The organism is Microvirga solisilvae, assembly GCF_022808595.1.
Classification (GTDB): domain Bacteria; phylum Pseudomonadota; class Alphaproteobacteria; order Rhizobiales; family Beijerinckiaceae; genus Microvirga; species Microvirga solisilvae.
Map to the genome: position 1 here is coordinate 619,826 of NZ_JAKUCN010000001.1, position 57,671 is coordinate 677,496.

Genomic DNA, 57,671 nt, shown 5'->3' on the forward strand with positions numbered 1-57,671 from the left:
GCCTTTGGGAATCGGCCCGCCGTCGACAACCCGCGGGCTCGGCGCCACGCCGTATTTGGGGTCGATGCCGCCGACCTTGGAGGAGCAATTGGCGACGGTGAGGGCAATAGCCGCGACACCAGCAATTCGGACGAGAGCTCGGCAGTCGAGGGTGATCTTTCCCGTTAAACCGCTTTTGGCCTCAGCGCGATCCCAATGCATATTGTTCGCATCCCCATTCTTCGCACTGCTCATGGCGGCGTCGGAAAATCTACCCCGGACAGCCAACCAAAGTGCGCCTATCCTCTTAAAAGGAAGTTAAATGGCCGCGCTTGTCAATTGCAAAGCTATCGAATTGTTAACAATGTATCGCCCCTCGAAAGATTGAATATTTTCAGGGCCTTAGATGCCATTTTCTCTAGGTGATTTTCACGATGGGACGGGCTCAAATAGCCGCGCGCCCGTGAGGTGGCGCTCTGGAGAGAGGTAAAGATCGTGAGACTCACCTCTGTGCCGTGACGCTTCGCCCTGATACCCAGATGGGTTTATGTTGACGGCGACCGGCCCACAGCCTTAGAGAACCTTTATGGTAGCGGCTGGGGTGATGGATCCTCCCGGACGCCGATGGAGAGGTGGCCGAGTGGTTTAAGGCAGCGGTCTTGAAAACCGCCGTGGGTGCAAGCCCACCGTGGGTTCGAATCCCACCCTCTCCGCCATTGAAACAGGCGCACTCGAATCTTCTGAGTTCAGACCTCACTAAGTGTTCGCTAAGCTCGCAAGTCATGAAATTAGAAAAACACGTTTTGGCTGCTATTAATGACTACGAACAGGGAAGTCCTGACTTAGCCTTAATGCACGCCTGTTTTTCAATTGAGGGCACTGCAAGGAAATTTTCTGGTAAAAATAAAGCAACCAATAAAGATTATAAAGATCTTATTCGGGCATATTACTGGATTATTGAGCCCATGATTGGCGGCGGGATAAATCTCGTTGAAACGAAATGGCACAACCTCAAAATCGACAATGGATATGGAAGAATTCTTCCAGATCCCGATTTAGCTGACGTTATATATCATGTTTTTAGATGTAGCCATGCGCATGCAGAAGATACTCCTAAAAACTACGAGCTTCTTCCTGTGACCGATGGTCATTCAAGGTGGATTCTTGCAGATGGCGTATTGCACATGCCCGAGCGCATAATATGGGCTTTATTAGCTGTATCCGTATTTGCAAAAGTGAATGCAGATATAACTACTGACACCCCACACTACCTTACTTGGGGGAGTATGAGTCTAGGATTAGGCATAGAAACTTTTATCATTAAAGAATGGTGGGGAAGAGAAGAAGACTTTAAGGCTTTTATGGACAAACAAAAAATTATTCGGGTTAAATTAGATAAACTAGCTTTCTCAAACTCGTAGCCTTTTCTGGCTGAAAAGCCATAGAAAACGGCTTCTTACGCCCCAAACCGGCATAGAGCGTCTTACCTAGAGAATACCGGCAAACCGACAGGCTGAAGCCGATGGGGCTTCAGCCTGCCGCAAGATCAAAATTGAAGTTTTAAAGCCGATCGAGCGAAGGCTGCTGTTCGCCGAACCAGTTCTTCTGAATGAGCGCCCTCGCCTCGTTTGCCGTAGCGCCATCACCGCGTGCTTCGGCCGCTTGCAGTAATCCGGTCGCAGCCCATCCATTATTGGGCGACAGTTGGAGCGCCCTGCGGAAGGCAGCCTGCGCATCTTCGCTCTTTCCCTGCTGCAGCAAGGCTGCACCGAGCGATTGATGCACCGGGTAATACCAGAACGGCGGCTCCATGTAGGGCAACTGATCCTGGATCGCAGCAGCTTCCGCGAATTGCGCAGCCGCCTGTGCAGCATCGCTCCTGGCCTGCGCAATTCGTCCCTCGATCACCTTGGCCTCGATGGCGAGAACACCTGGCCCTGGGACCCCCATATCCGGCAGCGCCTTGATTTCGGGCGTTTCCGCTAAAGCGTTAATGGCCGCGGCTTCTGCACGGGCCTCATCTTCACGCCCCAGACGCGCTAGTGCGACGCCGCGCGCGTAGTGCCATGTGGCGCGCACGAAGGGGAAGCTGATATCGGGCGCAGGCAAGGCCAGCACTTTCTCCGGTGTCGAGAACCGCGCATGGGCAGTATAGACGGCAGCGGCGATGGGCTGCGTCCAAGGGACCTCGTGCTGCGCGCGGCTCGATACAAGCCCGACGAGCTTCTCGGCTGCGGCGATGGACGTTCCTCCATCCCCGCCCATGAGGGCCGACGCCATCACGAAGTGGACATTGTGGGCATAGTAGCCTTCCGAATAAAGCAGGCTTGCACCACCCTGCTTCAGAAGCGCTTCGTCGGCCGCTGCGGCCTGCACATTCGCGTCCAGGCTCTCACGCCAGCGTCCGAGGCGATACCAGATGTGGCTCGGCATATGCACGAGGTGTCCAGCTCCAGGCATCAATGCCGCCAAGCGCGTCGCATGCGGCGCTGCCCGCTCGGGCCGGTCGGAGGCCTCGACGGCATGGATGTAGAGGTGAATAGCCCCGGGATGATCAGGATAGGCCTGAAGCGGCCCTACCTGTTTGTCGCCCAGCACGCCTTCGATAAGTTCGACCATACGTGCGGTCTTGCCCTTCGGTGTCTTTCCTCCATCCGTCCAGTAATCCCATGGACTGAGGTTCATAAGTGCATCTGCCGTCAGAAGTGCAACATGCGGGTCTTCCGGAAAGCGAGCCTGCACGGCCTGCATCGCGTCCGCATAAGCCTGATCGAGCGCTTTGCGATCGGCATTCGGATCAGACGAATAACGCTTTGAGAGAGCGTCGATCACAGCACTTTGCAACCCGTCAGCGGCAGGCGTGAGTTTCCTGGCCTGTTCGAGCACGGCAAGCGCTCGTTCGTTCGCATCCGTGCTCATCGGATAATTGATGTGAGGGCCGAGCACCCATGCCTCGCCCCACAGACACATCGCGCAATTCGGATCGAGTTGCTGTGCCGCCCTGAAAGCACGGGCAGATTCGGCGTGATTGAAGCCCCATCCGAGACGATAGCCCTGGTCGAAATAGGCTTTCGCATCCTGCCCGCTTGGGCTCATGGCAGGCCACGAGAATTGGCCCAGATTGCTGTAGATGGCTGGCCTGGACTCCGCGCTCGGCGCAGCGGCACCTTTCGGCATGTCGCGGCTATAGGCCCCGAGTTCGTTGCCAGCCGGCGGCTGGGCGTGAGCCTTGTGGTCGGATTGCGCGACCTTGACCTTATCGGTCGATGCATAAGTCATGCCATGCATCAAGCGAACTCGCGGGCTGTCATGGTTCCCGAGAGGGCACGCCATAGCGGGAAGTGCGGTGCTCAAAGCCGTGACTGCGGTGGTCAGGAGACAGAGACGCGCCCATGGGCGCGAACGCTTCGTAACACTGAGCATCATCGGAAGCCTCCCCTGTTGGAGAAGCTGCAATGTGCGCTCAATGGCAATGCGCGTCTGTGAGCTAAATCACAAGCAGGCCGTACTCTCGCATATCAATTGGCGATCTTACCGCCCAGCTCATCATCGATGTGAAGGCGGATGATCTCATCGAAACTCTTTTCAGCCTTGAAACCGAGGCTTTCCGCGCGGCTGGCATCGAACCGGCGCGGCCATCCCGCCACCATCTGCATGATGTTGGGATCGGGCTCGCGGCGGATCCTGGCGGCCACCTTATCTCCTGCGATGTGTCGCAGGGCGTCGATCTGTTCGGCGACAGTAACGGAAACGCTTGGCATCGTCAGATTCCGACGGGGCCCGATCCTGGCCTTATCAATCGTCGCGGCATGCATGAGAAAACCCACAGCAGAGCGTGGTGAAGCGTGAGCGTGGCGCACATCCTCAGGGACAGGAAGCACGGCCTCCTGTCCGCTCAATGGCTCGCGAATGATGCCCGAGAAGAAGCCGGAAGCCGCCTTGTTGGGCTTTCCGGGCCTGACGCAAATGGTAGGCAGGCGAATGCCGACGCCGTCGAAGAACCCACGACGTGTGTAGTCAGAGAGCAGCAGTTCACCGATTGCCTTCTGCGTCCCGTAGCTTGTCAGCGGTGTCAGGAAAAAATCATCTCCAATGGCTTCGGGGAATGGCGCTCCGAAAACGGCAATGGACGAGGTGAAAACCAGACGCGGACAATAACCATCACCAATGTGGCGAATGGCGTCGAAGAGATAACGGGTTCCGTCGAGGTTGATCCGATAGCCTTTGTCCAGATCGGCTTCGGCTTCACCGGACACGATTGCAGCCAGATGAAAGATCAGGTCGGGGCGGTTTGCCACGAGCTTGTCGGCCTCGCCTGCCAAAGAAAAATCTGAGGTCAGCGCCGCGATCTCGAAAGGCGCCTGCGGAGTCTGAGGCTCAACCACATCGTGCAGGATCATGCGGGTGATCGGCTGGCCATTCACGCGCCCATCGCCGATAAGTCGCTCAGTGAGCTTGCGGCCAACCATTCCGGCGGCCCCGAGAATGAGAATCTGCATCGATCAATAACTTCGTTCAAAGGACTCGGCAGATATTAAGACGATAATAGACTGCCCAGAGCGCGGACGCTCCGGGCAGATCCATGTTGGGTAGCAGTACCTTACTTCTTGCGCATCTTATCCAGCTCGTCCTGCATCATCTTCACCGTCTCGGGGCCGATGGTGGAGGCGTGCTTTTCCCACACAGACCTGGCCTGCTCGCGCATGCGGTTCGCCTCCTGCTCGTTGAGCTCGTTGACGACCACACCCGCCCCTTTGATCTTCTGGAGAGAGGCCTGCCCCAGTTCGCGAGATACCTTGCGCTGCTCGTCGCGGCCGGCGATGGCGCAATCACGCACAGCGGCCTGCTCATCCTTCGACAGCCCATCCCAGAGCTTCTTGGAATAGAGAACCAGGAACGGCGTATAGGCGTGGCGGGTCACCGAGAGATACTTCTGCACTTCATAGAACTTCGAAGTGTCGATGGTCACGAAGGGGTTTTCCTGCCCGTCGATGGCCTTGGTCTCGAGCGCAGTGAACACTTCGCCGAAGGCCATGGGAACGGCATTCGCACCCATGTTCTTGAACGTGTCGAGGAACACGTTGTTCTGCATCACACGAACCTTGAGGCCCTTGAAGTCTTCCCATTTCTCGACAGGGTGCCGGGAATTGGTCAGGTTGCGGAAACCGTTTTCCCAATAGGCGACGTTGACGAGGCCGACCGACTCCAATTTCCCGTCGATATACTTTCCGAACGGACCATCAAGAATAGTATCGGCTTCCTTTTCGTTGGCGAAGAGGAACGGCAGGTCGAAGACGCCGAGATCAGGCAGGATGCCGATGAGCGGCGAGCTCGAAGTGACAACCATTTCCTGCGTGCCGGAGCGAAGAGCCTGCGTCGCTTGCAGATCGCCACCCAGAGCACCGCCCCAGAAACCCTGGACCTTCATCTTGCCGCCGGACTTTTCTGTCAGGCAAGCTTTGAACTTGTCCACACCCTTGCCGTTCGGGTGATCCTCGTTCACGCCGTTGGATAGGCGGATGTTGCGCTCGGTGAATTGTGCCGCGGCCGGAACCGCGGACAGGAGTGTTAAGGCAACGCCTGCTGCCAATGCGAATTTCAGTGTCTTCATGGTTGTTCCCTCTCTCTTCGGTTTCTTATTTCCCTTCTGCTCATCGTCCCCGCAGCCATGACAGGGGCACCATCACGAGGTCGGGGAAGATGATGAGCAGGACGAGCACGATGAGCTGCGCGATCAGGAAGGGATTGACCCCTTTGATGACAGCTCCCATCGGGACACGGGCAACGCCACTCACCACATTGAGCACGATGCCCACGGGCGGTGTAATAAGCCCGATGGCGTTGTTGATGATGAACAGGACGCCGAAATAGACAGGATCGATCCCAGCCTGCTTGACGATAGGCATGAGAACCGGTGTCAGGATCAGCACTGTCGGCGAGAAATCGAGGGCAGTACCCACGATCACGACCAGGAACATCAGAGCAAACATGAGCAGGGTCTTGTTGCCCATGAGAGGCTCGATGAAAGTGCTGATCTCCGCCGGAATATTCGCCTGGGTGATGAGCCAGGCGGACACCAGCGCCGAAGCCACAAGAAACATCACGACGGCGGTCGTCTTCGCAGCGGTCAGGAAGACGCCGTAGAGCATGGATGGCTTGAGTTCCCGATACACGAACATGCCGACGATGAGCGCATAGACCGCCGCGAGCACGGCTGCTTCCGTCGGCGTGACGATACCCCACTTGATGCCGCCCAGGATCATCACCGGCATCAGCAGGGCGAAGAAGCCATCGACGAAGGCTTTTCCACGTTCTCGCATAGTCGTTCGCGGAAAGGTCTTCAGCTTGTCCCTCCGGCTGACGACCCACCAAGCAGCAACCAGCGCCAGACCCATCATCAGACCGGGAGCGACACCTGCCAGAAACAGCTGGGAGATCGATACATTGGCCGCAACGCCGAAGATGATGAAGCCGATGGACGGCGGGATGACGGGTGCGATGATGCCGCCTGCCGCAATGAGGCCAGCGGAGCGCGGAATGTCGTAGCCGGCATTGCGCATCATCGGGATCAAGATGGCCGCCAGGGCCGCCGTATCGGCTGCTGCCGACCCTGACAAGGCTGCCAGGATCAGAGCGGCGACGATTGCCACATAGCCGAGCCCGCCATGAATATGCCCGAGGCATGCCAGGGCAAAATTGACGATCCGTTTCGAAAGGCCGCCAACATTCATCAGCTCGCCGGCGAGTAGGAAAAACGGCACAGCCAGAAGCTGAAAGTTGTCGGCGCCGATGATCATGTTCTGCGCCACGATCTGGCTGTCAAAGTTGCCGAGCCAGAGCATGAGCGCCAATGCGCAAACGATGAGAGCAAAAGCGATGGGCATACCCAGCGCCATGGCCCCTAAAAGGGAGACGAGGAAGACGACAATGGTCACTCGAGGCGCTCCCTCAGGGCATGGGCTTCATCGTCGCTGTAATCCCCGGCGAAGGCGCGAAGCTCTCGTTCGCTGATACGTCCCGTCAGCACGCGAGCAATCCGAATGAGGGCCATGATCCCTAGGCCAAGGCTCGTGAAATATCCGACGCCATAGATCCAGAGCATGGAGATTTCGGTGATCGGAGCGTAATTCGTGGCATTGATCTCGGCCTGCAGCCATGTGCCCCAGAAAAAGACGGCGCAGCAGATGATGACGAAGATGTCTGAGAGCACCATGCAGGCCTTGCGCCCATTGACGCCCAGCCTCGCCACCAGCGTCTCGACGCCGAGATGCGCGTTCTCGCGTCCGACCACGACGGCGCCGATGAAGGTCAGCCAGACGAAGAAGAAACGGGAGAGCTCCTCGGAAACATCGATCCCCGTATCGAAAAGGTAACGCAGGACGACATTACCGAAAACCATGACGACCATGCAGGCCAATAGGAGGACCATCAGGCCTTCCAGACTTTTGAAGAAGAAGGTCCCTATCCTGCTCACGTATCCTCCCCGACCTGGCCTGTTTCATGAGCCATTGTTCTGTTCACCGAGGCGCTTTTTGCTTGCGCGTTTTCCGGCAACCGGAAGCGGAAATAGGTCTCGGTTCGGCGAGGTCCACAAACCTGAATTAGTGTTACATATTATACTTATGAATAGTGCCGACCCTCATGGCATTCCGTAGATATCGCTGATCCGGCGCGCATATCGGAGATATGACCACAGGAGGCCGCGATGAAAATCACCCAGATCGAGACTCTGCGTCTTCAGGAATTTGCCAACATCATCTGGGTTCGCATCCATACGGATGAGGGCCTCATCGGGCTTGGCGAAACCTTCATGGGTGCTGCCGCTGTCGAGGCCTATATCCACGAGACGGCGGCGGCCAAGCTGATCGGCCGCGATCCGCTTCAGATCGAAGGCATCAATCGCGATCTCCAGAACTATCTCGGCTGGCGCTCGGCCGGCGTGGAAACACGAGGCAACTCGGCCATCGACATCGCCCTGTGGGATCTCTTCGGCAAAGCTCATGGAAAGCCAATCTGCGATATGCTCGGCGGCCGCTCGCGGGACAGGATCCGCGTCTACAACACCTGTGCCGGTTATCGGTATATCCGTGACAGCCGGGCTCAGAAGGTCGCGAACTGGGGCATCGGCCAGGTGGAGGGAGATTACGAGGATCTGGAAGCCTTCCTCCATCATGCGGACGATCTCGCCCATTCTCTGCTGGAACAGGGCATTACGGGCATGAAGATCTGGCCATTCGATGTCGCAGCCGAACGCAGCCACGGCTACGACATCTCACCGGACGAACTGCGGACCGCGCTTGAGCCTTTCACCAAGATCCGAAAGGCTGTCGGCGACAAGATGGATATCATGGTCGAGTTCCACTCCCTGTGGAGCCTGCCCATGGCGAAGAAGCTCGCCGCTTCTCTGGCCGAATTCGATACCTATTGGCACGAGGATCCCTTCCGTCTGGATAATGTCGGCGACCTGAAGGAATACGCGCGGCATTCCAAAGCCTGGGTCTGCGCTTCCGAAACCTTGTCCTATACGCATGCCTTCCGCGAGTATCTCGAAACCGGTGTCGCAGGCGTGGTCATGCTCGATCTGTCATGGTGCGGCGGCCTGACGGAGGCGCGGAAAATCGCAGCTCTTGCCGAAGCCTGGCATGTCCCCGTCGCACCGCATGACTGCACCGGCCCCGTGGTTTATGCCGCGTCCTGCCACTTTTCGCTTCATGCCCGCAACGCGCTGATCCAGGAAAGCGTGCGCGCTTTTTATACCGGCTGGTATACCGAACTCGTGACCGACCTACCAACGGTCGAGAAGGGAGAGGCCACGGTCAACATGCAGCCGGGGCTCGGCTTGGAACTCTTGCCTGAGCTTTGGAAGCGACCGGATGCCATCATGAGAATCTCCGGAGCCGCTTGAGCGCATCCCAGACAAGACGAACGCTTCACTAGAGCGATCGAAAAAGAAAAGGCCGGCGGGAAGGTGCCGGCCTCAAGCATGAAATTGTCAGCCGTCTTTAAACCCAGCCGCCGTCCACGAGGTAGGTCTGGGCCGACATGGCGCTGGAAGCATCCGAGCCCAGGAATAGCGCCATGTTGGCGATGTCCTGCGGCACGAGCTTGCGTTTCACGCATTGGCGCTTCAGCAATTCCTGCTCGCTTTCAGGCGTGAGCCACAGATCGATCTGGCGTTGGGTCATGATCCAGCCCGGCACGAGGCAGTTCACGCGGATATTCTTCGGGCCAAGCTCGCGGGCAAGAGCGCGTGTAAGACCAACCGAAGCGGACTTCGCCGTCTTGTAGGCTGCAAAGGAATCGTCACTCACCATGTAGCTCGTAGAGCCCATGTTGATGATGGAGCCGCCGCCTGCCTTCTCCATATCCGGCAGAACAGCCTGGGCCGCAAAAAACTGGTGGTCGAGGTTCGTGGCAAAACGCTCGCGCCAGTATTCCGGCGTCACCTGATCGATGGTGTGACGGTCGTCACGGGCCGCATTGTTGATGAGGATCGTAATGGGGCCAAGCACCTCGCTGGCGCGTCGGATTGCGGCCTGAAGCGCCGGGATGTCGCGCACATCGTTGTGTTCGAAATGCACGCGCTCCCCGAGCTCTTTCGCCAAAGCCAGGCCCGCTTCCGCATTGAAGTCCAGGATGGCGACCTTGCTGCCCTGAGTATGGAAGTTACGCGCGATGCTCTCGCCGATGCCGCTGGCGCCGCCGGTGATGAGAACCGTCTTGCCCTTCAGCGAGCTGTAAATCGTTTCAGCCATGGATGTCTCGTTTGCTCTTGAACCGAATTATTCGCTGCCCTTGGTCTTCGGCACGTAAGGACCATTGCCGTCGAAAACATAGGCTGTCTTGACCGTGGTGTAGAATTCCTGCGCGTAGCGCCCCTGCTCGCGCGGACCATAGGACGAGCCTTTGCGACCGCCGAACGGCACGTGATAGTCCACGCCTGCGGTCGGCAGGTTCACCATCACCATGCCGGCTTCCGCATGGCGCTTGAAGTGCCCCGCATATTTCAGGCTCGTGGTACAAATGCCAGAGGACAGGCCGAACGGCGTATCGTTGGCGAATTCCAGCGCCTCATCGTAATCCTTGGCGCGGATGACGGTTGCCACGGGGCCGAAAATCTCCTCGCGGGCCACACGCATCGTGTTGTCGACTTCCGTGAACAGGGCCGGCGAGAGGTAGAAGCCGGGGGCGTCGCGCTTCAGAAGCTCGCCGCCAGCCGCTAGCTTGGCGCCCTCTTCCTGGCCGATCTTGATATACTTGAGATCCTGATCGAGCTGACTCTGATCCACCACGGGGCCGATATGCGTGCCGCTCTTGAGAGCATCATCGATCACGAGACCTTTCATGCGCTCCTGCATGGCCGCCACGAATTTGTCGTGAATTCCCTCCGTCACGATCAGACGCGACGAGGCTGTGCAGCGCTGGCCGGTGGAGAAGAACGCGCTGTTGACGGCGCATTCCACGGCAACCTTGAGATCGGCATCGTCGAGCACGACCATGGGATTCTTGCCGCCCATCTCGAGCTGAATCTTCTTCATCGGGTCTGCCGTGATGGCGCTCATGGCCACCCGACGTCCTGTCGGCACCGAGCCGGTGAAGGAGATGGCGGATACCTTCGGGCTCTGCAGCATGGCTTCGCCGACCACCGAGCCCTTGCCCATGACAAGGTTGAACACGCCCGCAGGCACACCGGCACGGATGATGATCTCGGAGAGCGCATGAGCGGAAGCCGGAACCAGCTCGGCAGGCTTGAACACTACCGTATTGCCGTAAGCGAGCGCCGGAGCGATTTTCCAGGCCGGAATGGCGATCGGGAAGTTCCAGGGGGTGATGAGGCCGATCACGCCTACCGGCTCGCGGGTGATCTCAACGTCGACGGCCGGGCGAACAGAAGGCAGCTTCTCGCCCGCCAAGCGCAGGCATTCGCCAGCGAAGAACTGGAAGATCTGACCCGCGCGGGTGACCTCACCGATACCTTCCGGGAGAGTCTTGCCTTCCTCGCGGGAGAGCAGGCGTCCAAGCTCTTCCTTGCGGGCGAGGATCTCGTCTCCGACGGCCTTGAGGATGTCGTGGCGCTGCTGGATGGAGGAATGCGACCAGGCCGGAAAAGCGGCGTAAGCGGCATCGATGGCAGTCTGGGCCTCGGCAGCCGAGGCACGGGCGAAATCACCGATCACATCGTTGGTGTTGGATGGGTTGAGATTCGGCGCAGCTTCGGATGCGGCGACCCATTCGCCGGCAATGTAGTTCTTGGTCATCAGCATTTCTCCATTCCATTGCTGGCTTTGGCTCGTCCTGCCCTTCGGCAGCACGGCTCTCTAGCCGCTCACCCGGAGCCGAAGCTCCAGCGTTCTGATGCGGGCTTCTTGTTACTTCTTTCGGTTGTAGACGTCGAGAGACACGGCTGCGAGCAGCACAAGCCCCTTGATGACCTGCTGGTAGTCGATGCCGATGCCGAGGATCGACATGCCGTTGTTCATGACGCCCATGACAAAGGCGCCGATCACGGCACCCGTGACCTTGCCGACACCGCCCGTGGCAGAGGCGCCGCCGATGAAGACCGCCGCGATCACGTCCAGCTCGAAGCCAAGGCCGGCCTTCGGCGTTGCCGTGTTCAGGCGGGCCGCGAAGATGAGGCCGGCAAGGCCAGCCAGCACACCCATGTTCACGAAGGTCAGGAAGGTTAGGCGTTCGGTCTTGATGCCGGAGAGCCGCGCTGCCTTCTCATTGCCGCCCAGGGCATAAATGCGTCGGCCGATGGTCGTGCGGTTCGTCACGAAGGCGTACAAGACAATCAGCGCTGCCATGATGACGAGCACGTTCGGCAGGCCGCGATAGGTCGCCATCAGGTAGCAGAAGGCCACGATGAAAAGGGCCAGCAGCGCGTTCTTCGCCACGAAGAGACCGAAAGGCGCCGTCTCCACGTCATGTTTCAGCTGATTGGCGCGGCTGCGCACGCTGAAATAGACGATTGCGATCACGCTCGCGACGCCGATGAAGAGCGACGTGTAGTTGAAGCCCTCGCCGCCGAAGAAATCCGGGATGAAGCCGGAGCTGAGGCGCTGGAACACAACAGGGAACGGACCGACCGACATGCCGCCGAGAAGGGCCAGCGTAAGGCCCTTGAACACGAGCATGCCTGCAAGCGTCACGATGAAGGATGGAACCTTGAAGTAAGCGACCCAGTAACCCTGAGCCGCGCCGATGAGGCCGCCGACAATCAGGCAGGCGATGGTCGTCGTCACGGGATCGAAACCCCATCTCACCATCATGATGGCCGCCAGGCCTCCCACGAAGCCGACGATGGAGCCAACCGACAGATCGATATGACCGGCCACGATCACGAGGAGCATGCCCAACGCCATGATAACGATGTAGCTGTTCTGCAGCACGAGGTTCGTCATGTTGAGCGGGCGCAGCAGCGTGCCGTCCGTCGCGACCTGGAAGAACGCCATGATCGCCAGAAGGGCGAGCAACATGCCGTAGTCGCGGAAGTGGGTCTTCATGAACTCCAGCCACGATGTCTTCTGCTGGGGAACGTGGACCTCGTCAGCGGTTCTCGTATCCATCTCAGCGTCTCCCCGACTTAACGATAGCGTGCATGATCTTTTCCTGCGAGGCCTCGGCCACATCGAGCTCGGCAATCAGGGAGCCCTCGTTCATCACGTAGATCCTGTCGCACATGCCGAGTAGTTCCGGCATTTCCGACGAGATCATGAGAACGCCCTTTCCGGCATCTGCCAGGCCATTGATGATCGTGTAGATTTCGTACTTCGCGCCCACGTCAATGCCGCGGGTCGGCTCGTCCAGAATGAGGATTTCCGGGTTGGAGAAGAGCCATTTGCTCAACACCACCTTCTGCTGGTTTCCGCCGGAGAGGTTCACCGTTTCCTGGAAGACGTTGGGCGAGCGGATGCGCATCTTGCCGCGATAATCGTTGGCGACGGCCAGTTCGCGAATGTCGTCGATGACGAAGTTCTTGGCCACGCCTTTGAGATTGGCGAGCGAGATGTTCTTGCGGATGTCCTCTTCCAGGACGAGGCCATAGGTCTTGCGGTCCTCGGTGGCATAGGCGATCCCGTTTCCTACTGCCTTTTCGACCGAACTCACGTCGATCTCCTTGCCGTGCAGAAGAACGCGGCCTGAGGTGTGCTGGCCGTAGCTGCGGCCGAAGAGGCTCATGGCGAACTCGGTGCGCCCTGCCCCCATGAGGCCGGCAATGCCGACGATCTCGCCACGCCGGATGTTCAGGTTGACGTTCTTGACCACCTGAACGTTGGAGTGCAGCGGATGATAGGTCGACCAGTTCTCGACCTGGAAGATCGTCTTGCCGATCCTGGATTGCCGTTTCGGATAGCGGTCAGCCATGGTGCGGCCCACCATGCCACGGATGATCCGGTCCTCGCTGATCTCGCCCGCATGGCAATCCAGCGTCTCCACCGTCGTTCCATCGCGCAGAACCGTGATGGAATCCGCAACCTTCGTGATCTCGTTGAGCTTGTGCGAGATCAGGATGGAGGAAATGCCTTGCGCCTTGAACTGCAGGAGAAGATTCAGGAGCGCGTCGCTGTCCTTCTCGTTCAGGCTCGCGGTCGGCTCGTCCAGGATCAGCAGCTTGACCTTCTTGGAGAGAGCCTTGGCAATCTCCACGAGCTGTTGCTTGCCGACGCCGATATTAGTGACGAGCGTCTCGGGAGACTCGTTCAAGCCCACCATCTTGAGAAGCTGCTTCGTCCGCGCGAAGGCCACCGACCAATCGATGACGCCGTATGTGGCCTGCTCATTGCCGAGGAAGATGTTTTCCGCAATCGACAGGAGCGGCACAAGGGCCAGCTCCTGGTGAATGATGATGATACCAAGTTCTTCGCTGTCGGCGATGTCCTTGAAGCGCCGCTCCTGGCCCTCATACACGATCTCGCCGGAATAGGATCCGTGCGGATAGACGCCGCTCAGAACCTTCATCAGGGTCGATTTTCCGGCCCCGTTCTCGCCCACCAATGCATGGATCTCACCGGCCTTGACGGTGATGTTGACGTTGTCGAGCGCCTTCACGCCCGGAAACGTCTTCGTGATCCCTCGCATTTCAAGGATCGCATTCATCTTGGAAACCTCAGGCAACTCGAGGACGGGCCCATAAGCCCGTCCAGAAATGAGTAAGGACCCTGCGCGGATTGCGCAGGGTCCGTCTCCCGTTCAAGTCTTACTTGAACTGATCTTCCTTGTAGTAGCCGCTGCCGACCAGAACTTCCTTCCAGTTGGAAGCATCGACGCTCACCGGCTTCAGCAGATAGGCAGGAACGGTCTTCACGCCGTTCTCGTAGGTCTTCGTGTCGTTCACCTCGGGCTGCTTGCCCGACAGAACGGCGTCCACCATGTTGGCCGTCACCTTGGCGAGTTCGCGGGTGTCCTTGAACACGGTCGAGGTCTGTTCCTTGGCGAGGATCGACTTGACGGAGGGAACCTCGGCGTCCTGTCCGGTGATCACCGGCATGGGCTGCTTGGGCGTGCCGTAGCCGACGCCCTTGAGCGAGGAGATGATGCCGATGCTCAGGCCATCGTAAGGCGAGAGAACCGCGTCGACGCGCTTGTCGGTGTAATAGGCCGAGAGCAGGTTATCCATGCGGGCCTGGGCGACAGCGCCGTCCCAACGCAGGGTCGAAACCTTGTCCATGCCCGTCTGTCCGCTGAGCACCTTGAGCTTGCCGCTCTTGATATACGGGTCGAGAACCGACATGGCGCCGTTGTAGAAGAAGTAGGCGTTGTTGTCGTCGGGCGAGCCGCCGAAGAGCTCGATATTGAACGGACCCTTGCCCTCCTTCAGGCCGAGAGCCTTCTCGATGTAGCCGCCTTGGAGAACGCCTACCTGGAAGTTGTCGAAGGTAGCGTAGTAATCAACGTTCTTCGAGTTACGGATCAAGCGGTCATAGGCGATGACCTTGATACCCTTATCGGCTGCCTGCTGCAGCGCGTCCGACAGGGTCGTGCCGTCGATGGAGGCGATCACGAGCACCTTGGCGCCCTTCGTGATCATGTTCTCGATCTGGGAAAGCTGGTTCGGGATGTCGTCTTCAGCATATTGAAGGTCGACGTTATAGCCCTTCTCTTTGAGCACCTTGACCATGTTGTTGCCGTCGTCGATCCAGCGTGCGGATGACTTGGTGGGCATGGCCACGCCGACGGTAGCCTTGTCCTGCGCAAAAGCCGGGGTGAGCAGACTGGTCGCTCCGAGAGCCAGCGCTGCGATAGTCGTCGTAATCGTCCTCAAGGTCGTTCTCCCTTTCGATCCGATGGCCGGGCCATTCTGGTTGTGCCGGCTCATATCTAGAGTTCCTACGCGGCGGGCCTAGGCGGGCTACTCGTCACAGCGGGGCAGCAACGTCGAAGCACGGGCGTCCTGAGAGAGGCTTCTACAGAAGCCCTTTTTCAGCTGCATCTCAGGCGCTGGGATCGTTAAGCCCATGCGCCCGATCGCCCAATAATACTATAATACTATTTTGGGTGGGAGAAGCCGCTCCACCCCGTTTTATCCAGAGCTTAGACGGATGAAACTAGAGTTCAGATGCCGGAGAACGCATGCGTCTGGATCGTAGCCAGAGTGCTCGCGCTCTGCTTGATCCTTACCCGCTCCGCTGCCTGCATGATCAGAACAGACATGGCCTCGCTCGCAGCGGACGGGTCCTGTTCCTCGATGGCATCGAATACTGCCTGATGCTGCTTCATGACCGTGTCGAAGCGCTCGTCGCTGGAAACGGGCGAGCTGATCGTGAAGGAGGTCGCCAAAGCGGCGCCGATCACCGAACCGATGGATTGCAGGAACGGGTTCCCCGAGGCTTCGAGGATGGCCTGATGAAAGGCCAGGTCCGCCTTGGTGAAGCCCTGCCGGTTGGTGGCGCATCCATACATGGCTTCAAGAGCTTTGCGCATGATCTCAAGCTGCCTGGAGGTCCGACGAAGGGCCGCCGTCGCGCAGGCGAAGGGCTCCAGCGTCTGACGGATCTCGAAGAGCCAGCCGAGGAACTGGGCATCCACCCCCATCTCAAGATGCCACTCGAGAATGTCGGAGTCGAACATGTTCCAGTTGTTGCGATCCAGCACCTTGGTGCCGACCTTGGTCTTGGATTCGATAAGACCTTTCGCGGCGAGGGTTTTCAGCGCTTCGCGGAGAGCCGTGCGCGACACCCCGAACAGCTCCATGAGTTCGGCATCTCCCGGCAGGATGCTGCCGACGGGGAAACGTCCCTTCATGATGTTCTGGCCAATCCCATGGGCGACGAGATCATGTGCGGATCGCGTTCTTACAGGCCTCTTGAGATCGTTTGCCAAAACCATGATGCGCTCTTGAAACCTCTATCTTGTCCGGATCGATGCCGCCGACAGCCCTCTCTGAAGAACGATGAAAGCGAAGAGCAGAGCGCCAATCGCAATCTTGGTCCACCAGGAACTCAAGGTTCCCTCAAAGGTGATGTAGGTCTGGATCAACCCCTGGATGAGCACGCCGACAAGCGTGCCGATGATTGTGCCGGAACCGCCCGTCAGAAGCGTGCCGCCGATAACGACGGCCGCAATCGTATCGAGCTCGACCCCGGTCGCTGCAAGGGAATAACCTGCCGAGGTGTAAAAAGAAAAGACGATTCCAGCCAAAGCCGCCAGAAAACTGGACAGCATGTAGATCCTCACCGTGGTCTTCCCCACGGGCACGCCCATCAATTCTGCGGACGTCCTGTTGCCGCCCAGAGCGTAAACATTGGCCCCGAAACGGGTGAAATGCGCCAGGACCACGCCAATCGCGACCACCACGAGCATGGTCAGCGCGATGAAGGTCAGGCGCCCTCCTCCTGGAAGCGAGAATGCGATGTCCGTGATCTGGCCGTAGGCAGGAGCATTGATGGGGATCGAGTCCGTGGTGAGCACGAAGCACAGGCCACGCGCAAGGAACATTCCGGCCAACGTCACGATGAAGGCCGGGATCTGGAAGGTATGGATCAGGAATCCCATCGCTGCCCCGAACAGGGCCGCAAGTCCCAGGATGAGCACGAATGCCACATACGTATTGAGCCCATGTTGCTCGATGGTGACCGCCAGAAAGACACCGGTGAAGGCAATGACCGATCCCACCGACAGGTCGATGCCGCCCGACAGGATCACGAAGGTCATGCCTACCGCGACGATACCGAGAAAGGCGTTGTCCGTGAGAAGATTGCCGATGACCCGCGTCGAGGCAAAGCTCGGGAATTGCGCGAGGCAGATCAGGTAGCCCGCGATGAAGACGGCAAGGGTGATCAGAACTGGCAGGTGGCGGCGCATCAGATCTTGCTCCTCTTCCAGACGACACCCAGTCCCGACAGGACGGGCGACTGCGCCAGAAGCACGGCCAGCACAACGATGGCCTTCACGATCAGGTTGTACTCGGGCGGATATCCGCTGAGTAGGATGCCGGTGTTCATGGCCTGGATGATGAGCGCTCCCACCACCGAAAGACCAAGGCTGAAACGCCCGCCGAAAAGCGACGTACCGCCGATGACCACAGCCAGAATGGCATCGAGCTCAAGCCAGAGACCTGCATTATTGGCATCGGCTCCGCGAATGTCGGCCGTGACGATCAGACCTGCGATGGCAGCACAGAGACTGCACCACATATAGACCGCGATGGTGACGGCCTTCGTGCCGATGCCTGCATAAGCGCTCGAGCGGACATTCGCCCCGATGGACTCGATGAAGAGCCCTAGAGCCGTATGACGGACGACAAAATGCGTCATGATCAGCATCACGAGAGCAATGATCACCGGCATGGGAAGCATGAGGAACGATCCGCTTCCGATGGCGGCGAACCCTTCACTGACGAAGGTGATGATCTGCCCCTCAGTGATGAGCTGCGCGAAACCCCGTCCCGCCACCATCAGGATCAGGGTCGCCACGAAAGGCTGGATTTCGAGAACGGCGACGAGGATGCCGTTCCACAACCCGCAGGCCAAGCCGATCCCGGCTGCGGCGGCGAGCGCCACCGGCAAGGGATAGCCCTGCGCTGTCATACTGGCGGCCATGGCTCCGGCGATTGCCATTACTGCGCCGACTGAGAGATCGATGCCACGCGTGGCAATGACGAGGGTCATTCCCAACGCCAGGATGGCGACGGGAGCACCACGGTTGAGCACGTCGATCAGACTGCCGAAAAGACGCCCATCCTGGAGGCGGATCGCGAAGAAATCGCGGAATACCAACCAGTTGACGAGCAGAACGACAAGGAGCGCTGCAACCTGAGGCAGTCCTTTGGGAAGAGTACGGGAGGCGCTGGCCTGCACTACGCTGCTCATTGATGGCTCGCAATCGTCGTCATGATGGTATTCGCGCTGACCTCTGCCCCGGACAGCTCCCGCACATGCTTGCGATCACGCAACACCACGACCCTATCGCTATAAGAGGCGATTTCTTCGAGCTCGGAAGAGATCACGAGAAGCGCAAGGCCGTCCTCGCAAAGGCGCTCGATGAGGCGGATGATTTCCGCATGCGCCCCCACATCGATGCCGCGCGTCGGCTCGTCGAGGATGAGGAAACGAGGCTCCGTGGCAAGCCAGCGGGCAAGCAGGGCTTTCTGCTGATTGCCGCCGGACAGGAGTCCGATCGGCTTCTCCGCGTCGGGAGTGCGGATATCGAGCAGCTTGATGAACCGGTTGGCGATCTCCTCCTGCTTGCGGCGCGGAAGAAGATGCAGCCAACCGCGTTGCGCCTGCAGAGCAAGGATAATGTTTTCGCGGATCGACAGCTCCGCGACGATACCTTCCGTCTTGCGGTCCTCAGGCGTGAAGCCGAACTTCAAGCGGGAGGCATCGCGTGGCGAAGCGATGCGAACGGGCTTGCCATCAACGAAGGCTTGCCCTGTCTCTGCTTTCTCGATGCCGAAGACAAGTTTGGCGGTCTCCGTGCGGCCGGAGCCGAGGAGGCCGGCAAGCCCCACTACTTCACCGGGACGGACTTCGAGATTGAATGGCTCCACGAGCCTACGTCTGCCGTAATCCTTGAAGGACACCACAGGATTTCCAGTAACGGCCGGGCGTTGGTTACGATGAAGAGCCTCTTCCGCCAACTCGCGTCCGAGCATCATCGAAACAAGCTCGATACGCGGCAAGGCCGATGTCGGTCGGGAACCGACCAAGCGTCCGTTGCGCAGAACCGTGATGCGGTCGCAGACGGCGTAAACCTGATCGAGGAAATGCGTGACGAAGACGATTCCGATCCCTTGCGTCTTCAGATCCCTCAGGATTCGGAACAGCGTTTCCACCTCCTGCGCATCGAGGCTCGCAGTCGGCTCATCCAGGATCAGCACCTTTGCGGACAGATCGACAGCGCGGGCGATAGCGACAATCTGCTGAACCGCCACGGAGAAGCTGCCTAGCGGATCAGCGACATTAATGTCGAGACCGTAGGCAGTGAGAATTTCCGCAGCGCGGCGTCGCATCTCGCCTGTGCGGACAAGGCCGAAGCGATGCGGCTGTCGACCGATGAAAAGGTTTTCGGCCACTGACAGATTGGGAAGGAGGTTGACCTCCTGATAGACGGTGCCGATGCCCAACGCGAGCGCATCCGCCGGATCACGTGCTTCGATATCCAAACCATCGAGGCGGATGGTTCCGCCATCGCGTTTGAACACGCCTGTGAGCACCTTGATCAGCGTGGACTTTCCGGCGCCGTTCTCACCTAACAGGCCGTGAATTTCGCCCGCATAGAGCGTGAAATCCACCTGGTCCAGCGCCTGAACGCCCGGAAATCCCTTCGTGAGTCCCTTGATCTCGAGCAGATCGGAACGCTCGTCCAACAGCGGCATCAGCCTCTCCCCCTTCGATGATGAACCGCTTGCGGCGGAACACAGGAAGCGGCAGGCGAGATCTCGCCTGCCGCCACCGGGTTGAAGCTATCAGTAGAGTTCCTTGCGCTTCTCGTATTCGGCCTTCGCGGTATCAGGAGTGAAGACCTTGGACTCGGTCTGAATCCACTTCTTCGGCATCGTGCCGTCTTTCTTGTAGGCGGCGAGCGCATCGAATGCCGGACCTGCCATGTTGGGCGTGAGTTCCACGGTCACATTGGCTTCGCCGTCAGCCATGGCCTTGAAGATGTCCGGCACGGCGTCGATGGAAACGACCTTGATGTCCTTGCCGGGCTTCAGGCCAGCTTCCTTGATGGCTTGGATCGCGCCGATGGCCATGTCGTCGTTGTGGGCATAGACGGCGCAGATATTCTTGCCGCCACCTTCGGCCTTGATGAAGCTCTCCATGACTTCCTTACCCTTGGTGCGGGTGAAGTCGCCTGACTGAGTGCGAACGATCTTCATGCCGGGATTGGCGGCAACAACCTGATCGAAGCCCTTCTTGCGGTTGATCGCGGGGCTCGAGCCGACAGTCCCCTGGAGCTCGACCACGTTGCACTTGCCGCCGGTCTCCTTGGCAAGCCACTCGCCGGCCACCTTGCCCTCATAGACGGTGTCCGAGGTCACGGCGGTCAGATAGAGTGTGTCATCCTTCGTCTCGATGGAGCGGTCGAGCAGCACGACCGGGATCTTGGCTTCCTTGGCCTCTTTCAGCACAGCATCCCAGCCGGTCGCTACCACGGGCGCGAGAAGAATGGCGTCCACGCCCTGCGCGATAAAGGAGCGGACGGCGCGGATCTGGTTTTCCTGCTTCTGCTGGGCATCGGAAATCTTCAGATCGATGCCACGCTTGTCGGCCTCGATCTTGGAGACCTTGGTCTCCGCGGCCCGCCAGCCGGATTCGGATCCGACCTGGGAAAAGCCCACGGTCATTTTGGTTTGGGCGTAAGCAGCGCCCGACGACAGCATCAGCGTGGCCATACCGATCGTCGTCAGAAGATGACGAGCCTTCATGCGTTTTCTCCCACTGGATTCTTTGATTTTAGACTTTAGCAGCCTTAACAGCGGCCTATTTATCATATTATATGCCAAATAAATGGCGGCCATGCGACGTTAGTCGTAGTCAGGGAGTTGTCCAGGGCAGGCTGCGGATTGTTTTAGGGTAAGAAAAATGAGTGAAGACAAGAAGCGGCAGTTGCGAAGCCAAGCCTGGTTCGGCCGTCAGGACAAGATGGGGTTCTATTATCGCTCCTTCCTGAAGAACAGCGGCTTCCCGCAAGACCAGTTCGAAGGCCGGCCCGTCATCGGCATCTGCAACACCTGGTCCGAGCTCACGCCCTGTAACGCCCATTTCCGCACCATCGCGGAGCATGTAAAATACGGCGTTTTGGATGCAGGCGGCTTCCCGCTGGAATTCCCCGTCTCCTCGCTCGGCGAGGTGACGATGCGCCCGACCGCCATGCTCTTCCGCAACCTTGCAGCCATGGACGTGGAGGAAGCCATCCGCGCCCATCCGCTCGATGGCGTCGTGCTGCTCATGGGCTGCGACAAGACCACCCCTGCCCTTTTGATGGGCGCGGCTTCCGCCGACCTGCCGACCATTGGTGTCTCGGGTGGGCCGCAGCTGCGCGGTGTCTATCGCGGCAAGTATATCGGCTCCGGCACCAACATCATTTCAATGAGCGAGCAGTTGCGCGCCGGCGAAGTGACCCTTCAGGAATTCCACGAAGCGGAAGGCGGCATGAACCGCTCAGCCGGCCATTGCATGACCATGGGCACCGGTTCGACCATGGCCTCCATGGTGGAGGCACTCGGCGTCGGCCTGCCGGAAAACGCCGCCATTCCCGCTGCGGATGCGCGCCGCAATCATCTCGCCCGCATGGCGGGTCGCCGCATCGTCGAGATGGTCAATGAGGATCTCACACTCTCGAAAGTGTTGACCCGCGAGGCTTTCGAGAACGCCATCCGCACGCTGGCCGCCATCGGCGGTTCGACCAATGCCGTCGTTCACCTGCTCGCCATGGCGGGCCGTGCCGGGATCGAGCTGACACTGGACGATTTCGACCGCCTGGGCCGTGACGTCCATTGCCTTGTCGACCTGATGCCGTCCGGCCGCTTCCTGATGGAAGATTTCTATTATGCGGGGGGCCTGCCTGTCGTTCTGCGCACGCTCGGCGAGCGGGGGCTGCTGCACAAGGATGCGCTCACGGTGAACGGCAAGCCGATCTGGGAAAACGTGAAGGACGCGCCGTGCTGGAACCGCGAAGTCATCACCACCTTCGAGGAGCCCTTCAAGCCGGAGGCTGGCATCGCCATTCTGCGCGGCAATCTTGCGCCCAACGGCGCGGTCATCAAGCCGTCTGCCGCTTCTCCCGAACTCATGAAGCATACGGGCCGCGCCGTGGTCTTCGAGAGCATTGAGGAGCTGCACCACCAGATCGACGATGATACCCTCGACATCGACGAGACCTGTATCATGGTGCTCAAGAATTGCGGCCCGAAGGGTTATCCCGGCATGGCCGAGGTCGGCAACATGCCCCTGCCCCAGAAGCTTCTGAAGAAGGGCGTGCGCGATATGATCCGCATCTCGGATGCGCGCATGTCCGGTACGGCCTATGGCACCGTCGTCCTGCATGTTGCTCCCGAAGCCGCCGCAGGCGGTCCGCTGGCGCTGGTGCAGAATGGCGACCTGATCACTTTGGATGTTGCGGCTCGGAGCCTGCACCTGCATGTGGAGGCTGAAGAGCTGGATCGCCGCCGCGCTGCCTGGACGCCGCCGGCGCCGCACGCCACGCGCGGTTACGTGAAGATGTACTTGGACCACGTGATGCAGGCCGACAAAGGCGCGGACCTTGACTTCCTTGTCGGAAAGACCGGCGCGCCCGTCCCACGCGACAACCATTAAGAGCCAAATTCAAGAGACGTCATTTCAGGGAGAAAACATGTCCTCGCTCGGCAGATCCTCGGTGCGCCCCTATCGCGGCGTTTACCCGGTCGCTCCAACCATCTTCAGCGACAACGGCCAGCTCGATCTCGAGGGGCAGAAGCGCGCTATCGACTTCATGATCGAAGCCGGTTCCGACGGCATCTGCATCCTCGCCAATTTCTCGGAGCAGTTCCTGCTCACGGATGCGGAACGCGATGCCGTGATGCACACCGTACTCGACCATGTGGCCGGACGCGTCCCGGTGATCGTCACCACGAGCCATTTCTCTACGGACATCTGTGCCGACCGCTCGAAGCGGGCCGAAGCAGCGGGCGCGGCCATGGTGATGATCATGCCGCCCTTCTTCGGCGCGACACTGCGCGTCTCCGAAGGTGGCATCTACGAGTTCTTCCGCCGGGTTTCGGATGCGATCAATATCCCGATCATGATCCAGGATGCGCCGATGGCCGGCACCTCCATGTCACCGGCCTTCCTGGCGCGGATGGCGAAGGAGATCGCCAATGTTTCGTATTTCAAGATCGAGGTGGCGGGCACGGCCAACAAGCTGCGTGAGCTGATCGCGCTCGGCGGCGATGCCATCGAAGGTCCGTGGGACGGTGAGGAAGCCATCACTCTGATGGCGGACCTCGACGCTGGCGCCACTGGAGCCATGACAGGCGGCGCCTATCCGGACGGTATTCGCATGATCATCGATCCCTATTTCGCCGGAAATCGAGACGAGGCCATCACAGCCTATGAACGCTGGCTGCCTCTCATTAACTACGAGAACCGCCAATGCGGCCTCTCTGCCGCGAAGGCTCTGATGAAGGAAGGCGGCGTGATCAAGTCGGAAGCCGTTCGCCATCCGCTTCAGCCGCTGCACCCGGAGACGCGCAAGGGCCTTATCGAGATCGCCCGCCGCCTGGATGCCATGGTGCTCCGCTGGGGCCGATAAGGCTCGAACATCTGATGAAATGACAAACAGTGCGGCGGATGGAATATCTGCTGCGCTGTTTTCTATTCAGTGCACCCTGCCCCGCCAGAAACGCCAGCGCTCCGGCCAGAAAGCCAAGGCTGCGACGGCGAGGGCCAACAGAAGCAGCATCACCATCGTCTGCACCGTTCCGAACAGGGGCGCATCCTTGGCGAGGAACAGGCCCGTCACGGTTCCCGCCACAATCATGATGATCCGCACGATCCACCCGAACATCGCCGCCTCCTGTATTCTGGCATCAGGATTATCGCATGAACCGAGGCGGTTTCTTGATCGGCGTCAGCGCCGGAAAGCCAAGCTTACGACGGGCCGAATTCGTCCTGCTGAGGTGCCCCATCTTTTCCAAAGTGCTCTGCTTTTAATGCGAAAGAGTTGAGTTCCGGGTACCCACAGCATGAGGGAGAATGCTATGACGACCCAGATCAACCGCCACGTTTCAACGGCGATCGCAACAGGCCGTATCTATTCACCGGACCTTCTGGCGCAGATGCAGGACCTGCTCTCGGAATTGGCCGATCTCCGCTGCGTCTTCGAAATGGAACTCGAAGCGGCCAAGGCCAGCGCAACTTCCGAGCCGGAAGACGTTGCCTTGATCCAGGAATTGCAGCAGCGGCACCGCGAGCAATGCGCCCCTATCATCATGGAACTCACCATCCTAGAAAAAAAGATCGCGAGAGATTGTCGTCTCTAAGCCTCCAAGATGACTGTGCCACTGCGATCAACGCACGATTTTCTCAATCGAAACTTCGTGCTTGGTCTGCCCTGTCTGCTCGAAGGATGTGATGTTGGCGATTGTCGTCTCGGCGATGCTAGCCAATGCTTCCTTGGTGAAGAAAGCCTGATGGCCTGTGATCAGCACATTGGGGAAGGTCAGCAATCGAGCAAAGAGATCATCGTCGATGAAGCGGGCTGAAAGATCCTCGAAGAAAAGATCGGACTCCTCCTCGTAAACGTCGAGCCCGAGATAGCCGATGATCCCTTCCTTGAGTCCATGCACGACCGCCTCGGTGTCGATAACCGCGCCACGGCTCGTATTGATCAGCATCATGCCCTTCTTCATTCGTCCGATCATGTCGTGATTGACGAGGCGGCGTGTCTCGGGCGTCAAAGGGCAATGCAGGGTGACGATGTCTGACATCGAGAACAGTTCGTCCATGCTCATATAGGTCACGCCCATGGCGACGCAGGCCGGGTTCGGATACGGATCCTGGGCGATGACCTTGCAGCCGAACCCGGCCAGAATCGTGCATACAACCTCGCCGATCTTGCCGGTGCCGACCACACCAACCGTCTTGCCCGCAAGATCGAAGCCGAGAAGACCTTCGAGAGCGAAATTGCCCTCGCGGATGCGATTATAGGCTCGGTGCGTCTTGCGATTGAGCGCGAGAATGAGCGCGAGCGTATGTTCGGCCACCGCATGGGGCGAATAGGCAGGGACGCGCGCGATGGTGATTCCAAACCTTTTTGCAGCAGTCAGGTCGACATTGTTGAAGCCGGCTGAGCGAAGGGCAACCAGCTTGATGCCCTTGGAGGCGAGGTTCTCCAGCACGTCGGCCGTCACCTCGTCGTTGACGAAAGCGCAGACGGCATCCGCGCCGGCAGCAAGGTCGCAGGTCTCACGGGAGAGCCGCGCCTCGAAATAAGTCAAACGGTGTCCGGTTCCGGCGCTCGCCGCATCCAGGAACCGCCGGTCATAGGGCTTGGTGCTGAAGACTGCGATCTGCACGCTGGTTCTCCCTGATGGGCGCTAGCAGGATTTCCATCCCAGAAATGTAGCGCTTTTTTGCTTCAAGGCTTTGCCGTTCATGGGCCGGGAACGGATGGCAGGTGGAGCTACTTGCCATCCCTGGCTGTATCGACATCCCTATGGCCTATCGAGGGGCGGACAACCTAGGCCATTCAAAGACTTAAAACGCTTTATCGCTAGGCTGAAGCGCCAGCCCGGTGTTGTAAAAACAGGTGCCCTGTTGTAAGGCATTCTCGCGCCTCAGTCGCGAGCTTCCTAAAGTCGGAAGCGGCCGCACGGGGCGTGACATCGACTTGAAAAGGCAGTCCGCTGGGGCTGCGAAGTCACCGGGCCGCAGCGCGCTCACAGCCTGCGCAGTGCTCCCGATCCAGGGCTCCCTTGCCATGATTTCGCACTCAAGCCGCCCTTCCCTGGGCGCCTCCCGATGTCCGTATGCCCTCTAGAGTGGAATGTCGCGGATGAATGCTCCCGCTCCGAAAGTCTCGTTCGTATCCCTGGGCTGCCCGAAGGCCCTGGTCGATTCCGAGCGCATTATCACGCAGCTCCGCGCCCAAGGCTACGAGCTGACCAAGCAGCATGACGGGGCCGATGTGGTCATCGTCAACACCTGCGGCTTCCTCGACAGCGCCAAGGCCGAATCCCTCGAGGCGATTGGCGAGGCCATGGCCGAGAACGGCAAGGTCATCGTCACCGGCTGCATGGGCGCCGAGCCCGAGCAGATCCGCGACAAGTTCCCGAACGTGCTCGCGATCACCGGCCCACAGGCCTATGAATCCGTCGTCTCCGCTGTTCATCAGGCCGCACCGCCCGCGCATGATCCGTTCATCGATCTCGTGCCGCCTCAGGGTGTGAAGCTGACGCCGCGCCACTACGCCTATTTGAAGATTTCCGAGGGCTGCAACAACCGCTGCACCTTCTGCATCATCCCGAAGTTGCGCGGCGATCTGGTGAGCCGCCCCATCGGCGACGTGCTGCGCGAAGCCGAGAAGCTCGCAAAAGCCGGCGTGAAGGAAGTGCTGGTGATCTCGCAGGACACCAGCGCCTACGGCCTCGACATCAAGTACCAACCCAGCATGTGGAAGGACCGTGAGGTCCGCACCCGCTTTTACGAACTCGCCAAGGAATTGGGCGAGCTCGGCATGTGGGTGCGCATGCACTACGTCTATCCCTATCCGCATGTGGACGAGGTGATCCCGCTCATGGCGGAGGGCAAGATCCTTCCCTATCTCGACATTCCCTTCCAGCACGCCTCGCCTTCCGTGCTGAAGTCCATGCGCCGCCCCGGCAACCAGGAAAAGACCCTGGAACGCATCCACAAATGGCGCGAGATCTGTCCGGACCTCGCCATCCGCTCCACCTTCATCGTCGGCTTCCCCGGCGAGACTGAGGAGGATGTGGATCTGCTGATGCAATGGCTGAAGGACGCAAAGATCGACCGCGCAGGCTGCTTCCAATACGAGCCCGTGCAGGGCGCGCCCGCCAACGACATTGCCGGCGCCGTGCCTCCGGAAGTGAAGGAAGAGCGCTGGCATCGTTTCATGCAGACGCAGCAGAAGGTCAGCGCCAAGCTGCTGAAAGGCCGCGTCGGCAAGACGCTTCCCGTCATCATCGACGAGCAAGGCGCGACGGTTGCCACCGGCCGCACCAAGTACGACGCGCCGGAGATCGACGGCGTCGTCTATGTGGCTTCGAAGACACCGCTGAAGCCCGGCGAGATCGTCAATGTGAAGATCGAGTCTTCGGACGAGTACGACTTGCACGGAACGGCTGTCTAAAGCCTCCGTCAGCCCCCAAGAATTTGAGCGCTGCTGATCGTGCGAACGCCGGCAGCGCTCAAATCATTTTGGGCTCGCTCCAACGAGCCGTTGGCGTCAATGGCGCGCGAAGCATCCTCGATCAGGTATGTCTCGAAACCCGCCGCCACGGCATCGAGGGCCGTCCAGGCGACGCAGAAATCGGTTGCCAATCCTGCGCAGAAGACACGCTTGAAGCCGCGCTCCTTGAGATAACCTGCGAGCCCCGTCGAGGTTTTGCGGTCGGCCTCCATAAAGCCCGAATAGCTGTCGATCCCCGTGTTGTAGCCTTTGCGCACGACGAGCTGCGCATGGGGAATGTTCAGGTCGCGAGAAATCTCCGCTCCCGGCGTTCCCTGAATGCAGTGATCGGGCCAGAGCACCTGCGTTCCGTAATGAAGCTCCGTCATCTCGAAAGGCTGCTTCCCCTCATGGCTCGAAGCGAATGAGGCATGTCCTTGCGGATGCCAATCCTGCGTGAGCACCACATGCCGAAAGGCATGGGCCAGACGGTTGATGGGAGCGATCACACCATCGCCATCCGGAACCGCCAGGGACCCGCCTGGAAGGAAATCATACTGAACGTCCACGACGATCAGGACATCCGTCTCCTTCAGCCCGATTGATCCTTGCTCAGTCATGCGCGGCCTCCCTGCCACGTTCGCATTATAAGACCCGAAAAGAAAAAGGCAGCCGATTGCCCGGCTGCCTTCGAAATGGCGAGTGGATCGCCGCTTATTGCGGGATCTTGTCCTCGATGCCCTTCACGTAGAAGTTCATGCCGAGCACCTGCTCGTCGGAGAGTGCGCCGTTGCCCTTGCACTCGATCTCCTTGCCGTCCTGACCGACGACCGGGCACTTGAAGGGATTGAGCGTGCCGGCCTTGATGGCGGCTTCCGTGTCCTGAGCGAGCTTCTTCACGTCGTCGGGCATGTTCTTGTAGGGCGACATGACGACCATGTGAGCATTGATGCCGCCCCAGGTGTCTTCCGACTTCCAAGTGCCGTCGAGAACAGCCTTGGCGCGGGCGACATAATAGTCGTTCCAGTTGTCGACGATGGCGGTCAGCTGAGCCTTGGGAGCGAAGCGCTCCATGTCGGAAGCCTGGCCGAAACCGAACTTGCCGCGAGCTTCAGCAGCCTGGATCGGAGCCGGGCTGTCCGTGTGCTGGGCCAGCATGTCCACGCCCTGATCGAGCAGAGCCTTGGCGGCATCGCCTTCCTTCGCGGGGTCATACCAGGTGTTGGCGAACACGATCTTGATCTTGACGTTCGGATTCACCGACTGCGCGCCGAGGTAGAAGGCATTGATGCCCGCGATGACTTCCGGAATCGGGAAGGCGCCGACATAGCCGATGGTGTTCGACTTGGTCATCTTGCCGGCGATCTGGCCGATGATGTAGCGGCCCTCGTGGAACTTGGCGGCATAGGTCGAGAGGTTCGGGGCGCGCTTGAAGCCGGTGGCATGCTCGAACTTGATGTTCGGGTACTTCTTCGCAACCTTCAGGGTCGGCTCCATGAAGCCGAACGAGGTCGTGAAGATCAGGTCGTGGCCCGTACGAGCAAGCTGCTCAATGGCGCGCTCGGAATCGGCTTCCGGCACGCTCTCCACGAAGGTCGTGGTCACCTTGCCCGGGAAGGCCTTCTCGATCGCCTGACGGCCCTGATCGTGCTGGTAGCTCCAGCCGTGGTCGCCCACCGGGCCCACATAGATGAAGCCGACCTTGATCTTGTCCTTGGCCTGCGCCAGCGCGCCGGTGGCGGACAGGGCGGCGACAGTGACGCCAGCCAAAGCTCCGAAGAGTTTCCGTGAAAACATGCTCGTTCCCTCGAGGTTAGATTTCCTGACATTCCCTTGCAGGTCTATGACCTTCTGGCAAGAATTCCTTTGCCTACAATATCACCACTTTGCCTATCGGTCAGGCACGAATGGCGAGCCCAGCGATCCCGGCGCGCCAATGGCTCGGCCATGCCGGATGGACAAGAGCAGAAGGGCAACGATTGTCGCAACGTAAGGCACGGCCGAGAGCACCTGCGACGGAAGGCCGAACTGGGCTGCCTGGGCATGTAGTTGCAGCACCGTGGCCGCACCGAAAATATAAGCGCCGATCAGCAGCCAGCCCGGCCGCCAAGCCGCGAAAACGACCAATGCCAGCGCGATCCAGCCACGCCCTGCCGTCATTCCCGGCGACCAGAATCGGGTATAGACCAGAGCGAGATAAGCCCCAGCCAGACCGGCACAGGCGCCGCCGAACAGGATCGCGAGGAACCGCACTTTGAGCACCGGCAGGCCAAGGGCATTGGCCGATGTGTGGTTCTCGCCGATGGAGCGAAGCGTCAGACCGGAGCGGGTTCTCATGAGGTAGACAGCGATGATGATCGTCAGGGCGAACGACGCGTAGACGAAAAGGTCCTGCTCAAAAAACAGTCGCCCGATATAGGGAATGTCGCTGAGGATCGGAACGTCGATGGGCGGCACCGGATCGCGCCGTGCTCCCACGAAAGGAGCGCCGATCAGGCCGGACAATCCGAGACCGAAAATCGTCAAGGCCAATCCGGAGCCGACTTGGTTGGCGGCAAAGCCGAGAACGACCAGAGCGAAGAGCGCGGACATCAAAGCACCGGCGACAATGCCAGCGGCAACACCCAGCAATGTTGAATCGAAGGTGACGGCGGCAGCGAAACTGCAAGCCGCTCCCATGGCCATCATGCCTTCGACGCCGAGATTCAGAACGCCTGACCTTTCGGTGACAAGCTCGCCGAGCGCAGCAATCAGCAGCGGGGTCGACGCTGTGACGATGGTAAGAAGGATGGCCTCTAAAATGGTCACTTGGCCCCTCCCCGCGTCACGAGACGAATGCGATAGCTCACGAGCGCGTCCGCGGCCAGGACGCAGAGCAGCAGGATACCCTGGAAGGCTTGCGTCAGGTCGAGCGGCAGCTTCAACAGGATCTGCGCGCTCTCGCCGCCAATGAAGGTGAGCGCAACGACGAGCGCCGCGATGAGAATGCCGATTGGATTGAGCCTACCCAAGAACGCGACGGTGATTGCCGTAAACCCGTAGCCCGGCGAAATGGAAGGCTGGATCTGACCGATCTGACCGGAGACTTCCGCGATACCGGCCAGCCCTGCGAGCCCGCCCGAGATGGCGAACACGGCCATGACCGTTGCCTTGGAATTGAAGCCTGCGAAGCGTGCAGCGCGCGGTGCATCGCCCGTTAGCTTCAGGCGATATCCGAACAGCGTCCTTCCGAGGATCACGGACGTCACGGCAACGGCGACCAACGCGAAGAGGAAGCCGTAATGAACGCGACCGGCTTCCATGATCGGCGGCAATGTCGCTGCCGGATCGAAGGTGACCGATTGCGGAAAGTTGAAGCCCTTCGGATCGCGCCAGGGACCGCGCGCAAGATAGTCGAGAGTGAGCTGCGCCACATAGACCAGCATGAGGCTAGTCAGGATTTCGTTCACGCCGAAACGCGTCTTCAGGAAAGCAGGGATCAATCCGTAAAGCGCACCGCCGATGATGCCGAGGAGCATCATGAGCGGCAGCACCCAAATGCCGGCATCCGTGCCGTGCGTTTTCAGGGCGAGCCAGCTGCCGAGGACAGCACCCATGACGTATTGCCCTTCCGCGCCGATGTTCCATAGGCTGGCGCGAAAACAATAGGACAGGCCGATGGCGATGAGGATGAGCGGCGTCGCTTTGACGAGCAGCTCCTGCAGCGCCCAAGGGTCACTTAGCGGCTGAAGCACGTAGACGTCGAAAGCAGCAACCGGCGAGCGTCCCATGAGCCAGATCACGAAGCCCGCGATCAGGAAGGCGGTGATGAACGCGACAACCGAGGCGAGCGCTCTCGCTACAGGCGAAACCGTGGTGCGGGGCATCAGCTCAAACCGCATGAGCGCCCCCTGGAACTTGAGCGACACCGAGCATTTCCAGGCCTACGGCCTCCTTGGTCCATTCGCCGATGGGCTTCAGCGGGCTTAAAGTTCCGTGATGGATCACAGCCATCCGGTCGGCAACTTCAAACAACTCATCGAGATCCTGACTGACGACGACAACGGCACTGCCATCCCGCGAAAGATCGATAAGAGATTGCCGGATGAGACGTGCCGCGCCCGCATCGACGCCCCATGTCGGCTGGTCGACGATCAGGAGCTTCGGCTTGCGGATCACTTCGCGTCCGATCACGAATTTCTGCAGGTTTCCGCCAGAAAGCTTGCGCGCCTGCGGATCGCCTTCCGGCGTGCGCACGTCGAAGCTGCTGACGATGGCACGGGCGAGCCGCTTAGCGGCATTCAGAAGAATGAAGCCCGACCGGCTCACCTCTGTCGCTGCATGGGAAATCAGCGTGTTCTCACTCAAGCGATGCGTGGGAGCAGCCGCATGGCCGAGACGTTCCTCCGGAACGAAAGCAGCCGAGAGACGGCGACGAGCATCGATCCCCATGGAACCACAGGCCTGCCCCGCGATGACGACGGCATCCGCGCGATCCGCAACGCGCTCGCCGGAAAGAGCCGCGAACAATTCACTCTGTCCGTTACCGGCAACGCCTGCGATGCCAATGACCTCTCCGGCACGCGCGACAAGATTGATATCCTTGAGCGCGATGCCGTGAAGACCGGCAGGCGACATGTTCAGGTGAGTGACGCTCAGGACATCGCCCTGCGGCACGTGCGGCGCGTCGGACCTGACTTCACCGATTTCATTACCCACCATCAGCGCCGCGATTTCACGCGCCGTGCTCGCTCGCGGATCGATGGTCGCGACGACGCGCCCTGCCCTCAGGATCGTCGCACGGCGGCAGAGGCGGCGAACCTCTTCGAGCTTGTGAGAGATATAGAGGATCGAGCAGCCTTCCGCCGAAAGCTTGTCGAGCGTACCGAACAGGTGCTCGGCCTCCTGCGGCGTCAGAACCGATGTCGGCTCATCGAGGATCAGCAAGCGTGGGTTCTGCAGCAGGCAGCGAACGATCTCGATGCGCTGGCGCTCACCGGCCGAAAGCGTCCATACCGCCCGGTCCGCATCCAGAGCGAGACCGTAGGTTCGGCTGATGTCGCTCAAGCGGCTGCGTACGGTCGCCAGGTTCCAATCCTCGGAGAGCGCCACGGCGATGTTCTCGGCCACCGTCATCTCGTCGAACAGCGAGAAATGCTGGAACACCATGCCGAGGCCAAGGGACCGCGCCTCGACCGGAGACCCGATGGTGACAGGTCGGCCTTCCCAACGGATCTCGCCTGCGCTGGGCTCGATGACGCCGTAGAGGATCTTCACCAGGGTCGACTTGCCGGCCCCGTTCTCGCCGAGAAGCGCGTGGATTTCGCCCGGTTCGATGGAAAGATCGATACCGTCATTGGCGAGGAGATCGCCGTAGCGTTTGCTGATCCCTTTAAGCTCGACGAGGGGCGGCCCGGATGATGATACGTCTGCCTTCACGCAAGGGACTCTGACTGAGGAAAGTGGAAGCCGGTTCGACGAGAACCATGGATAACGATCATAGGGATGCGCCGCACAGGTCGGCAATGCCGAATCCATGGTTTATTGTGAGTCGGCAAGCCGTCCACAACTCATGGCGGGAGAAGTCCGTGAACGAGAAAAGCTATAATATTGCGATAGTTGGCGCCGGGGCCGCTGGCCTGAGCGCAGCCATTGCCTTTGCCCGGGACGGCTTCTCGACGGTTCTGGTCGGCAGCCTCGATAGCCGTCGCGACGGGCGTACCGTGGCACTTCTCAACGGATCCGTCCGGTTCCTGGAAGCGCTCGGCGTATGGCCCTCCCTTGTCATGGAAGCGGCACCGCTCGAGACCATGCGGATCATCGACGATACGGGCAGCCTCTTCCGCCCGCCGCCGGTGGCCTTCTCCTCGCGGGAAATTGACCTCGATGCCTTCGGCTGGAACATCGAGAACGCCACTCTTGTCGAGAAGCTGGCGGAGGCAGCCCGCTCTTACGAGCGGCTGACGATCCTGCCCCAACAGGCCTCCGATTTCCGCGTCAAGGCGGATCGAGCCGTGCTGACTCTGGCCGATGGCTCCGAAATCGAGGCCGATCTTGTGGTGGCTGCCGATGGCCGCAATTCCAGGCTGCGGCAGATCGCAGGGATCGAGGCCCAAACCTGGTCCTATCCGCAGACGGCCGTGACCGCGATCCTGGCCCATGACCGGGAACATCGCGAAGCCTCGACCGAGTTCCATACCCGGCACGGACCTTTCACTCTGGTCCCCCTGCCCGGCAAGCGTTCGAGCCTTGTCTGGGTGACGAGCCCGAAACAGGCGAAGCGACTTGGAAAACTCGACGATGCCGCCCTGGCGCTGGAGATAGAGCGCCAAGCCCAGTCGCTTCTCGGCGCCATGCGCATCGACGGACCGCGTGGCCTCGTGCCGATGAGTGGCTTGTCCGTCACCCGCTTCGGCGAGCCGCGCCTCGCGCTCGTCGGCGAGGCAGCGCATGTGTTTCCGCCCATTGGCGCTCAAGGCCTCAATCTCGGCTTCCGGGACGTGGCCTCCTTGAGGGATGCGGTGGTGGATGGGTTCGACGATGGGCACGAGGCCGGATCGGACGAGACGCTGCGTCAGTATCAGCGCAGCCGCGATCTCGATGTCCGTCTGCGCACTGCGGCTGTGGACGGGCTCAACCGCACGCTGCTCACGGGACTTCTGCCTGCCGACCTCTTGAGAGGCGCAGGCCTTCTCGCTTTGAGCAAGGTCGGCTTCCTGCGCCGCGCCGTGATGCGTGAAGGTGTGCTGCCTCACATGGGAGCGCCCCGTCTCATGCAGGACGCCAGGGCCGCTTAAGGAAAGAGATCGTAAGGCAGGCTGCCGGTCTTGGTGGTGAGATAGAGAACTGCCGTCAGTGTCAGGATCGACACCAAAGTGCCGATGAGCACGCAGGCCGAAGCGCGCTCCACGCCCACATTGTACTGGGTGGAAATCACGAAGATGTTCAGCGCCGGCGGCAGGGCCGCCATGACCATCGCCGCATAGGTCCAGGTCGCGCCGAAATCGCCGATGGCCGACAGCACCACCCAGACCAGCAACGGGTGAAGGATCAGCTTGATGAAGACAAGCGCCGGAACCTCGCCGGGAATGCGTCCCAAAGGACGCAAGGCGACGGTAACGCCGAGCAAAAACAGGGCGCAAGGCGCGGCGGAGCCCGACAGCCAAGTGACCATCTGATTGACCGGCCCCGGCAGTTCGAGATGAAGATAGCTCGCTGCGATGCCGATGGCCGTTGCCACGTTGAAGGGATGAGTAATCACGCGCCAGACGATCCGCTTGATCGTCGCCGACAGCTTCAACTTCTCGATGCCCGCCACCGACATGAGCAGCGGCACGACGGAGAACAGGAACAGGTTATCGAACACGAAGATGAGAACGACCGGCGCGCTGGCGGCAGGACCGATGGCCGCCAGGATCAGAGGCGGCCCCATATAGCCGATATTGGAATAGGACCCCGCAACACCCTGCATCACCGATTGCGGCAGATCCTTGGTGTGTCGCCAGCCGGCGGCGAATGAGAGAAGGAATGCGCAGGCCGTCGAGAAAGTGGTGGCTGCGATGAAGGGCCAGTTGGTCAACTGATCGAGCGGCTTGTCCGCGATCAGCCGGAAGAACAGGCACGGCAGGGCGACGTAGATCAGGAAGAACTGCATCCAGGCGAGCCCGGCCTCCGGCTGCTTGACGACCTTCCCGCAAAAGAAGCCGAGGCCGATGAGGCCGAAGAAGGGCGCAAGCAGATTGAAAAGCCCGATCAGGTCGGACATCACGGGCTCCGATGCAGTGAAGGAAACAGGAAGAGCTAGGAGATAACTCTTCTGGCAAGGTTCCAATCCCGCCGCAATCCCACCTTGAACAGGTCGCCAGTCCAAAAATGCAATGCTCGCGGCATCACCGCTTCAAGTTCTCGCGGACGTTTGCCAAGTGAAGCGGTACACTCTTGGCAATGCTCTCCGAATTGTGACGGCCATGGATTTGGAGATTCCGTCCCGCATGTCTATATGCAGGATCAAGGAGTTAGCACCATGCCCATGAAAGCGAGTTTAGCGAAATTCGCGATCGGTCAGGTGGTCAGGCATCGCCTGTTCGACTTCAGGGGCCTCATCTTCGATGTGGATCCTGAATTCGACAACACGGAAGAATGGTGGCTGTCCATCCCCGAGGATGTAAGGCCCCGCAAGGATCAGCCTTTCTACCATCTCTTCGCCGAGAACGCGGAAACCGAATACATTGCCTATGTTTCGGAGCAGAACCTCCTGCCCGATCCTTCCACAGAACCCCTTCGCAATCCCATGATCGAAGAAATGTTCGTGCGCGAGCCGAGCGGGGCCTATAGGGCCAAGCCGATGCTCGCCAACTGAATTCAACGTTCAAATGAAAACGCCGGGCACTTGGCCCGGCGTTTCTTTTTGGTTCGGAAGTCCAGCGATTAGGGCTTCGGAGCAGCCTGAGCGCTCGGAGCCGCAGCGCCACCCTGGCCCTGAAGCATCTTCTGGCGCATCTCTTCGCTCTTCTTCTGGAGTTCTTCCTGGAGCTTCTTCTGCTGCTCTTCGAGCACCTTCGGATCGATCGGAGGACCGTCGAAGGACTTGCCGAAGCCGGCAGCCGGAACGGCGAAGGTGATCTCGCGGCCAACCTGGTTCTGGACGCTGACGTTCAGGTTCGCGCCCTTCTTGAGGGAGGCGACGAAGTCGTCCTTCACCTGAGCCTCGGCGAAGCAGCCGTTGGGCAAGCACATCACGTAGCTGCCGGGAATGGCCTGGCCCTGGTCCACGGCGAAGCGCAGGCCGGGCTTCAGGAGCAGGCCGAGCGGCATCACGAAACGAACGACCTTCTGGGCCTGCGGACCCTTGATGTCATAGACGGCAAGAGCGAGAACCGGCTGGTTCTGATCCGAGACGAAGTCGCGGGTCGTGTAGCAGATCTCGGTATTGGTGTTCTGATCCTTGCCGCACACCTTGGTCCATTCCGGCTGGGAAGGCTCGGCCTTCACCTGAACGACCGTGGGGCCGCTGGCCTGCGGCTGAGCGCCGGCAGCGGGCTGGCCCTGAGCGGGAGCGGCCGGACGGGCCGGCTGACCAGCAGCAGGAGCGGCCGGACGCGGTTGAGCCGGAGCGGTCTGAGCGAGAGCGGGAACGCTTACCAGAAGAGCCAAGGCAGTTGCCAGGCCACGGGTGCCCCCCAGGCTCGCGAGGCGAGTCGCGAATGACATGTCGATATTTCCTCTTCAGTCGAAAGGTTCGGCCTTAGCCGTTTTGGAATGCGGCGTTCTTAAAACCTGCAATGGGACATCTTTGCCGAATACGGCGAAGACATGACGTGTGGCGCTCCTTTAACCTTTCATGTGCTAGGTTTCCAGTCACTTCGGGTAACTTTCTGTACAATATTGCCCGGCAAGCGCCTTTCCGCAGCGGGAGCCCCATGAGCTGCAGCTTTATAAGGATTTTAGGCCTCTTTGCCACCATGCTTCTGGTGAGTTTCGGGCCGGTGGCGGCAGGACAGGCCGAGCCCCTGCGGCATGGCATCGCCATGCATGGAGAACCAGCGCTTCCCGCAGGTTTCAGCCATCTGCCCTATGCCAATCCGGAAGCGCCGAAGGGCGGACGAATCACGCTGGCGATCCAAGGCACCTTCGACAGCCTCAATCCCTACATCGTCCTTGGGGTCGCGCCGCCCGCTGTTCCCACCTACGTCCTCCAGAGCCTGATGATGCGCTCCCAGGACGAGCCGTTCACCCTTTATGGTCTCGTCGCCGAATCGGTCGAGCTTCCCGACGACCGGAGTTTCGTGACCTTCCACATCAACCCCAAAGCCCGCTTCTCGGACGGCCACGCTCTCACGGCCGAAGACGTGCGCTTCACCTTCGAGATCCTGAAGAAGAGCGGTAAGCCATTTTACAGGTCCACCTTTGGGCAGGTGAAAGCTGTCGAGGTTTCAGAACCCTACAAGATCAGATTCGATCTCTCGGGCACGAATGACCGGGAGTTGCCCCTGCTGATCGCGATGATGCCGATATTCGCGGCGCATGCGACCAATCCAGACACCTTCGACAAGACGACCCTTACGCCGCCTATCGGCTCAGGCCCCTACACCATCACCGAGGTGCGGCCTGGGGAGCGCGTCGTCCTGAAACGCCGCAAGGATTTCTGGGCTGAGGATCTGCCTGTTCTGCGTGGCCTCTTCAACTTCGAGGAGATCCGCTACGATCTCTATCGCGACGCCAACACCATGTTCGAGGCGTTCAAGGCCGGGCTCTACGACTACAGGCTCGAAGGCGATCCGACGCGCTGGGCCACAGGCTATGATTTTCCAAGTGTGAAAGCAGGCCTGATCGCTCGCGAGGCCCTACCCGTTCGGCTGCCAAAGGGCATGAACGGCTTCGTGTTCAACACACGAAAACCCATTTTTGCCGATGTGCGCGTTCGGGAAGCCCTGAACTATCTGTTCGACTTCGACTGGTTGAACCGCAATCTTTTCTACGGTCAGCTCAAGCGGTCGGACAGCTTCTTCGCAGATTCCGAACTCTCCTCCACCGGAAAGCCCGCAACAGCGCGGGAGCGCGAGCTTCTTGCTTCATTTCCGGGCACCGTCCGCGAGGATATCCTCGAAGGCCGGTGGGCTCCGCCAGCGGCGGACGGATCCGGGCGCGATCGAGAGATGGCGCGCCGTGCCTTGGCGCTTCTGTCGGAAGCAGGCTGGGTGCTCAAGGACGACGTGCTCCGCAACGTGCAGACCGGAGAGCCCTTCACTTTCGAAATTCTGGTGAATTCGCGCCAGCAGGAGCGCTTGGCGTTGAACTATGCGCAGGCGCTCGAACGTATTGGAATCGGGCTCAAGGTTCGCCTGGTGGACGACGTTCAATATTGGCGCCGCATCTCCCGCTTCGAATACGACATGATCCAGTGGCTCTGGCCGGCCTCGTCCTCCCCGGGCAACGAGCAGCGCAATCGCTGGGGGATGGCGGCCGCTCAGAAGGATGGTTCCTTCAACTACTCAGGGGCTACCTCACCTGCCATCGACCGCATGATCGATGCCATGCTCGAGGCAAAGACGAGGGAGGATTTCGTCTCTTCCGTACGTGCCCTCGACCGGGTTCTCCTGTCCGGATTCTATGTGGTTCCGCTCTTTTACGTTAGCGATCAATGGCTTGCCTATGATAGCAGCCTCAAGAGGCCATCCCGGACGCCGATGTTCGGCTCATATGTCGATGCCTGGTGGCGGCAGCCGAACTAGGTATTGACTGAAACAAGGCTGCAGGAACTGTTACGCTTCCGTTCATGTAGCGGATGCAACTAAACCTATGCTTTGTTCGTTGAGGAGCACGTCTTCAGCTCAATGAACGCGTTTTGACGCAAGGGTGTTGCAATGAACGGAATGCAGAAAGTTCTCGTCGTTGATAACGGCGAGCGTGCTCCCGACAGCGCTCTTTCCGCAGAACTCGCAGGTATGGGATATGCAAGCGTCACGACCCCCTTTGAGGCTGCCGATGACGTCCTGGCGTTGATCCCGAGCCCTGCTGCTGTCGTGCTGCAGATGCCCCGTCACGCCAACTGGTCCGAACGCCGCCGCTTCATGGAGCTGGCAACGCGCCTTCGCAAGACCCTGGCCGAAAGCCAAACGCCGGTGATCGTCACCGGCGGCATCGTCGGCGCCGCCACGATGCTGCAGAACGAACTCATCACCCGCGCTGTAGCATCCGCCGAGTTCTGATTCTTAAGCAGCTTTCTTTTCGGCAATCCTCACCAGATCGCGCAGGATGATCGTCGATGCCTTGATGCGTTCATCGGGCGTCTCGATATCGCGCACGAAGACGATCTTCATGTCCGGCCGAACCTTCGCGAAGGAAGCCTGCTCCGTCACATAGGAGATAAGGCCTGTCGGGTTAGCGAAGGAATTGTCGCGGAACGAGATGATAATGCCCTTCGGGCCGCCATCCACCTTCTCCACATTGGCGCGGCGGCAAAGCACCTTGATCGCCATGATTTTGAGCAGCTGATCGACCTCCGACGGCACAGGGCCGAAACGGTCGACCAGCTCCGCACGGAAGGCTTCGATCTCGCCGGAATCCTCAAAGGTCGAGAGACGGCGATAAAGACCCAGACGCAATTGCAGATCGGCGATGTAGCTTTCAGGGATCATGACCGGCGCGCCAACCGCAATCGTCGGCGACCATTGATCCTCTGTGGGCTCCTCGATACCGGCCTTGAGCTGCGCAACGGCCTCTTCCAGCATCTGCTGATAGAGTTCGTAGCCTACTTCCTTGATGTGGCCCGATTGCTCCTCGCCGAGCAGATTTCCTGCGCCGCGAATGTCGAGATCGTGCGAGGCAAGCTGGAAGCCGGCGCCGAGCGTGTCGAGCGTCTGGAGCACCTTCAAACGACGTTCGGCCTGCGCCGTCAGCGTCTTGTTGGCAGGCACCGAGAACAACGCATAAGCGCGCGTCTTCGAGCGGCCCACGCGTCCGCGCAGCTGATAAAGCTGTGATAGGCCGAACATGTCCGCGCGATGCACGATCAGCGTATTCGCTGTCGGAATATCAAGACCGGATTCCACGATGGTGGTCGAGAGCAGGATGTCATACTTGCCCTCGTAGAAAGCCGTCATGACATCTTCGAGCTGTCCTGCCGCCATCTGTCCATGCGCGACGGCCACTTTCGCTTCCGGCACTTCCTTGTCGAGGAAGGCTTTCACCTCGCCGAGATCGTCGAGGCGCGGCACCACATAGAACGCCTGCCCGCCCCTGTAACGCTCGCGCAGCAACGCCTCGCGAATGAGCAGCGGATCGAAAGGCGTGATGAAGGTGCGCACTGCCAGACGGTCCACCGGCGGCGTGGTGATGAGCGAGAGTTCGCGCACGCCCGTGAGAGCGAGCTGCAAGGTGCGCGGGATGGGCGTCGCCGAGAGCGTCAGCACATGCACCTCAGCACGCAGCTCCTTCAGGCGCTCCTTATGGCTCACGCCGAAATGCTGCTCCTCGTCCACGATGATGAGGCCTAGATCCTTGAAGGTGATCGACTTGCCGAGTACCGCATGGGTGCCAACGACGATATCGACGGAGCCGTCTGCCAGCCCTTCCTTCGTCTTCTTCAGTTCTGCTGATGGCACGAAACGGGATGCCTGCGCGATGTTAAGCGGCAGGCCGCGGAAGCGGTCGCAGAATGTCTTGTAGTGCTGACGCGAGAGAAGTGTGGTCGGTACGACGACGGCCACCTGCTTGCCGCTCATGGCTGCGACGAAAGCGGCGCGCAGCGCAACTTCCGTCTTGCCGAAACCGACGTCGCCGCAGACGAGGCGGTCCATGGGGCGACCCGAGGCCATGTCGTCCAGCACCGCCTCGATGGCGTTGAGCTGGTCTTCGGTCTCGTCATAAGGGAAGCGTGCGGCAAATTCGTCGTAGAGCCCTTCCGGCGGGATCATGCGCGGCGCGTCCTTGAGAATGCGTGCCGCCGCGATCTTCATGAGTGCGCCCGCCATTTCGCGGATGCGCTGCTTCATGCGCGCCTTGCGCGCCTGCCAGGCGCCGCCACCGAGCTTGTCGAGTTGAACTTCCGTCTCTTCCGAGCCGTAGCGCGTCAGAAGTTCGATATTCTCAACCGGCAGGAACAGGCGGTCGCCGCCCGCATAATGCAACTCAAGGCAATCGTGCGGCGCGCCTGCCGCCTCGATGGTCTTCAGGCCCTCGAAGCGCCCGATGCCGTGATCCACATGCACCACGAGATCGCCGGGCGTGAGCGCCGCCACTTCGGTGAGGAAGTCCTGCGGCCGCTTCGACTTGCGCTTCTGGCGCACAAGACGGTCACCAAGGATGTCCTGCTCGCTGATGATCGTCAGATCGCCCGTCTCGAAACCGTGCTCCAGCGGCCAGATGCCGACCGGGATCTCGTTGCGTGGATAGGCCATCGCCTCCGAGAAGCGCCCGATGGGCTTCGTCTGCCTCAGGTCATGATCCTGCAACACATGGCAGAGGCGCTCGCGCGATCCGTCGGACCACGCGCCCAGGATCACGCGGCGGCCCTGCTTTTGCTGCTCGCGAATATGGGCAACAACGGCCTCGAACACGTTCGCGCTCTCGTCCGCGCGCTCCGCGATGAAGTTGCGGCCCTGACGCGCTTCGCAATCCACGACGATTTTCGGCGCACCGGATTCTGGCATAGCGAAGGGGGTGAGCTTCGCGAGCGGCAGCGATGCGGTGCGCTCTGCCCATTCTTCGGGCTTGATATACAGCTGATCGGGCGGCAGTGGACGATAAGGCGCAACGCCGGGCTGGTTCTGGCCCATATTCTCGCGCCGCGCGTCGTAATAATCCTTCACCTGGGACAGGCGCTCGGCGGCAGCATCGTCGGCAAGCGCATCGAAAACAACCGGGATGCCGGGCACGTAGTCGAGTAGCGTATCCAGATGGTCGTGGAACAGCGGCAGCCAGTGCTCGAGGCCGGGATAGCGCCGCCCCTCGCTGATCGCCTCATAGAGACGGTCGTCGCGGGTGGGCGCGCCGAAAGCGGCCACATAGGTTTGACGGAAGCGCTTGATGCTCTCGGTGGTGAGCTGCACCTCGCTCATGGGCACGAGATCGAGGGAGCGAAGCGTGCCGACGGTGCGTTGGTTTTCGGGATCGAAAGAGCGGATCGATTCCAGAGCATCACCGAAGAAGTCCAGGCGCACCGGATTCGGAAGGCCCGCCGGATAGAGATCGATGATGCCGCCGCGCACCGCATATTCGCCTGTCTCGCGCACCGTGCCCGTGCGCATGAAGCCGTTGGATTCGAGCCAGTTGATGAGCAGCGTCGTGTCCACCACGTTGCCCGGCGCGGCGGAGAAGGTTTCCGCCGCGATGCGGTTTCTCGGCGGCACACGCTGCACGAGGGCATTCACCGTGGTGGAGAGAATGCGCGGCTTCTCCTCGGAAGTTTTGGAGCGTGTCAGCCGCGCCAGCGTCGTCATGCGCTGCGCGGTGATCGCCGCATTGGGCGACACGCGGTCATAGGGCTGACAGTCCCAGGCCGGGAACGTGAGAATCTCGATTTCAGGCGCGATGAAGCCGAGGCTGTTGGCGAAGTTCTGCTGCCCCTGCCCATCCCGCGCCACATGCACCAGGACCGCCGGCCCCTCGATGCTGCCCGACAGCCCGCGCGCCAGATCGGCGACGGCAAGCGCGTCGAAGCCCTCCGGAACGCTGGCAAGCGTCAGGCCTTGGCCTTTCTTGAGGGCATCGAGGGCGCGGGTCAGGGCAGATTTCATAGCGTGGTGTCAGGTCAATGAGATGAGAACGCGGGCCTTTCGGCCCGGTTCGGCAGAATCAGGAAAAGAGCCTAAGTCTCAGGTATGAATCGGCGAGGTATGGGTGTGGAACGCCTTCAGACGCCGGAACAGAGACGTATCATAGTTCGAAGGGGTGGCGATCTCACCGGTGATCCATCCCAGGAGGTCGCGGTCGGTAACCTCGATCAGGCGCTCGAACTCGGCAAGATCCTCGTCGGAGAGGTCCCCGATCTCGGCATCGGCGAAACGACCCATGATCAGGTCCATCTCGCGCATACCCCGGTGCCAGGACCGGTAAAGGATCTGCTTCCGACGGACATCGAGGTCGGCGCTGGTGCGTGTCGTCCCGCTCATGAAAATGCTCCGGTCAGGATAAAGATAACGTCGCGTCGAAGCGGCTAGGCCGCTATATAACCATCTCCCTTCGTCTTGACACCCGTTTGATGGCTTTGCGTCCTTCCATTCTCGATCCCCTCTTCGCCCCGGCAGCCTCTCTGCCCGGCGTCGGACCGAAAATCGCACCTCTCCTGGACCGCCTGCTCGGCGAGCCGGGCAAGCCCGCACGCGTAGCGGATCTGCTGTTTCATCTGCCGAGCAGCGGCATTTCCAGGGAGATGAAGGGCTCCATCGCCGATGCGCCGGTCGGGGAGCCCGTCACCCTGTCAGTGACGGTGGCCGCCCACCGTCCGCCCCCGCCGGGCCGCCGGGCACCCTACCGTATCCTGGTGGAGGATGAGACCGGCGACGTCTCCCTAGTCTTCTTCAACGGACACAAGGCCCGCCTCGAAAAGCTGCTGCCGGTCGGCGAGCGGCGCTATGTCTCGGGCAAGATCGAGCTCTGGGACGGTCGCCGCCAGATGGTCCATCCGGACCGTATCCTGGACGAGAAAGGCATCGAGAGCCTGCCGGCGGTCGAGGCAGTTTATGGCCTGACCGAGGGCCTCTCCTCGCGCATGGTGGGAAAATATATCGGCGCCGCTCTGGAGCGGGTGCCGAGCCTCCCCGAATGGCAAGACCCAGCTTGGCTCGACCGGAATGCCTTGCCCGAATTCCGGCAGGCGCTCTTTGCTCTGCACAGGCCCGACAACGCCTCGCAGCTCTCCGAAGAAGCCATCGCCAAGTCCACGCCGCGCCGCCGCTTGGCTTATGACGAATTGCTCGCCTCCCAACTTGCGCTTGCCCTCGTCAGAAGCCGCATGCGCCGTCTGCCAGGCCGGGTGAACGCGGGCGATGGTCACCTCGTCGAAAAGCTGAAAAAGGCCCTGCCCTTCGGGCTCACCGCATCCCAGGCTAAGGCTGTCGAGGACATTCGTCAGGATCTCGTTTCCGACAAGAAGATGCTGCGGCTTCTCCAGGGCGATGTGGGTTCGGGCAAGACCGTCGTCGGCCTGCTCACTATGGCAAGCGCCATCGAAGCGGGGCGTCAGGCCGCCATGATGGCGCCGACTGAAATCCTGGCGCGTCAGCATTACGAGCGCCTCGCGCCCATGGCTGAAGAGGCTGGTCTCACGATCGCGCTTCTGACTGGCCGCGAGAAAGGCGTTGCCCGCAGGACCGTGCTGGAAGGCCTTGCCGATGGTAGCATCCAGATCGCGGTCGGCACCCACGCCCTGTTTCAGGAAGGCGTTGTGTTCCATGATCTCGGCGTCGCCGTGGTCGACGAGCAGCACCGCTTCGGTGTGCATCAACGTCTGGCGTTGGGCTCCAAGGGCGAGGCCGTCGACATTCTCGTCATGACCGCAACGCCGATCCCGCGCACCCTGGCGCTCACCTATTTCGGCGACATGGACGTGTCGGTGCTGAGCGAGAAGCCGGCTGGCCGCAAGCCCATCGCAACGAAGCTCATCTCCATCGACCGTCTCGACGAAGTGATCGGCGGCATCGGACGTGCCATCGCCAACGGCGATCAGGTCTATTGGGTTTGCCCGCTCGTGGGCGAATCCGAGTCCATCGATCTTGCCGCGGCCGAAGAGCGCTTCGACATGCTGAAGAGCTTTTTCGGCGGTCAGGTCGGCCTCGTTCACGGCAAGATGGCGGGCAAGGACAAGGACCTGGCCATGGAGCGTTTTTCCAGCGGCGAGACGAAGGTGCTCGTTTCCACCACCGTCATCGAAGTCGGCGTCGACGTGCCCAATGCCACGGTCATGGTGATCGAGCACGCGGAGCGTTTCGGTCTCGCGCAACTCCATCAGCTGCGCGGCCGCATCGGGCGCGGCTCGAAATCCTCCACCTGTCTTCTTGTCTATAAAGGCCCGCTCGGACAGGTCGCTCAGGCGCGCCTCGAAATGATGCGCCAGACGGAAGACGGCTTCCGCATCGCCGAGGAAGATCTGCGCCTACGAGGTGAAGGCGAAGTGTTGGGCACGCGTCAGTCGGGCACGCCCGGTTTCAAGCTCGCCCGCCTGGAGGTGGACGGCGATCTTCTCGCAGCCGCGCGCGACGATGCCCGCCTTATCGTCGACAAGGACCCGGAGCTGATGAGCGAGCGCGGTCAAGCGCTACGCACCATGCTCTATCTCTTCGAACGAGATTCCGCGATCAAGCTGTTGCGGGCGGGTTGATCACTCCACCGTCACGGATTTTGCGAGATTGCGCGGCTGGTCCACGTCTTTGCCCATGAAGACGGCCGTGTGATAGGCGAGCAACTGGATCGGGATGGAGTTCACGATGGGAGCCACGACGGGATGCACGGACGGCATTACGATGGTGGCCAGCGTGTCGAGGCCCGTCTCCAGCGCGCCCTTCTCATCCGTGATGAGAATGATGCGTCCGCCGCGTGCCGCCACTTCCTGCATGTTCGAGACGGTTTTCTCGAAGATGTTGTCGTGCGGGGCGATGACGATGACCGGCATGGTTTCGTCGATCAGCGCGATGGGCCCGTGCTTCAGCTCGCCCGCCGCATAGCCCTCGGCGTGGATGTAGGAAATTTCCTTGAGCTTCAGCGCGCCTTCCATGGCCAGCGGATAGGACGTGCCGCGGCCGAGATAGAGAACGTCCTTCGCCTTCGAAAGCTCGCGCGCCAGGATTTCGATCTCGTGCTCGTGTTTCATCGCCTCGCTCATCTGGCCGGGAACGGCGATGAGTGCGTCGACAAGTTCCTTCTCCTGCTCGGCGCTCAATGTTCCCCGCGCGCGGCCCGCAGCAATCGCGAGCGAGAGCAGCACGGTGAGCTGGCAGGTGAAGGCCTTGGTCGATGCAACGCCCACTTCAACACCGGCAAGCGTCTGCGCGACGACAGAGCTTTCACGCGCCATGGTGGAGGTCGGCACGTTCACGACAGAGAGCGTATGCAGCTTCTCGCCTGCGGCGTAACGCAGCGACGCCAGGGTGTCGGCCGTCTCGCCCGATTGCGAGACGAAAAGCGCCAGCTCGCCTGCCTCCATCGGCGCCTCGCGATAGCGGAATTCTGACGCCACATCGATCTCGACCGGAATGCGCGCCAGACGCTCGAACCAATACTTCGACACGAGGCCGGCGAGATAGGCTGTACCGCAGGCAGTGATGGAGATCCGCTTCAGATTCTTGAAGTCGAACGGGAGCTCGAACGGAAGCTCGACCCGTCCGGCGCTGAAGTTCACGTAATGGGCGAGCGTACGGCCCACAACCTCCGGCTGCTCGTGGATTTCCTTGGACATGAAGTGGCGATGATTGCCCTTGTCCGCCATGAAGGAGCTGGCGAGGATCTTGTGGCGCGGCCGGTGAACCATGGCGCCCGACGCATCGCGGATGTCGGCGCCCTTGCGGCGCAGGATCGCCCAGTCGCCCTCTTCCAGATAGGCAATCTCGTCAGTGAAGGGCGCAAGCGCCAGGGCGTCGGACCCCAGATACATCTCGCCCTGTCCGTAGCCAATCGCCAGCGGAGCACCGTGACGTGCGCCGATGAGAAGGTCGTCCTCCCCCTTGAACAGGAAACCCAGCGCGAAGGCGCCGCGAAGGCGCGGCAGCGTCACGGCCACGGCCTCAATGGGGCCTCGTCCCTGATGCATCTCGTATGTCACGAGCTGAGCGACGACTTCCGTGTCGGTTTCCGTCTCGAAACGAATGCCCTTCGCTTCCAGACCGGCCTTCAGCTCGCGGAAATTCTCGATGATGCCGTTATGAACCACCGCCAGCTTGTCGGTGGCATGGGGATGGGCATTGGTCTCGTTCGGCTTGCCATGGGTCGCCCAGCGGGTGTGGCCAATGCCGATGGTGCCGGAGAGCGGCGTCTCCTGGAGCTTCGCTTCGAGATTGCGGAGCTTGCCCTCGGCCCTGCGGCGGTCGAGACGGCCGTCTTCAAGCGTCGCCACGCCGGCAGAATCGTAACCCCGGTATTCAAGCCGTTTCAGCGCCTCGACAATCAGCGGCGCGACGGGCGAGTTCCCAACGATTCCAACAATTCCACACATGCCCAGAGGCTTCCTTTTAGACGTCCGATTGATGCCAAGCTTTCCGCCTCCATACAAAGGTTGCGGAGGATGCCGGAATCAACTTGCGTGACAAATTATGACAGGGGAGTCTTATTTCCCTTTAGTGGCCTTCGCCTTAGCCCGAAAATCGACGGCCCAGCCCTCTTTTAGGATCTGACGACCACGGCCCAGCGCCAGCGAGTCTGCCGGAACGCTGTCGGTAATCACCGAGCCTGAACCGACGAAGGCTCCCTTGCCGATGGAGATTGGCGCCACGAGTGAGGAGTTGGAGCCGATAAAGGCCCCCTCGCCGATCTCGGTCCGGTACTTGTTGTAGCCGTCGTAGTTGCAGGTGATCGTGCCCGCGCCGATATTTGCCTCGGCACCCACACTGGCATCCCCGAGATAGGTCAGGTGGCTCACCTTGGCTCCGGGGCCGAGATCCGCATTCTTGATCTCGACGAAGTTGCCGACCTTGGCCTTGGGACCGATGGCTGCTCCCGGCCGCAGGCGTGCGAAGGGCCCAACCCCGGCCCCCGATGCGATGCGCGCGCCTTCGAGATGGCTGAAGCTGTGAACGACGGCCCCAGATTCCACGATGACGCCGGGGCCGAAGACCACATGCGGCTCCACGATCACATCCTGACCGAGGCGGGTGTCATGGCTCAGGAAAACCGTCTCCGGCGCGACAAGGGTCACGCCCGAAGCCATCACGGCTTCGCGGAGCCTTTCCTGGATCATGCGCTCGGCGGCAGCGAGCTGCGCCCGGTCATTGACGCCGTGAACCTCTTCCTCCGGCACCACGGCAATGGCTGCCCGCTCTCCGAGTGCGCGAGCGATCTCAACCACGTCCGTCAGGTAATACTCGCCCTTGGAATTGTCGTTACCGACCTTCTCCAGGAGCTTAAGAGCGAGATCACCGCGAAGCGCCATCAGGCCGCCATTGCATAGGGTGATCGCCCGCTCCGCCTCGGTGGCATCCTTATGCTCGCGGATCGCGAGAAGCTGTCCGTCCACCTGGATGAGACGGCCATAGCCGTGCGGATTGCGGGCCTCGAAAGCCATGACCACGACAGCAGCCCCTTCAGCGAGAGGCTCGCGGAGCTTGGCGAAGGTTTCCGTCCGGATGAGCGGCGTGTCGCCGAACGCGATGATCACGTCGTCATGCGTCCCGGCCAAAGTCTCCCGGGCGCTCAGGACCGCATGGGCGGTGCCAAGCCGCTCCCGCTGCACGAAGATTTGGGCATTCGGCAGAATCTTGCGCGCCTCTTTCTCCACGTCCTCCCGGTCCGGCCCAATCACGACCGCCGTCTGGGTCGCGCCGGCTCCAGTCAACGCGGCGAGGACGTGGCCCAGCATGGAGCGATTGGCCACCTCATGCAGAACTTTGGGCTTTTCGGATTTCATCCTGGTGCCTTCCCCGGCCGCCAGCACGATGGCTAGGCAGCTCCGGGTGGAGGAGGTCATGGAGGAATCGCTCGAGGTCATAAGGTTTCAATCCGGTGGAGGTTTTCAGCTGCTGCTAGATCAGAAGAGGTAATTCGGCAATCTTTTCATGAACAAGGCCGCCAAAACCGAACTGCCTCGTTTACTTCATACTCATGTTTGATGATAAAGCATGAGACTTCCCGATTGTCTGGCCAAAGTGCCACGTTCACACAAGAGTATCACTGTGTCGGTTTCGCTGGGGGCCTCGGGCCCTTCTCATCCTCGGCGACGTGATGTGCTGGCTTATCTCGGTGCATCTGTCGCAGCGCTCAGCCTTGCCCCCGCCGTTCGCGCGCAGACGCCGCAGGCGACCATCGCCCAGCGGATGGGCGACGCGCAGCGTTTCGACCCGGCCACGGTAACCGACCTCGCCCGGCAGCTTTCAAAGAAGCCGTTCGCCCCGCCGCCGAACGATCTGCCGGATGCATTCTCGAATCTGACCTACGAGCAATATATCGCGATCAAGGCTCTCCAGCCGCCGATCTGGAGCACGGAAGGGCGTGGCATCGCCCTGGAACCGCTGCATCGCGGCTTCGTCTTCAACAACGCGGTCGACCTGTTTCTCGTCGAGGACGGCAACGTCCGGCGTGTCGGCTACGACCCCAAGCAATTCAATTTCGGTGGAATAAACGTTCCTAACGATCTGAAGGACGTCGGCTTTTCCGGATTCCGCCTGGTCGCCCAGCCCGCCGAGGGCAAGCCCTATGATTTTGCCATCGTGCAAGGAGCCACCTTCTTCCGGGCTCTGGCTCGGGGCCAGAATTACGGCGCCATCGCCCGCGCATTGACCTTGAAGCCCGCGGACCCGAAAGGCGAGGAATTCCCGCTATTCAGGGCGTTCTGGATCGAGCGCCCAAGTGTGGGCAGCAACAGCATCACGATCCACGGCGTGATCGATTCGGAATCGACGACTGGCGCGGTGCGCATGACTATTCGCCCCGGCGACATGACCATCGTGGACGTGGAAACGACCCTCTTCCCCCGCGTGAACCTGGATCACGTCGGCCTCGGCGGCATGGCATCGACCTATTTCTATGGGGCGAATGACCGGCGCACGGCAGACGACATCCGCCCGGCGGTCTACGAATCCTCTGGCCTGCAGATGCTGAACGGCCAGGGCGAATGGCTCTGGCGTCCGCTTCACAACCCGGAAACCCTGCAGATATCCGCGTTCGTGGACAGCTCCCCACGAGGATTTGGCCTCCTTCAGCGGGAGCGCGATTACGACAGCTTCCAGGACGACGACCAGCGCTTCGAGCGCCGGCCGAGCCTGTGGATCGAGCCTCTGGGGGATTGGGGCCAGGGCAGCGTCCAGCTGCTCGAGATCCCGACGGATGCCGAGATCAACGACAATATCCTCGCCTATTGGCGCCCCAAGGCACCGATGGCCGCGGGATCGGAAGTCTCCTTTGCCTATCGCCAGTACTGGGGCTGGAACTCGCCGGAGCGGCCACCGCTGGCAACCGTGACGGCGACCCGATCCGGTCGGGGTAGCTCAGGCCGGCGTAGGCGATTCACCGTGGACTTTTCGGGCGATATGCTGGGTGACAATTGGCCCACGGACCTTAAATCAGTGCTGACCGTTGGTCCGGGATCGTTCCAGAACCTCAAACTTTTGCCCTATCCTGAGCGAAAGACGGTCCGCGTTGCATTCGAGCTTGACCCAGGCAACGAAAACGCGTGTGAGATGCGTCTCATCCTCGAAGCAGGCGGGAAACCGATAAGCGAGACATGGCTGTATCGTTGGACACCCTAAGTTCCGACTCGAACTCTAAAGTCGCTGCCCTCGGGCGGCCCGAATCCGTCATGCCCCCGGAAAAGCATCTGGACATGCCGACCCAGCACCTCAGGCGCTGGTCGGCCGATCAGGAGCGAAAGCCCGTTCGGCGGAATCCTAAACTCGGCACATGGCTCGCCCGCCTGTTCGTCTTCGGCGGCGGGTTGCTGCTGACCGGATACGGCACCTACGAAATGTACCAGGTGGTGTCGGTCAGCCGCACCACGGCCCTCCAGTGGGTGTTGGTGGCTTTGTTCACCGTCAACTTCTCCTGGATCGCGGTGGCGTTCACGAGCGCCCTGCTCGGCTTCTTTGCCCTGCTCCGGCAGCCTCGCCCTGCCCCGCTGCCATCGTCATTGCAGGCGCGCACCGCCATCGTGATGCCCGTCTATAACGAGCAGACGTCGCGGACCTATGCGGCGTTGGAAGCGATCTACGAATCCGTAGAAGCCACGGGACTTGGCGACAGTTTCGACTATTTCATCCTCTCCGACACCACGCAGCCGGATGCCTGGATCGCCGAGGAGCGGGCTTTCCTGGCGCTGAGGGAACGCCTCGGGGCCAAGGCACGGTTCTATTATCGCCACCGGGCGAAGAACCATCACCGCAAGGCCGGCAACATCGCGGATTTCGTGAGCCGCTGGGGCGGGCATTACGAGCACATGCTGGTACTCGACGCCGACAGCCTCATGACCGGCGACTGCATAGTGCGCCTGGCTGCGGCCATGGAAGCCGATCCCGATGCGGGCATCATCCAGTCGCTGCCGCTCATCATCAACCGCAACACTCTGTTCGCGCGCCTTCAGCAATATGCGGCGCGCGTTACGGGTCCGGTCATTGCCATGGGCCTGTCCGTCTGGATGGGCCGGGACGGCAACTACTGGGGCCACAACGCGATCATCCGCACCAAGGCCTTCGCCGACCATGGCGGATTGCCGGACCTGAAAGGCAAGCCGCCCTTCGGCGGCCACATCCTCAGCCACGACTTCGTGGAAGCGGCCCTGCTGCGCCGCGCCGGCTGGGACGTCTACATGCTGCCGGACCTTCAGGGTTCGTACGAGGAAAGCCCGCCGTCGCTCATCGACCTCTCGGCACGCGACCGCCGCTGGTGTCAGGGCAACTTGCAGCATGCGCGTGTGATCACGGCTAAGGGCCTGAAGCTGCCGACGCGCCAGCATTTCGCAACGGGCATCATGTCCTATCTGGCCTCGCCCTTCTGGCTCTTCCAGCTGATCGTCGGTATCGCGCTCGTCCTGCAGACGACCTATATCAGGCCGGAATATTTCGCCCGCGACTTCCGCCTCTATCCGATCTGGCCGCGCTTCGACCCCGAGCGAGCCCTTGCGCTGTTCGCTATGACCATGGGCATTCTGCTGGCGCCGAAGATCTTCGGACTGATCCTGATGCTCATTCGCAGCGCGGATCGTCGCGCTTCCGGCGGCGGCATCCGCCTGATCATCTCGTCGCTGATCGAGATCATCCTGTCCGCATTGCTCGCGCCTATCCTGATGCTGATCCAGTCCGGTTCCGTGTTCCAGATCCTTCTGGGCCGCGATACGGGCTGGCAGCCGCAGCGTCGCGACGACGGCTCGATTCCGTTCAAGGACATCGTGCGCCGTCACCGCGCCCATACGGTTCTGGGAGCGCTCGCCGGCATCTCGGCATTCATGATCGCCACATCCCTGTTCCTGTGGATGTCGCCCACCATCATCGGCCTTCTGCTGGCTATTCCGCTCTCCTGGCTCAGCGGTCAGTTGGGCGCGGGGCTCGCGCTGAAGCGCATGGGGCTTCTCATGACACCGGAAGAGCATCAGCCTCCGGCCATCGCCACGCGCGCGAATGAACTCCAGGCTCGCAATGCCGCTTTCGGTTTCGATGACGAGGACAGCCTTCGCGCCCTTTACGCTGACGCTGCCTTCAGAGAGCGTCACATGGACATGCTGCCGCCTGCTGCGCCCCGCAAGCGTGGTGTGATCGAAACCGAGCGCGCTTTGGCAGAAGCCAAGATCATCGATGCGGAAACGATCGAGGATGCGATCAACTGGCTCCATCCCAAAGAGCGCATGGTGGTGCTCCATGACCGCGCGCTCCTCAGCATGCTGGTGCACCTGAAGAGCAAGCCGGCGGATGCTGAAGCAGCTGAGTAAAACCGAGGCCTCTCAGGCCTCGGTCTTTTGCAGAGCTTGCGTCGATTCCTTCTGATCGTCTGCAGCGACTTCATTGAAGAGCCAGTCGCAAAACGCTTGAATCTTGCGCGTCCGCCGTCGCGCTTTGGGATAGACGAGCCAATAGCTCCAAGTTTTCAGAATGAGATCGAAAGGCTGCACCAAACGGCCCGATGCAAGCTCCTCTCGGAAGAAGGCTGTATTGACGATGGCGACGCCTTGTCCTGCAACGGCGGCCATCCCTTCGAACTGCTGCACGCCGAGGGAATAGTCCCCTCGCTTCGTCAGGCCTGTGCTGCTGACACCGGCAAGAGCGAACCATTCCTGCCACCAGGGATCACCAGGGGACATGATCGGCAACTTGAGCAAATCTTTCGGCTCTTTCAAGGCGCCGTCTTTCAGCAGGTCCGGGCTGCAGACCGGGGTCACGCAGTTGTCGAAAAGAAAATGCTTCTCGAGCTCAGGCCAATCCCCGCGCCCGCTGCGGATGCCGATATCGAAATCGCTGCCGACCAGATCGACCATGGCCTGGGAGATACTCACCTGTACGGCGATGTTCGGATGAAGCTGGCGGAAGCTTCCGAGGCGCGGCACAAGCCAATTCGATGCGAATGTATGCGTCGTCGTAACGGAAAGCGTCGTTTCCACACGCTCTTCGACACCTGCAAAAGCCACCCTCAAGGCCTCGAATGCTTCCGTGACCGCCGGGGCGAGTTGTTGTCCACGTTCGGTAAGCACGACCTGGCGGGGTAACCGAACGAAGAGTGGCGCGCCCACGCGATCTTCAAGCATCTTGATCTGATAGCTCACGGCCGCCTGCGTCATGCCGAGCTCTTCCGCCGCGCGGGTGAAGCTCTGGTGGCGTGCCGCCGCCTCGAAGACACGAACGGCACTCATGGGAGGAAGTGGCTTCGACATGGCAAACCCATAAGGACAGCTTATGTCAGCCCTCTGGGTTTCACTTTGTCAAGAGCGCACCAGAGGAACATCTTCATTTCATCAGCCGGCCTCGAAAAGGCTCACGGCTTACAGGAAAGAAGATGTGTCATGAGATATGAGGAACCTCGCCCGCAGGCTACGATCAGCACGATTCTGTTTCGCCTGAAGCTATGGCTGGACCTTCGCAAGGCACGCCGGATCGTCCAGTTGGATCCGCGGCGCCTCACGGCCCGCGAACGCCAGGATATCGGCTTACCCGAGCCATATTGGTACGAAAGCTCGTACCCTCTGGAGCGGAATGGCTGGCGATAAACTCACGACGTGAGGCGGCTTGGCTTCAGCTCGCCGCTCTGCTCCAGAAGCGAGTGTCCCGTGGCCGCGATATGTGCCTCGATGCGCTTCAGATCGCGCACGATGTCGAGCTGCAGCGCGCTCGTATCGCCGATCGTGCGACCGGAGCGGATCTGTTCCAAGTGCTTCTGCGTCACGGCTCTTTCCAGGTCGCGGAAGCGCTCCTTCTCGGATACGAGTCGGCGGGCAGAACCGATGTCCTGGAACATCAGCACGGATGCTGCGAGCTGGAGATGTTCAAGCAGCTTGCCATGCATGCTCGTGATGTCGTCGAGGCTGTCCTTCGGCAAGCGCAGATGGTTCTTGATGCGCTTGGCAGCAAGCTCCATCAGGTTCTTGTCGATGATGTCGCCGATATGTTCGAGATTGATCGCGAAGGCGAGAATGTCGGACAGGCGCTTTGCCTCTGCCTCGCTCAGAGCCTCGTGATTGATGGAACTCATATAGCGCCGGATAGCGCTGTAGAGGCGATCCACCACGTCGTCCGTGCGGCTCACTTCGGCGACGCGGCTGATGTCGTCTTCCCGGAACAGATCCTGGGAGCTGCGCAGCATCACCTCCACCGTATCGGCCATGCGCAGCACTTCACGGGCTGCGTTCGAAAGAGCCACCGAAGGCGTGTCGAGCGCATCCTTGTCGAGATATTGCGGCATGCCCGGATCGGAGGCGACCAGCTTCTCAGGGAAAGCTTTCAGCAGCAGCTTCGCGATCCATGGCAGCGGCAGAATGAAGATCAGGGCAATGGCGATGTTGAAGAGCGTGTGAAAGTTCGCCGCCAACCTGGCGGGGTTGGGATCGAACATCGTCATGTACTTCAGGGCGAAGTCGATCAGCGGCAGGGCCAAGACACAGCCGAGCACGCGCATGGCAAGGTTGCCGAAGGGCACGCGGAATTTCGCAGGATCGCCCCCTAGGCCTTCCAGCATCGGGTTGACCGAGCTTCCGAGGTTCGCGCCGAGCACCATCACAAGCGCCGCGTGGGTATCGATGACGCCCGCCGTGGCAAGAGACATGATGAACAGCATCGCGGCGACGCTGGAATGCGCCATCCAAGCGAAGAACCCGGACAGGAGCACGAGGATCAGCGGGTCCGGAGCAATCACCGCGAGCAGATCCTTGAGGACCTTCGATGATTCGATGGGACGGATCGTCTCCGACAGGAGATGAAGCGACAGCAACATCAAGCCAAGGCCGATGCCGACACGTCCGAGATCCTTGATCCGGCTGGAGGAGCCCCGCTTATAGGCGAAGAAGCCGACGAAGATCAGCATGGGGAAAATCAGGGTGATGTCGAAAGACAGCACCTGCACGATCAGGGTCGTGCCGACATTCGCGCCGAGCATCACCGCCAGAGCCGGAACGATATCGACGGCGCCTCCTGCCGTGAAAGAGGCGACCATGAGAGCCGTCGCGGTGCTGCTCTGCAGCACGGTCGTGACGCCGACGCCTGCCAGGAAGGCGCGCAAACGGGTCCTCAATCCCACGCCGAGGATCCACCTCAGATCGCTGCCGAAAGCGCGCTGGACCCCGCTATTGACCATGTTGATGCCCCACAGAAGAAGGGCAATCTCACCGAGAAGGTGGATGATAACGGCGGTGACAGACATTCATTCCTCGGCAAACGGCAGGCATTAAACCTTCTGCTTAGTCCTGTTGTTGCAGAACGACAATAAGGTTGCCGGCTAATAATGAACGTTCCCCGAAGATTTCCCAGATTTTTGCCATTGAGCACCGGGATTTAAAGCAACTCCCTCTCCCAATGGGGAGGCATGAGCCCCTCGCCTAGGCAGGCTATGCCAGGGCCAGGTCACGCCCCTGGCCGAGCGGGATTGCCTTCATTCCCTCCAATTTCATCAGGATCGTACCGATCGCTTCACCCAAGGCGGCGGCAGCGCCGCGACCATCGATGCTCAGGTGGCAGACGCAGCCTCTATCGCCAGCCGCCAAGTCCGAGTTCTTTCGGAAGAAGCGCCATGACTGCCGCGAAGCCAGCCTCACGCATTTCAGGCTGACATCGGCTCCATTGCGTAGCCCCTCTTTCACTAGCCCTCGGCAGGCCCTTTTCATGATCGGACGATATGTCGTGAGGTGCTGCAGGACAGCACTTTTGAATCGTTCAATACTATCGCGAATTTCACCTCGTGAACGTCACGCATATGCCGAATTGCATCGGAGATCAGAGGCTTCATGCGCAATGCCTCTCGCAATCTTCTCACGATACAGCTCGCAGAGAACGGCACCCTGTCACGCATCGTCGACATGAGTGCGGCAGAGATCGAGCTTGTGATCTTCGTGGACCGGCACCGCGCGAGCAGGCTGAGACTATCATCCGCACTGTTTGAATAGTTCTTAGCCATCATCTTCGTGCTGGACAGACGGGCAACGTGCTTTTTTGTGAGAAAGACCGCCTGATTATTGCGACCTACCCTTCTGAGCTTGAATTATGAACAACTTCAGACCCAAAGCCCCACACTCGCCATAGACTCGCCACACGAGCCTATTTGGCTACTCCCTACGCATGCCGCGTATCACCTTAAGGAACTCTGCTCTTTTCTAAGCGCAACAGATACGCATTTGAAACCGTGGGGGAAAACGGGAATAGGCCAGTGCTGGTAGAAAATACCTCACCTGTTGGGACGCGAGGAAACGAGATGGGTTTGGATGATCCCTTTCCTATCGAGAAGTGCTCGGGAAGAGTACGAGGTGCAGTTCTCGCGGAATTCAAAGGACGTTGCCCCACTATAAGGGAAGTCGCCAGCATATCCGATGCGCAATGGCTGACGGTCCCTAATATCGGCCCCACCACGCTGGAAGAGATACGCCGCTTCATCGGCGAGGTCCCTTCCGAGCCACGTCTGCAAAACCTGCCGACCATGGATGATGGTGAATTGCTGTCCCGGCTGAACCGGCTGCAGCGCGAGCTCAACATGATCGCGAGTGCGATCAGGGCGAGGATATCATCTGCATCATACAGAAAGTTTAGAGATAAAGAGCAATGAAAATGTAATATCGTTATGGTAAGTACTTTATCATAGGCATATTATTTCGTTGACTCCCTAAGAAAATTCAGGCCTTGGTGAAGACCTATAATAAAGAAGGTCTTCATGTCCTCTACGTCACTTCGGGCAGTCGAGCTCCTCATCAAAGGGGAGCCTGGGGCACTTGTTACCGTTACAGAAACACCGGAAGGAACTTTGACGTTTAACGTCAAGGTTACGGATGTCATTTCGGGCGCCTCGGATGCTCCCGACATTGCGGACCTTCGCGGGTTGTTCTTTCACGTTTCGGATGTAGCGCTTCTCTCTGGACTGAAGGTGACCGGCTCCGACGTGACTAAATACTCCGTCAGCGCAAACAAGGTCATGCAGGTCGAGAACGACGTCACGATGAGCGGTGAAGTCGGCAAAGCTGTCGGCCCCTTCGATATCGGCATCGCATTCGGCACCCATGGCATCGGTAAGGATGATATTCAGGAGACCAGCTTCACACTGAGCGCTTCAGAGCCCTTGAGCCTTGAGTTTGTGCTTCAGCAGCACTTCGGCCTGCGGATGACCAGCGTCAGCAACAATGGCGAGGGCAGAGGGCTGAGCCTGAAGCTCACGGGACAAATGACGGGAACGCCGAAGGTCATCGGTGACGCCACAACGCCTCCCGACGACACGTCTAATCCTCCAGAAGAAACGCCTGATCCGAGCAATCCTACGCCGCAAGATCCGGATAACTCTCATCTTCCTGGCATCTCCTACGATGATCTGATCGAGGCGGGCGACGGCAACGATACGATCTATGGCGGTCTCGGCGATGACGAGATGCAGGGTGAAGGCGGCGACGATCTCATCATCGGCGGCAAGGACAATGGCACCCTGAAATGGGATGGCGGCCTGAGCGTCAAGATTGGCGATAATCTTTACGGTAACGATGGCAACGACACCTTCCTCTACAAGGAAGGCGACGGCGTCGACATGATCTGGGACTTCCAACCCGGCCGCGACGTCATCAGGCTCGCCGG

47 protein-coding genes and 1 tRNA gene (2 of these 48 running past the window's edge) are annotated in these 57,671 nt (G+C 60.3%); 17 read left to right on the plus strand and 31 right to left on the minus strand.

Annotated features, from left to right (window positions below):
* Positions 1–234: the 5' portion of a septal ring lytic transglycosylase RlpA family protein gene (locus tag MJ639_RS03035; RefSeq protein ID WP_243368622.1), read on the minus strand. It extends 759 nt beyond the left edge of the window; 234 of the gene's 993 nt are visible here — the first part of the coding sequence; the start codon lies at positions 232–234; its stop codon lies beyond the left edge, outside the window.
* 371 nt (positions 235–605) lie between these two features.
* On the opposite strand from MJ639_RS03035, the gene MJ639_RS03040 reads away from it, so the two are divergent.
* Positions 606–695: transfer RNA gene (locus tag MJ639_RS03040), tRNA-Ser, on the plus strand.
* Between the two features lie 66 nt (positions 696–761).
* Positions 762–1,400 carry a hypothetical protein gene (locus MJ639_RS03045; RefSeq protein WP_243368623.1) on the plus strand — a complete coding sequence of 213 codons (639 nt, stop codon included), beginning with the start codon at positions 762–764 and terminating at the stop codon, positions 1,398–1,400.
* Positions 1,401–1,539: 139 nt separating this feature from the next.
* On the opposite strand, the gene MJ639_RS03050 is transcribed toward MJ639_RS03045, so the two are convergent.
* The 5 genes from MJ639_RS03050 to MJ639_RS03070 all read right to left on the minus strand — a co-directional run bounded on the left by MJ639_RS03050 (position 1,540) and on the right by MJ639_RS03070 (position 7,408).
* Positions 1,540–3,258 carry a tetratricopeptide repeat protein gene (locus MJ639_RS03050; RefSeq protein WP_243368625.1) on the minus strand — a complete coding sequence of 573 codons (1,719 nt, stop codon included), beginning with the start codon at positions 3,256–3,258 and terminating at the stop codon, positions 1,540–1,542.
* Between the two features lie 239 nt (positions 3,259–3,497).
* Entirely contained in the window at positions 3,498–4,478 is a 981-nt protein-coding gene (gene denD / locus MJ639_RS03055; protein ID WP_243368626.1) for a D-erythronate dehydrogenase, read from the minus strand.
* A gap of 101 nt (positions 4,479–4,579) precedes the next feature.
* Positions 4,580–5,590: a TRAP transporter substrate-binding protein gene (locus MJ639_RS03060; RefSeq protein ID WP_243368628.1), complete on the minus strand. Its 1,011-nt coding sequence runs from the start codon at positions 5,588–5,590 to the stop codon at positions 4,580–4,582.
* 40 nt (positions 5,591–5,630) lie between these two features.
* Complete coding sequence (locus tag MJ639_RS03065; RefSeq protein WP_243368630.1) at positions 5,631–6,914, minus strand: TRAP transporter large permease subunit; 1,284 nt, start codon at positions 6,912–6,914, stop codon at positions 5,631–5,633.
* Positions 6,911–7,408, minus strand: coding sequence for a TRAP transporter small permease (locus tag MJ639_RS03070; protein WP_243368632.1), 498 nt, complete (start codon positions 7,406–7,408; stop codon positions 6,911–6,913). The genes MJ639_RS03065 and MJ639_RS03070 overlap by 4 nt, the downstream gene beginning before the upstream one ends.
* 276 nt (positions 7,409–7,684) lie before the next feature.
* On the opposite strand from MJ639_RS03070, the gene MJ639_RS03075 reads away from it, so the two are divergent.
* A complete protein-coding gene (locus MJ639_RS03075) occupies positions 7,685–8,884 on the plus strand; it encodes a mandelate racemase/muconate lactonizing enzyme family protein (RefSeq protein ID WP_243368634.1) in 1,200 nt (399 codons plus the stop codon).
* Between the two features lie 97 nt (positions 8,885–8,981).
* On the opposite strand, the gene MJ639_RS03080 is transcribed toward MJ639_RS03075, so the two are convergent.
* The 10 genes from MJ639_RS03080 to ytfQ all read right to left on the minus strand — a co-directional run bounded on the left by MJ639_RS03080 (position 8,982) and on the right by ytfQ (position 20,851).
* Positions 8,982–9,734: an SDR family NAD(P)-dependent oxidoreductase gene (locus tag MJ639_RS03080; RefSeq protein ID WP_243368636.1), complete on the minus strand. Its 753-nt coding sequence runs from the start codon at positions 9,732–9,734 to the stop codon at positions 8,982–8,984.
* A gap of 27 nt (positions 9,735–9,761) precedes the next feature.
* Positions 9,762–11,243: an aldehyde dehydrogenase family protein gene (locus MJ639_RS03085; RefSeq protein WP_423790744.1), complete on the minus strand. Its 1,482-nt coding sequence runs from the start codon at positions 11,241–11,243 to the stop codon at positions 9,762–9,764.
* 105 nt (positions 11,244–11,348) lie between these two features.
* The gene (mmsB, locus tag MJ639_RS03090; protein ID WP_423790752.1) at positions 11,349–12,485 is read right to left on the minus strand and encodes a multiple monosaccharide ABC transporter permease; all 1,137 of its coding nucleotides are present in this window, start codon (positions 12,483–12,485) and stop codon (positions 11,349–11,351) included.
* A gap of 64 nt (positions 12,486–12,549) precedes the next feature.
* On the minus strand, positions 12,550–14,079 hold the full coding sequence (mmsA, locus tag MJ639_RS03095) for a multiple monosaccharide ABC transporter ATP-binding protein (RefSeq protein WP_243368642.1): 1,530 nt from the start codon (positions 14,077–14,079) through the stop codon (positions 12,550–12,552).
* A 100-nt stretch (positions 14,080–14,179) separates the two neighbouring features.
* Entirely contained in the window at positions 14,180–15,244 is a 1,065-nt protein-coding gene (chvE, locus tag MJ639_RS03100) for a multiple monosaccharide ABC transporter substrate-binding protein (RefSeq protein ID WP_243369025.1), read from the minus strand.
* Between the two features lie 290 nt (positions 15,245–15,534).
* Positions 15,535–16,308, minus strand: coding sequence for a FadR/GntR family transcriptional regulator (locus tag MJ639_RS03105; protein WP_243368644.1), 774 nt, complete (start codon positions 16,306–16,308; stop codon positions 15,535–15,537).
* Between the two features lie 18 nt (positions 16,309–16,326).
* A complete protein-coding gene (yjfF, locus tag MJ639_RS03110) occupies positions 16,327–17,283 on the minus strand; it encodes a galactofuranose ABC transporter, permease protein YjfF (RefSeq protein ID WP_243368646.1) in 957 nt (318 codons plus the stop codon).
* Complete coding sequence (gene ytfT, locus MJ639_RS03115; protein ID WP_243368648.1) at positions 17,283–18,290, minus strand: galactofuranose ABC transporter, ATP-binding protein YtfT; 1,008 nt, start codon at positions 18,288–18,290, stop codon at positions 17,283–17,285. The genes yjfF and ytfT overlap by 1 nt, the downstream gene beginning before the upstream one ends.
* The gene (gene ytfR, locus MJ639_RS03120; protein WP_243368650.1) at positions 18,287–19,798 is read right to left on the minus strand and encodes a galactofuranose ABC transporter, ATP-binding protein YtfR; all 1,512 of its coding nucleotides are present in this window, start codon (positions 19,796–19,798) and stop codon (positions 18,287–18,289) included. Before ytfR ends, ytfT begins: the two co-directional genes overlap by 4 nt.
* A gap of 90 nt (positions 19,799–19,888) precedes the next feature.
* Positions 19,889–20,851, minus strand: a complete 963-nt coding sequence (gene ytfQ / locus MJ639_RS03125) for a galactofuranose ABC transporter, galactofuranose-binding protein YtfQ (RefSeq protein ID WP_279306475.1) — start codon at positions 20,849–20,851, stop codon at positions 19,889–19,891.
* Between the two features lie 157 nt (positions 20,852–21,008).
* Between ytfQ and MJ639_RS03130 the strand changes: the two genes are divergently transcribed.
* Positions 21,009–22,742 (plus strand): IlvD/Edd family dehydratase, encoded by a 1,734-nt coding sequence (locus MJ639_RS03130; RefSeq protein WP_243368652.1) that lies wholly within the window; start codon positions 21,009–21,011, stop codon positions 22,740–22,742.
* 37 nt (positions 22,743–22,779) lie between these two features.
* A complete protein-coding gene (locus MJ639_RS03135) occupies positions 22,780–23,718 on the plus strand; it encodes a dihydrodipicolinate synthase family protein (protein ID WP_243368654.1) in 939 nt (312 codons plus the stop codon).
* 66 nt (positions 23,719–23,784) lie between these two features.
* Here the strand turns inward: MJ639_RS03135 and MJ639_RS03140 are convergent, their stop codons facing one another.
* Positions 23,785–23,973, minus strand: a complete 189-nt coding sequence (locus tag MJ639_RS03140) for a hypothetical protein (RefSeq protein WP_243368656.1) — start codon at positions 23,971–23,973, stop codon at positions 23,785–23,787.
* A gap of 193 nt (positions 23,974–24,166) precedes the next feature.
* Here MJ639_RS03140 and MJ639_RS03145 point away from each other — a divergent pair, with 193 nt between their 5' ends.
* Entirely contained in the window at positions 24,167–24,448 is a 282-nt protein-coding gene (locus MJ639_RS03145) for a hypothetical protein (protein ID WP_243368658.1), read from the plus strand.
* A gap of 27 nt (positions 24,449–24,475) precedes the next feature.
* Here MJ639_RS03145 and MJ639_RS03150 read toward each other — a convergent pair whose 3' ends face one another.
* Positions 24,476–25,483, minus strand: a complete 1,008-nt coding sequence (locus MJ639_RS03150) for a 2-hydroxyacid dehydrogenase (protein WP_243368659.1) — start codon at positions 25,481–25,483, stop codon at positions 24,476–24,478.
* A 479-nt stretch (positions 25,484–25,962) separates the two neighbouring features.
* Between MJ639_RS03150 and rimO the strand changes: the two genes are divergently transcribed.
* Positions 25,963–27,279, plus strand: a complete 1,317-nt coding sequence (gene rimO, locus MJ639_RS03155) for a 30S ribosomal protein S12 methylthiotransferase RimO (RefSeq protein WP_243368660.1) — start codon at positions 25,963–25,965, stop codon at positions 27,277–27,279.
* A gap of 8 nt (positions 27,280–27,287) precedes the next feature.
* Here the strand turns inward: rimO and pncA are convergent, their stop codons facing one another.
* From pncA to MJ639_RS03180, 5 genes are all read right to left on the minus strand, one after another.
* Positions 27,288–27,938, minus strand: coding sequence for a bifunctional nicotinamidase/pyrazinamidase (pncA, locus tag MJ639_RS03160; protein WP_243368661.1), 651 nt, complete (start codon positions 27,936–27,938; stop codon positions 27,288–27,290).
* Positions 27,939–28,032: 94 nt separating this feature from the next.
* Complete coding sequence (locus tag MJ639_RS03165) at positions 28,033–29,115, minus strand: BMP family ABC transporter substrate-binding protein (RefSeq protein ID WP_243368663.1); 1,083 nt, start codon at positions 29,113–29,115, stop codon at positions 28,033–28,035.
* Positions 29,116–29,208: 93 nt separating this feature from the next.
* Positions 29,209–30,126, minus strand: a complete 918-nt coding sequence (locus tag MJ639_RS03170) for an ABC transporter permease (RefSeq protein ID WP_243368665.1) — start codon at positions 30,124–30,126, stop codon at positions 29,209–29,211.
* Positions 30,123–31,199: an ABC transporter permease gene (locus tag MJ639_RS03175; protein ID WP_243369027.1), complete on the minus strand. Its 1,077-nt coding sequence runs from the start codon at positions 31,197–31,199 to the stop codon at positions 30,123–30,125. Before MJ639_RS03175 ends, MJ639_RS03170 begins: the two co-directional genes overlap by 4 nt.
* Positions 31,189–32,736 (minus strand): ABC transporter ATP-binding protein, encoded by a 1,548-nt coding sequence (locus tag MJ639_RS03180; protein WP_243368667.1) that lies wholly within the window; start codon positions 32,734–32,736, stop codon positions 31,189–31,191. The genes MJ639_RS03175 and MJ639_RS03180 overlap by 11 nt, the downstream gene beginning before the upstream one ends.
* A gap of 149 nt (positions 32,737–32,885) precedes the next feature.
* Between MJ639_RS03180 and MJ639_RS03185 the strand changes: the two genes are divergently transcribed.
* Positions 32,886–34,094: a UbiH/UbiF family hydroxylase gene (locus tag MJ639_RS03185; RefSeq protein WP_243368669.1), complete on the plus strand. Its 1,209-nt coding sequence runs from the start codon at positions 32,886–32,888 to the stop codon at positions 34,092–34,094.
* On the opposite strand, the gene MJ639_RS03190 is transcribed toward MJ639_RS03185, so the two are convergent.
* Positions 34,091–35,062 (minus strand): AEC family transporter, encoded by a 972-nt coding sequence (locus tag MJ639_RS03190; RefSeq protein ID WP_243368671.1) that lies wholly within the window; start codon positions 35,060–35,062, stop codon positions 34,091–34,093. The two genes, MJ639_RS03185 and MJ639_RS03190, sit on opposite strands and share 4 nt — an antisense overlap.
* Before the next feature lie 264 nt (positions 35,063–35,326).
* Here MJ639_RS03190 and hspQ point away from each other — a divergent pair, with 264 nt between their 5' ends.
* Entirely contained in the window at positions 35,327–35,656 is a 330-nt protein-coding gene (gene hspQ / locus MJ639_RS03195; protein ID WP_243369028.1) for a heat shock protein HspQ, read from the plus strand.
* 68 nt (positions 35,657–35,724) lie between these two features.
* On the opposite strand, the gene MJ639_RS03200 is transcribed toward hspQ, so the two are convergent.
* Positions 35,725–36,507, minus strand: a complete 783-nt coding sequence (locus tag MJ639_RS03200) for an invasion associated locus B family protein (protein ID WP_243368673.1) — start codon at positions 36,505–36,507, stop codon at positions 35,725–35,727.
* A 209-nt stretch (positions 36,508–36,716) separates the two neighbouring features.
* Here MJ639_RS03200 and MJ639_RS03205 point away from each other — a divergent pair, with 209 nt between their 5' ends.
* Together MJ639_RS03205 and MJ639_RS03210 are read left to right on the plus strand one after the other, a co-directional pair.
* Positions 36,717–38,528: an extracellular solute-binding protein gene (locus MJ639_RS03205; protein ID WP_243368675.1), complete on the plus strand. Its 1,812-nt coding sequence runs from the start codon at positions 36,717–36,719 to the stop codon at positions 38,526–38,528.
* Between the two features lie 132 nt (positions 38,529–38,660).
* Positions 38,661–39,005, plus strand: coding sequence for a hypothetical protein (locus MJ639_RS03210; RefSeq protein WP_243368676.1), 345 nt, complete (start codon positions 38,661–38,663; stop codon positions 39,003–39,005).
* 3 nt (positions 39,006–39,008) lie between these two features.
* Here the strand turns inward: MJ639_RS03210 and mfd are convergent, their stop codons facing one another.
* Positions 39,009–42,533 (minus strand): transcription-repair coupling factor, encoded by a 3,525-nt coding sequence (gene mfd / locus MJ639_RS03215; protein WP_243368678.1) that lies wholly within the window; start codon positions 42,531–42,533, stop codon positions 39,009–39,011.
* 78 nt (positions 42,534–42,611) lie between these two features.
* Entirely contained in the window at positions 42,612–42,908 is a 297-nt protein-coding gene (locus tag MJ639_RS03220) for an FAD assembly factor SdhE (RefSeq protein WP_243368680.1), read from the minus strand.
* 89 nt (positions 42,909–42,997) lie between these two features.
* On the opposite strand from MJ639_RS03220, the gene recG reads away from it, so the two are divergent.
* Positions 42,998–45,115, plus strand: coding sequence for an ATP-dependent DNA helicase RecG (gene recG / locus MJ639_RS03225; RefSeq protein WP_243368682.1), 2,118 nt, complete (start codon positions 42,998–43,000; stop codon positions 45,113–45,115).
* On the opposite strand, the gene glmS is transcribed toward recG, so the two are convergent.
* Together glmS and glmU are read right to left on the minus strand one after the other, a co-directional pair.
* Complete coding sequence (gene glmS, locus MJ639_RS03230) at positions 45,116–46,942, minus strand: glutamine--fructose-6-phosphate transaminase (isomerizing) (protein ID WP_243368684.1); 1,827 nt, start codon at positions 46,940–46,942, stop codon at positions 45,116–45,118.
* Positions 46,943–47,053: 111 nt separating this feature from the next.
* On the minus strand, positions 47,054–48,409 hold the full coding sequence (glmU, locus tag MJ639_RS03235) for a bifunctional UDP-N-acetylglucosamine diphosphorylase/glucosamine-1-phosphate N-acetyltransferase GlmU (RefSeq protein WP_243368686.1): 1,356 nt from the start codon (positions 48,407–48,409) through the stop codon (positions 47,054–47,056).
* A 256-nt stretch (positions 48,410–48,665) separates the two neighbouring features.
* On the opposite strand from glmU, the gene MJ639_RS03240 reads away from it, so the two are divergent.
* Together MJ639_RS03240 and mdoH are read left to right on the plus strand one after the other, a co-directional pair.
* Complete coding sequence (locus tag MJ639_RS03240) at positions 48,666–50,186, plus strand: OpgD/OpgG family glucan biosynthesis protein (protein ID WP_243368688.1); 1,521 nt, start codon at positions 48,666–48,668, stop codon at positions 50,184–50,186.
* Positions 50,162–52,354 carry a glucans biosynthesis glucosyltransferase MdoH gene (mdoH, locus tag MJ639_RS03245; protein WP_279306476.1) on the plus strand — a complete coding sequence of 731 codons (2,193 nt, stop codon included), beginning with the start codon at positions 50,162–50,164 and terminating at the stop codon, positions 52,352–52,354. Before MJ639_RS03240 ends, mdoH begins: the two co-directional genes overlap by 25 nt.
* A 12-nt stretch (positions 52,355–52,366) precedes the next feature.
* Here mdoH and gcvA read toward each other — a convergent pair whose 3' ends face one another.
* Entirely contained in the window at positions 52,367–53,290 is a 924-nt protein-coding gene (gene gcvA / locus MJ639_RS03250) for a transcriptional regulator GcvA (protein WP_243368692.1), read from the minus strand.
* A gap of 335 nt (positions 53,291–53,625) precedes the next feature.
* A complete protein-coding gene (locus tag MJ639_RS03255; protein WP_243368694.1) occupies positions 53,626–55,269 on the minus strand; it encodes a Na/Pi cotransporter family protein in 1,644 nt (547 codons plus the stop codon).
* Positions 55,270–55,849: 580 nt separating this feature from the next.
* Between MJ639_RS03255 and MJ639_RS03260 the strand changes: the two genes are divergently transcribed.
* The 3 genes from MJ639_RS03260 to MJ639_RS03270 all read left to right on the plus strand — a co-directional run.
* Positions 55,850–56,008 carry a hypothetical protein gene (locus MJ639_RS03260; RefSeq protein ID WP_243368695.1) on the plus strand — a complete coding sequence of 53 codons (159 nt, stop codon included), beginning with the start codon at positions 55,850–55,852 and terminating at the stop codon, positions 56,006–56,008.
* Between the two features lie 305 nt (positions 56,009–56,313).
* On the plus strand, positions 56,314–56,661 hold the full coding sequence (locus MJ639_RS03265; protein ID WP_243368697.1) for a hypothetical protein: 348 nt from the start codon (positions 56,314–56,316) through the stop codon (positions 56,659–56,661).
* A 195-nt stretch (positions 56,662–56,856) separates the two neighbouring features.
* Positions 56,857–57,671 carry the beginning of a calcium-binding protein gene (locus MJ639_RS03270; protein WP_243368699.1) on the plus strand. The gene runs 1,738 nt beyond the window's last position, so only the first 815 of its 2,553 coding nucleotides appear in the window; its start codon is at positions 56,857–56,859; the stop codon falls past the right edge of the window.

What these genes read in the sequence shown, in the direction of transcription:
- MJ639_RS03045 (WP_243368623.1), top strand. Translation starts at nt 762, where the DNA reads ATGAAATTAGAAAAACACGTTTTGGCTGCTATTAATGACTACGAACAG.
- MJ639_RS03050 (WP_243368625.1), bottom strand. Translation starts at nt 3,258, where the DNA reads ATGACTTATGCATCGACCGATAAGGTCAAGGTCGCGCAATCCGACCAC.
- denD (WP_243368626.1), bottom strand. Translation starts at nt 4,478, where the DNA reads ATGCAGATTCTCATTCTCGGGGCCGCCGGAATGGTTGGCCGCAAGCTC.
- MJ639_RS03060 (WP_243368628.1), bottom strand. Translation starts at nt 5,590, where the DNA reads ATGAAGACACTGAAATTCGCATTGGCAGCAGGCGTTGCCTTAACACTC.
- MJ639_RS03070 (WP_243368632.1), bottom strand. Translation starts at nt 7,408, where the DNA reads ATGGTCCTCCTATTGGCCTGCATGGTCGTCATGGTTTTCGGTAATGTC.
- MJ639_RS03075 (WP_243368634.1), top strand. Translation starts at nt 7,685, where the DNA reads ATGAAAATCACCCAGATCGAGACTCTGCGTCTTCAGGAATTTGCCAAC.
- MJ639_RS03080 (WP_243368636.1), bottom strand. Translation starts at nt 9,734, where the DNA reads ATGGCTGAAACGATTTACAGCTCGCTGAAGGGCAAGACGGTTCTCATC.
- MJ639_RS03085 (WP_423790744.1), bottom strand. Translation starts at nt 11,243, where the DNA reads ATGCTGATGACCAAGAACTACATTGCCGGCGAATGGGTCGCCGCATCC.
- mmsB (WP_423790752.1), bottom strand. Translation starts at nt 12,485, where the DNA reads ATGAAGACCCACTTCCGCGACTACGGCATGTTGCTCGCCCTTCTGGCG.
- mmsA (WP_243368642.1), bottom strand. Translation starts at nt 14,079, where the DNA reads ATGAATGCGATCCTTGAAATGCGAGGGATCACGAAGACGTTTCCGGGC.
- MJ639_RS03105 (WP_243368644.1), bottom strand. Translation starts at nt 16,308, where the DNA reads ATGGTTTTGGCAAACGATCTCAAGAGGCCTGTAAGAACGCGATCCGCA.
- yjfF (WP_243368646.1), bottom strand. Translation starts at nt 17,283, where the DNA reads ATGCGCCGCCACCTGCCAGTTCTGATCACCCTTGCCGTCTTCATCGCG.
- ytfT (WP_243368648.1), bottom strand. Translation starts at nt 18,290, where the DNA reads ATGAGCAGCGTAGTGCAGGCCAGCGCCTCCCGTACTCTTCCCAAAGGA.
- ytfR (WP_243368650.1), bottom strand. Translation starts at nt 19,798, where the DNA reads ATGCCGCTGTTGGACGAGCGTTCCGATCTGCTCGAGATCAAGGGACTC.
- ytfQ (WP_279306475.1), bottom strand. Translation starts at nt 20,851, where the DNA reads ATGAAGGCTCGTCATCTTCTGACGACGATCGGTATGGCCACGCTGATG.
- MJ639_RS03130 (WP_243368652.1), top strand. Translation starts at nt 21,009, where the DNA reads ATGAGTGAAGACAAGAAGCGGCAGTTGCGAAGCCAAGCCTGGTTCGGC.
- MJ639_RS03135 (WP_243368654.1), top strand. Translation starts at nt 22,780, where the DNA reads ATGTCCTCGCTCGGCAGATCCTCGGTGCGCCCCTATCGCGGCGTTTAC.
- MJ639_RS03140 (WP_243368656.1), bottom strand. Translation starts at nt 23,973, where the DNA reads ATGTTCGGGTGGATCGTGCGGATCATCATGATTGTGGCGGGAACCGTG.
- MJ639_RS03145 (WP_243368658.1), top strand. Translation starts at nt 24,167, where the DNA reads ATGACGACCCAGATCAACCGCCACGTTTCAACGGCGATCGCAACAGGC.
- rimO (WP_243368660.1), top strand. Translation starts at nt 25,963, where the DNA reads ATGAATGCTCCCGCTCCGAAAGTCTCGTTCGTATCCCTGGGCTGCCCG.
- pncA (WP_243368661.1), bottom strand. Translation starts at nt 27,938, where the DNA reads ATGACTGAGCAAGGATCAATCGGGCTGAAGGAGACGGATGTCCTGATC.
- MJ639_RS03165 (WP_243368663.1), bottom strand. Translation starts at nt 29,115, where the DNA reads ATGTTTTCACGGAAACTCTTCGGAGCTTTGGCTGGCGTCACTGTCGCC.
- MJ639_RS03175 (WP_243369027.1), bottom strand. Translation starts at nt 31,199, where the DNA reads ATGCGGTTTGAGCTGATGCCCCGCACCACGGTTTCGCCTGTAGCGAGA.
- MJ639_RS03190 (WP_243368671.1), bottom strand. Translation starts at nt 35,062, where the DNA reads ATGTCCGACCTGATCGGGCTTTTCAATCTGCTTGCGCCCTTCTTCGGC.
- hspQ (WP_243369028.1), top strand. Translation starts at nt 35,327, where the DNA reads ATGAAAGCGAGTTTAGCGAAATTCGCGATCGGTCAGGTGGTCAGGCAT.
- MJ639_RS03200 (WP_243368673.1), bottom strand. Translation starts at nt 36,507, where the DNA reads ATGTCATTCGCGACTCGCCTCGCGAGCCTGGGGGGCACCCGTGGCCTG.
- MJ639_RS03205 (WP_243368675.1), top strand. Translation starts at nt 36,717, where the DNA reads ATGAGCTGCAGCTTTATAAGGATTTTAGGCCTCTTTGCCACCATGCTT.
- MJ639_RS03210 (WP_243368676.1), top strand. Translation starts at nt 38,661, where the DNA reads ATGAACGGAATGCAGAAAGTTCTCGTCGTTGATAACGGCGAGCGTGCT.
- mfd (WP_243368678.1), bottom strand. Translation starts at nt 42,533, where the DNA reads ATGAAATCTGCCCTGACCCGCGCCCTCGATGCCCTCAAGAAAGGCCAA.
- MJ639_RS03220 (WP_243368680.1), bottom strand. Translation starts at nt 42,908, where the DNA reads ATGAGCGGGACGACACGCACCAGCGCCGACCTCGATGTCCGTCGGAAG.
- recG (WP_243368682.1), top strand. Translation starts at nt 42,998, where the DNA reads ATGGCTTTGCGTCCTTCCATTCTCGATCCCCTCTTCGCCCCGGCAGCC.
- glmS (WP_243368684.1), bottom strand. Translation starts at nt 46,942, where the DNA reads ATGTGTGGAATTGTTGGAATCGTTGGGAACTCGCCCGTCGCGCCGCTG.
- glmU (WP_243368686.1), bottom strand. Translation starts at nt 48,409, where the DNA reads ATGACCTCCTCCACCCGGAGCTGCCTAGCCATCGTGCTGGCGGCCGGG.
- mdoH (WP_279306476.1), top strand. Translation starts at nt 50,162, where the DNA reads ATGGCTGTATCGTTGGACACCCTAAGTTCCGACTCGAACTCTAAAGTC.
- gcvA (WP_243368692.1), bottom strand. Translation starts at nt 53,290, where the DNA reads ATGTCGAAGCCACTTCCTCCCATGAGTGCCGTTCGTGTCTTCGAGGCG.
- MJ639_RS03255 (WP_243368694.1), bottom strand. Translation starts at nt 55,269, where the DNA reads ATGTCTGTCACCGCCGTTATCATCCACCTTCTCGGTGAGATTGCCCTT.
- MJ639_RS03260 (WP_243368695.1), top strand. Translation starts at nt 55,850, where the DNA reads ATGCGCAATGCCTCTCGCAATCTTCTCACGATACAGCTCGCAGAGAAC.
- MJ639_RS03265 (WP_243368697.1), top strand. Translation starts at nt 56,314, where the DNA reads ATGGGTTTGGATGATCCCTTTCCTATCGAGAAGTGCTCGGGAAGAGTA.